This window comes from Curtobacterium sp. AC273, assembly GCF_979253735.1.
Map to the genome: position 1 here is coordinate 287,521 of NZ_CEEDDU010000006.1, position 55,217 is coordinate 342,737.

58 protein-coding genes, 1 tRNA gene and 15 pseudogenes (1 of these 74 running past the window's edge) are annotated in these 55,217 nt (G+C 73.4%); 38 read left to right on the forward strand and 36 right to left on the reverse strand.

Features of this window, described 5'->3' with window-relative positions; genetic code table 11:
* Nucleotides 1–504: pseudogene (locus ACZ8AI_RS11700) on the reverse strand (ATP-dependent Clp protease ATP-binding subunit); it reaches 2,091 nt to the left of the window's first position.
* 95 nt (nt 505–599) lie between these two features.
* Nucleotides 600–1,085, reverse strand: a complete 486-nt coding sequence (ybaK, locus tag ACZ8AI_RS11705; RefSeq protein WP_464858361.1) for a Cys-tRNA(Pro) deacylase — start codon at nt 1,083–1,085, stop codon at nt 600–602.
* Between the two features lie 68 nt (nt 1,086–1,153).
* Between ybaK and ACZ8AI_RS11710 the strand changes: the two genes are divergently transcribed.
* A complete protein-coding gene (locus ACZ8AI_RS11710) occupies nt 1,154–2,239 on the forward strand; it encodes a YidC/Oxa1 family membrane protein insertase (protein ID WP_464858362.1) in 1,086 nt (361 codons plus the stop codon).
* Between the two features lie 142 nt (nt 2,240–2,381).
* Here ACZ8AI_RS11710 and ACZ8AI_RS11715 read toward each other — a convergent pair whose 3' ends face one another.
* A complete protein-coding gene (locus tag ACZ8AI_RS11715) occupies nt 2,382–2,585 on the reverse strand; it encodes a hypothetical protein (RefSeq protein ID WP_464858363.1) in 204 nt (67 codons plus the stop codon).
* 463 nt (nt 2,586–3,048) lie between these two features.
* Between ACZ8AI_RS11715 and ACZ8AI_RS11720 the strand changes: the two genes are divergently transcribed.
* From ACZ8AI_RS11720 to ACZ8AI_RS11730, 3 genes and pseudogenes are all read left to right on the forward strand, one after another.
* Complete coding sequence (locus ACZ8AI_RS11720) at nt 3,049–3,555, forward strand: hypothetical protein (protein ID WP_464858365.1); 507 nt, start codon at nt 3,049–3,051, stop codon at nt 3,553–3,555.
* 348 nt (nt 3,556–3,903) lie between these two features.
* Nucleotides 3,904–4,134, forward strand: a pseudogene (locus ACZ8AI_RS11725) (MFS transporter); the annotation flags it as partial.
* Nucleotides 4,135–4,244: 110 nt separating this feature from the next.
* Nucleotides 4,245–4,700 (forward strand): MFS transporter, encoded by a 456-nt coding sequence (locus tag ACZ8AI_RS11730; RefSeq protein ID WP_464858517.1) that lies wholly within the window; start codon nt 4,245–4,247, stop codon nt 4,698–4,700.
* Nucleotides 4,701–5,103: 403 nt separating this feature from the next.
* Here the strand turns inward: ACZ8AI_RS11730 and ACZ8AI_RS11735 are convergent, their stop codons facing one another.
* Nucleotides 5,104–7,647 (reverse strand): MSCRAMM family protein, encoded by a 2,544-nt coding sequence (locus ACZ8AI_RS11735; protein ID WP_464858367.1) that lies wholly within the window; start codon nt 7,645–7,647, stop codon nt 5,104–5,106.
* Nucleotides 7,648–8,045: 398 nt separating this feature from the next.
* Entirely contained in the window at nt 8,046–8,537 is a 492-nt protein-coding gene (locus tag ACZ8AI_RS11740; protein ID WP_464858368.1) for an NUDIX hydrolase, read from the reverse strand.
* 108 nt (nt 8,538–8,645) lie between these two features.
* On the opposite strand from ACZ8AI_RS11740, the gene ACZ8AI_RS11745 reads away from it, so the two are divergent.
* On the forward strand, nt 8,646–9,503 hold the full coding sequence (locus ACZ8AI_RS11745; protein ID WP_464858369.1) for a universal stress protein: 858 nt from the start codon (nt 8,646–8,648) through the stop codon (nt 9,501–9,503).
* 32 nt (nt 9,504–9,535) lie between these two features.
* Here ACZ8AI_RS11745 and ACZ8AI_RS11750 read toward each other — a convergent pair whose 3' ends face one another.
* The 3 genes from ACZ8AI_RS11750 to ACZ8AI_RS11760 form a co-directional block, all read right to left on the reverse strand.
* Nucleotides 9,536–10,093 (reverse strand): GDSL-type esterase/lipase family protein, encoded by a 558-nt coding sequence (locus ACZ8AI_RS11750; protein WP_464858370.1) that lies wholly within the window; start codon nt 10,091–10,093, stop codon nt 9,536–9,538.
* A 586-nt stretch (nt 10,094–10,679) separates the two neighbouring features.
* Nucleotides 10,680–11,036, reverse strand: coding sequence for a PRC-barrel domain-containing protein (locus ACZ8AI_RS11755; protein ID WP_464858371.1), 357 nt, complete (start codon nt 11,034–11,036; stop codon nt 10,680–10,682).
* 204 nt (nt 11,037–11,240) lie between these two features.
* Nucleotides 11,241–12,092: a glycosyltransferase family 9 protein gene (locus tag ACZ8AI_RS11760; protein WP_464858372.1), complete on the reverse strand. Its 852-nt coding sequence runs from the start codon at nt 12,090–12,092 to the stop codon at nt 11,241–11,243.
* 100 nt (nt 12,093–12,192) lie between these two features.
* On the opposite strand from ACZ8AI_RS11760, the gene ACZ8AI_RS11765 reads away from it, so the two are divergent.
* The 7 genes and pseudogenes from ACZ8AI_RS11765 (at nt 12,193) to ACZ8AI_RS11795 (ending at nt 17,478) form a co-directional block, all read left to right on the forward strand.
* Nucleotides 12,193–12,741: an HAD-IIIA family hydrolase gene (locus ACZ8AI_RS11765; RefSeq protein ID WP_464858373.1), complete on the forward strand. Its 549-nt coding sequence runs from the start codon at nt 12,193–12,195 to the stop codon at nt 12,739–12,741.
* 171 nt (nt 12,742–12,912) lie between these two features.
* Nucleotides 12,913–13,227 (forward strand): hypothetical protein, encoded by a 315-nt coding sequence (locus tag ACZ8AI_RS11770; RefSeq protein ID WP_464858374.1) that lies wholly within the window; start codon nt 12,913–12,915, stop codon nt 13,225–13,227.
* Between the two features lie 127 nt (nt 13,228–13,354).
* Complete coding sequence (locus tag ACZ8AI_RS11775; protein WP_464858375.1) at nt 13,355–13,849, forward strand: glycosyltransferase family 9 protein; 495 nt, start codon at nt 13,355–13,357, stop codon at nt 13,847–13,849.
* Nucleotides 13,850–14,546: 697 nt separating this feature from the next.
* Nucleotides 14,547–14,927: a glycosyltransferase gene (locus ACZ8AI_RS11780; RefSeq protein ID WP_464858376.1), complete on the forward strand. Its 381-nt coding sequence runs from the start codon at nt 14,547–14,549 to the stop codon at nt 14,925–14,927.
* Nucleotides 14,924–16,170: pseudogene (locus tag ACZ8AI_RS11785) on the forward strand (glycosyltransferase); the annotation flags it as partial. The gene ACZ8AI_RS11780 and the pseudogene ACZ8AI_RS11785, both read left to right, overlap by 4 nt.
* 130 nt (nt 16,171–16,300) lie before the next feature.
* Nucleotides 16,301–16,927, forward strand: coding sequence for a D-sedoheptulose-7-phosphate isomerase (locus ACZ8AI_RS11790; RefSeq protein ID WP_464858519.1), 627 nt, complete (start codon nt 16,301–16,303; stop codon nt 16,925–16,927).
* Entirely contained in the window at nt 16,927–17,478 is a 552-nt protein-coding gene (locus ACZ8AI_RS11795) for a hypothetical protein (RefSeq protein ID WP_464858377.1), read from the forward strand. Before ACZ8AI_RS11790 ends, ACZ8AI_RS11795 begins: the two co-directional genes overlap by 1 nt.
* On the opposite strand, the gene ACZ8AI_RS11800 is transcribed toward ACZ8AI_RS11795, so the two are convergent.
* Entirely contained in the window at nt 17,475–17,651 is a 177-nt protein-coding gene (locus ACZ8AI_RS11800) for a hypothetical protein (protein ID WP_464858379.1), read from the reverse strand. The genes ACZ8AI_RS11795 and ACZ8AI_RS11800 overlap by 4 nt on opposite strands.
* Nucleotides 17,652–17,674: 23 nt before the next feature.
* Here ACZ8AI_RS11800 and ACZ8AI_RS11805 point away from each other — a divergent pair, with 23 nt between their 5' ends.
* Together ACZ8AI_RS11805 and ACZ8AI_RS11810 are read left to right on the forward strand one after the other, a co-directional pair.
* On the forward strand, nt 17,675–18,370 hold the full coding sequence (locus ACZ8AI_RS11805; protein WP_464858380.1) for an adenylyltransferase/cytidyltransferase family protein: 696 nt from the start codon (nt 17,675–17,677) through the stop codon (nt 18,368–18,370).
* 144 nt (nt 18,371–18,514) lie between these two features.
* Nucleotides 18,515–19,206: pseudogene (locus ACZ8AI_RS11810) on the forward strand (SDR family oxidoreductase).
* A 582-nt stretch (nt 19,207–19,788) separates the two neighbouring features.
* Here the strand turns inward: ACZ8AI_RS11810 and ACZ8AI_RS11815 are convergent.
* The gene (locus ACZ8AI_RS11815; RefSeq protein ID WP_464858381.1) at nt 19,789–20,556 is read right to left on the reverse strand and encodes a glycosyltransferase family 9 protein; all 768 of its coding nucleotides are present in this window, start codon (nt 20,554–20,556) and stop codon (nt 19,789–19,791) included.
* A gap of 130 nt (nt 20,557–20,686) precedes the next feature.
* On the opposite strand from ACZ8AI_RS11815, the gene ACZ8AI_RS11820 reads away from it, so the two are divergent.
* The 8 genes and pseudogenes from ACZ8AI_RS11820 to ACZ8AI_RS11855 form a co-directional block, all read left to right on the forward strand.
* Nucleotides 20,687–20,965: an aldehyde dehydrogenase family protein gene (locus ACZ8AI_RS11820; RefSeq protein ID WP_464858382.1), complete on the forward strand. Its 279-nt coding sequence runs from the start codon at nt 20,687–20,689 to the stop codon at nt 20,963–20,965.
* On the forward strand, nt 20,962–21,297 hold the full coding sequence (locus ACZ8AI_RS11825) for an aldehyde dehydrogenase family protein (RefSeq protein WP_464858384.1): 336 nt from the start codon (nt 20,962–20,964) through the stop codon (nt 21,295–21,297). The genes ACZ8AI_RS11820 and ACZ8AI_RS11825 overlap by 4 nt, the downstream gene beginning before the upstream one ends.
* A 4-nt stretch (nt 21,298–21,301) precedes the next feature.
* The gene (locus tag ACZ8AI_RS11830; RefSeq protein ID WP_464858520.1) at nt 21,302–23,854 is read left to right on the forward strand and encodes an aldehyde dehydrogenase family protein; all 2,553 of its coding nucleotides are present in this window, start codon (nt 21,302–21,304) and stop codon (nt 23,852–23,854) included.
* Nucleotides 23,855–24,370: 516 nt separating this feature from the next.
* Nucleotides 24,371–25,105, forward strand: a complete 735-nt coding sequence (locus tag ACZ8AI_RS11835) for a hypothetical protein (protein WP_464858385.1) — start codon at nt 24,371–24,373, stop codon at nt 25,103–25,105.
* A gap of 263 nt (nt 25,106–25,368) precedes the next feature.
* The gene (locus ACZ8AI_RS11840) at nt 25,369–25,680 is read left to right on the forward strand and encodes a hypothetical protein (RefSeq protein WP_464858386.1); all 312 of its coding nucleotides are present in this window, start codon (nt 25,369–25,371) and stop codon (nt 25,678–25,680) included.
* A 55-nt stretch (nt 25,681–25,735) separates the two neighbouring features.
* Nucleotides 25,736–26,473, forward strand: coding sequence for a sensor histidine kinase (locus ACZ8AI_RS11845; RefSeq protein WP_464858387.1), 738 nt, complete (start codon nt 25,736–25,738; stop codon nt 26,471–26,473).
* 214 nt (nt 26,474–26,687) lie between these two features.
* Nucleotides 26,688–26,969 (forward strand): hypothetical protein, encoded by a 282-nt coding sequence (locus ACZ8AI_RS11850; RefSeq protein WP_464858388.1) that lies wholly within the window; start codon nt 26,688–26,690, stop codon nt 26,967–26,969.
* Between the two features lie 134 nt (nt 26,970–27,103).
* A pseudogene (locus ACZ8AI_RS11855) lies at nt 27,104–27,175 on the forward strand (LuxR C-terminal-related transcriptional regulator); the annotation flags it as partial.
* Nucleotides 27,176–27,486: 311 nt separating this feature from the next.
* Here ACZ8AI_RS11855 and ACZ8AI_RS11860 read toward each other — a convergent pair.
* The 17 genes and pseudogenes from ACZ8AI_RS11860 to ACZ8AI_RS11940 all read right to left on the reverse strand — a co-directional run bounded on the left by ACZ8AI_RS11860 (nt 27,487) and on the right by ACZ8AI_RS11940 (nt 38,624).
* Nucleotides 27,487–27,960, reverse strand: coding sequence for an alkaline phosphatase (locus tag ACZ8AI_RS11860; protein ID WP_464858521.1), 474 nt, complete (start codon nt 27,958–27,960; stop codon nt 27,487–27,489).
* Nucleotides 27,914–29,011 carry an alkaline phosphatase gene (locus tag ACZ8AI_RS11865; RefSeq protein WP_464858389.1) on the reverse strand — a complete coding sequence of 366 codons (1,098 nt, stop codon included), beginning with the start codon at nt 29,009–29,011 and terminating at the stop codon, nt 27,914–27,916. The genes ACZ8AI_RS11860 and ACZ8AI_RS11865 overlap by 47 nt, the downstream gene beginning before the upstream one ends.
* A gap of 500 nt (nt 29,012–29,511) precedes the next feature.
* Nucleotides 29,512–29,892 (reverse strand): Dps family protein, encoded by a 381-nt coding sequence (locus tag ACZ8AI_RS11870; protein ID WP_464858390.1) that lies wholly within the window; start codon nt 29,890–29,892, stop codon nt 29,512–29,514.
* A gap of 202 nt (nt 29,893–30,094) precedes the next feature.
* Nucleotides 30,095–30,523, reverse strand: a complete 429-nt coding sequence (locus ACZ8AI_RS11875) for a hypothetical protein (protein ID WP_464858391.1) — start codon at nt 30,521–30,523, stop codon at nt 30,095–30,097.
* A gap of 26 nt (nt 30,524–30,549) precedes the next feature.
* On the reverse strand, nt 30,550–31,044 hold the full coding sequence (locus tag ACZ8AI_RS11880; protein WP_464858392.1) for a hypothetical protein: 495 nt from the start codon (nt 31,042–31,044) through the stop codon (nt 30,550–30,552).
* Nucleotides 31,045–31,092, reverse strand: a pseudogene (locus ACZ8AI_RS11885) (hypothetical protein); the annotation flags it as partial. It lies immediately after the preceding gene.
* A 93-nt stretch (nt 31,093–31,185) separates the two neighbouring features.
* Nucleotides 31,186–31,320, reverse strand: a complete 135-nt coding sequence (locus tag ACZ8AI_RS11890; RefSeq protein ID WP_464858393.1) for a hypothetical protein — start codon at nt 31,318–31,320, stop codon at nt 31,186–31,188.
* Between the two features lie 81 nt (nt 31,321–31,401).
* Nucleotides 31,402–32,163: a CocE/NonD family hydrolase C-terminal non-catalytic domain-containing protein gene (locus ACZ8AI_RS11895; protein WP_464858394.1), complete on the reverse strand. Its 762-nt coding sequence runs from the start codon at nt 32,161–32,163 to the stop codon at nt 31,402–31,404.
* Between the two features lie 12 nt (nt 32,164–32,175).
* Nucleotides 32,176–32,415, reverse strand: coding sequence for a hypothetical protein (locus ACZ8AI_RS11900; RefSeq protein WP_464858395.1), 240 nt, complete (start codon nt 32,413–32,415; stop codon nt 32,176–32,178).
* A 16-nt stretch (nt 32,416–32,431) separates the two neighbouring features.
* Nucleotides 32,432–32,923 carry a CocE/NonD family hydrolase gene (locus ACZ8AI_RS11905; RefSeq protein WP_464858396.1) on the reverse strand — a complete coding sequence of 164 codons (492 nt, stop codon included), beginning with the start codon at nt 32,921–32,923 and terminating at the stop codon, nt 32,432–32,434.
* A 91-nt stretch (nt 32,924–33,014) separates the two neighbouring features.
* Nucleotides 33,015–33,177 (reverse strand): annotated as a pseudogene (locus ACZ8AI_RS11910) (CocE/NonD family hydrolase); the annotation flags it as partial.
* 25 nt (nt 33,178–33,202) lie between these two features.
* Nucleotides 33,203–33,685 carry a hypothetical protein gene (locus tag ACZ8AI_RS11915; protein WP_464858397.1) on the reverse strand — a complete coding sequence of 161 codons (483 nt, stop codon included), beginning with the start codon at nt 33,683–33,685 and terminating at the stop codon, nt 33,203–33,205.
* A 63-nt stretch (nt 33,686–33,748) separates the two neighbouring features.
* A pseudogene (locus tag ACZ8AI_RS11920) lies at nt 33,749–33,883 on the reverse strand (ABC transporter ATP-binding protein); the annotation flags it as partial.
* Complete coding sequence (locus ACZ8AI_RS11925) at nt 33,820–36,006, reverse strand: ATP-binding cassette domain-containing protein (RefSeq protein ID WP_464858522.1); 2,187 nt, start codon at nt 36,004–36,006, stop codon at nt 33,820–33,822. The pseudogene ACZ8AI_RS11920 and the gene ACZ8AI_RS11925, both read right to left, overlap by 64 nt.
* Nucleotides 36,003–36,803 carry an ABC transporter permease gene (locus ACZ8AI_RS11930; protein WP_464858523.1) on the reverse strand — a complete coding sequence of 267 codons (801 nt, stop codon included), beginning with the start codon at nt 36,801–36,803 and terminating at the stop codon, nt 36,003–36,005. The genes ACZ8AI_RS11925 and ACZ8AI_RS11930 overlap by 4 nt, the downstream gene beginning before the upstream one ends.
* A gap of 73 nt (nt 36,804–36,876) precedes the next feature.
* Nucleotides 36,877–37,026 (reverse strand): annotated as a pseudogene (locus tag ACZ8AI_RS11935) (ABC transporter permease); the annotation flags it as partial.
* A complete protein-coding gene (locus ACZ8AI_RS11940) occupies nt 37,023–38,624 on the reverse strand; it encodes an ABC transporter substrate-binding protein (protein WP_464858398.1) in 1,602 nt (533 codons plus the stop codon). The gene ACZ8AI_RS11940 and the pseudogene ACZ8AI_RS11935, both read right to left, overlap by 4 nt.
* A 243-nt stretch (nt 38,625–38,867) precedes the next feature.
* Here ACZ8AI_RS11940 and ACZ8AI_RS11945 point away from each other — a divergent pair.
* The 3 genes and pseudogenes from ACZ8AI_RS11945 (at nt 38,868) to ACZ8AI_RS11955 (ending at nt 40,506) form a co-directional block, all read left to right on the forward strand.
* A pseudogene (locus ACZ8AI_RS11945) lies at nt 38,868–39,463 on the forward strand (molybdopterin-dependent oxidoreductase).
* A complete protein-coding gene (locus ACZ8AI_RS11950; protein WP_464858399.1) occupies nt 39,460–40,092 on the forward strand; it encodes an FAD-binding oxidoreductase in 633 nt (210 codons plus the stop codon). The pseudogene ACZ8AI_RS11945 and the gene ACZ8AI_RS11950 overlap by 4 nt, the downstream one beginning before the upstream one ends.
* Nucleotides 40,093–40,248: 156 nt before the next feature.
* Entirely contained in the window at nt 40,249–40,506 is a 258-nt protein-coding gene (locus ACZ8AI_RS11955) for a DUF6510 family protein (RefSeq protein WP_464858400.1), read from the forward strand.
* A gap of 320 nt (nt 40,507–40,826) precedes the next feature.
* Here ACZ8AI_RS11955 and ACZ8AI_RS11960 read toward each other — a convergent pair.
* A tRNA-Gly gene (locus ACZ8AI_RS11960) sits at nt 40,827–40,898 on the reverse strand.
* Nucleotides 40,899–40,987: 89 nt separating this feature from the next.
* On the opposite strand from ACZ8AI_RS11960, the gene ACZ8AI_RS11965 reads away from it, so the two are divergent.
* The 7 genes and pseudogenes from ACZ8AI_RS11965 (at nt 40,988) to ACZ8AI_RS11995 (ending at nt 44,601) form a co-directional block, all read left to right on the forward strand.
* A complete protein-coding gene (locus ACZ8AI_RS11965; RefSeq protein WP_464858401.1) occupies nt 40,988–41,203 on the forward strand; it encodes a hypothetical protein in 216 nt (71 codons plus the stop codon).
* Nucleotides 41,200–41,673, forward strand: a complete 474-nt coding sequence (locus ACZ8AI_RS11970; RefSeq protein ID WP_464858402.1) for a DinB family protein — start codon at nt 41,200–41,202, stop codon at nt 41,671–41,673. The genes ACZ8AI_RS11965 and ACZ8AI_RS11970 overlap by 4 nt, the downstream gene beginning before the upstream one ends.
* 154 nt (nt 41,674–41,827) lie before the next feature.
* Nucleotides 41,828–42,250: a GAF domain-containing protein gene (locus ACZ8AI_RS11975; RefSeq protein ID WP_464858524.1), complete on the forward strand. Its 423-nt coding sequence runs from the start codon at nt 41,828–41,830 to the stop codon at nt 42,248–42,250.
* Complete coding sequence (locus ACZ8AI_RS11980) at nt 42,247–42,399, forward strand: ANTAR domain-containing protein (RefSeq protein WP_464858403.1); 153 nt, start codon at nt 42,247–42,249, stop codon at nt 42,397–42,399. The genes ACZ8AI_RS11975 and ACZ8AI_RS11980 overlap by 4 nt, the downstream gene beginning before the upstream one ends.
* A 213-nt stretch (nt 42,400–42,612) precedes the next feature.
* Nucleotides 42,613–43,618 (forward strand): annotated as a pseudogene (locus tag ACZ8AI_RS11985) (fatty acid desaturase family protein).
* A gap of 247 nt (nt 43,619–43,865) precedes the next feature.
* Complete coding sequence (locus tag ACZ8AI_RS11990; protein WP_464858404.1) at nt 43,866–44,108, forward strand: hypothetical protein; 243 nt, start codon at nt 43,866–43,868, stop codon at nt 44,106–44,108.
* A 97-nt stretch (nt 44,109–44,205) separates the two neighbouring features.
* A complete protein-coding gene (locus ACZ8AI_RS11995; RefSeq protein WP_464858405.1) occupies nt 44,206–44,601 on the forward strand; it encodes a VOC family protein in 396 nt (131 codons plus the stop codon).
* Between the two features lie 114 nt (nt 44,602–44,715).
* On the opposite strand, the gene ACZ8AI_RS12000 is transcribed toward ACZ8AI_RS11995, so the two are convergent.
* From ACZ8AI_RS12000 to ACZ8AI_RS12015, 4 genes and pseudogenes are all read right to left on the reverse strand, one after another.
* Complete coding sequence (locus tag ACZ8AI_RS12000; protein WP_464858406.1) at nt 44,716–45,177, reverse strand: Ig domain-containing protein; 462 nt, start codon at nt 45,175–45,177, stop codon at nt 44,716–44,718.
* A 169-nt stretch (nt 45,178–45,346) separates the two neighbouring features.
* Nucleotides 45,347–45,532: pseudogene (locus tag ACZ8AI_RS12005) on the reverse strand (ice-binding family protein); the annotation flags it as partial.
* A gap of 55 nt (nt 45,533–45,587) precedes the next feature.
* Nucleotides 45,588–46,004, reverse strand: a pseudogene (locus ACZ8AI_RS12010) (ice-binding family protein); the annotation flags it as partial.
* On the reverse strand, nt 45,974–46,864 hold the full coding sequence (locus ACZ8AI_RS12015) for a GntR family transcriptional regulator (protein ID WP_464858408.1): 891 nt from the start codon (nt 46,862–46,864) through the stop codon (nt 45,974–45,976). The pseudogene ACZ8AI_RS12010 and the gene ACZ8AI_RS12015, both read right to left, overlap by 31 nt.
* A gap of 187 nt (nt 46,865–47,051) precedes the next feature.
* Between ACZ8AI_RS12015 and ACZ8AI_RS12020 the strand changes: the two genes are divergently transcribed.
* The 6 genes and pseudogenes from ACZ8AI_RS12020 to ACZ8AI_RS12045 all read left to right on the forward strand — a co-directional run bounded on the left by ACZ8AI_RS12020 (nt 47,052) and on the right by ACZ8AI_RS12045 (nt 51,488).
* Nucleotides 47,052–48,053, forward strand: a complete 1,002-nt coding sequence (locus ACZ8AI_RS12020) for a hypothetical protein (RefSeq protein WP_464858409.1) — start codon at nt 47,052–47,054, stop codon at nt 48,051–48,053.
* Between the two features lie 71 nt (nt 48,054–48,124).
* On the forward strand, nt 48,125–48,346 hold the full coding sequence (locus ACZ8AI_RS12025) for a hypothetical protein (protein ID WP_464858411.1): 222 nt from the start codon (nt 48,125–48,127) through the stop codon (nt 48,344–48,346).
* 87 nt (nt 48,347–48,433) lie between these two features.
* The gene (locus ACZ8AI_RS12030) at nt 48,434–49,276 is read left to right on the forward strand and encodes a hypothetical protein (protein WP_464858412.1); all 843 of its coding nucleotides are present in this window, start codon (nt 48,434–48,436) and stop codon (nt 49,274–49,276) included.
* Between the two features lie 336 nt (nt 49,277–49,612).
* A pseudogene (locus ACZ8AI_RS12035) lies at nt 49,613–50,017 on the forward strand (alkaline phosphatase family protein); the annotation flags it as partial.
* A 35-nt stretch (nt 50,018–50,052) separates the two neighbouring features.
* Nucleotides 50,053–50,748, forward strand: coding sequence for an alkaline phosphatase family protein (locus ACZ8AI_RS12040; protein WP_464858413.1), 696 nt, complete (start codon nt 50,053–50,055; stop codon nt 50,746–50,748).
* Complete coding sequence (locus tag ACZ8AI_RS12045) at nt 50,649–51,488, forward strand: phospholipase domain-containing protein (RefSeq protein WP_464858414.1); 840 nt, start codon at nt 50,649–50,651, stop codon at nt 51,486–51,488. The genes ACZ8AI_RS12040 and ACZ8AI_RS12045 overlap by 100 nt, the downstream gene beginning before the upstream one ends.
* Nucleotides 51,489–52,435: 947 nt before the next feature.
* Here ACZ8AI_RS12045 and ACZ8AI_RS12050 read toward each other — a convergent pair.
* From ACZ8AI_RS12050 to ACZ8AI_RS12065, 4 genes and pseudogenes are all read right to left on the reverse strand, one after another.
* Nucleotides 52,436–53,542 (reverse strand): zinc-dependent alcohol dehydrogenase family protein, encoded by a 1,107-nt coding sequence (locus ACZ8AI_RS12050; RefSeq protein WP_464858415.1) that lies wholly within the window; start codon nt 53,540–53,542, stop codon nt 52,436–52,438.
* A 1-nt stretch (nt 53,543) separates the two neighbouring features.
* Nucleotides 53,544–53,891 carry an ABC transporter permease gene (locus ACZ8AI_RS12055; RefSeq protein WP_464858525.1) on the reverse strand — a complete coding sequence of 116 codons (348 nt, stop codon included), beginning with the start codon at nt 53,889–53,891 and terminating at the stop codon, nt 53,544–53,546.
* A 94-nt stretch (nt 53,892–53,985) separates the two neighbouring features.
* Nucleotides 53,986–54,312: pseudogene (locus ACZ8AI_RS12060) on the reverse strand (ABC transporter permease); the annotation flags it as partial.
* 290 nt (nt 54,313–54,602) lie between these two features.
* Complete coding sequence (locus ACZ8AI_RS12065; protein WP_464858416.1) at nt 54,603–55,193, reverse strand: ATP-binding cassette domain-containing protein; 591 nt, start codon at nt 55,191–55,193, stop codon at nt 54,603–54,605.
* Nucleotides 55,194–55,217: the final 24 nt, after the last annotated feature.

Here is a 55,217-nt window from a genome sequence, read left to right on the forward strand (position 1 = left end):
GGCGCTCGCGAGCAGCTGCCCGGTGACGGTGTCCTGGTCCATGACGAGCGCGAAGAAGACGTGCTCGGGATCGGTGTAGGTGCTGCCGAACCCGCGCGCGGCCTGCGTGGCCTCGAGCAGGATCCGCTGGGCGGTGCCGGTCAGCGCGGGACGGCCGGGCTGGTCGTCGCCGGCCTCGCGGGCCATCGGCAGGCGCTGCTCGACCTCGTCCGCCAGCTGCTCGGGGTCGACCCCGGCCTGGCGGATGACCGCGGTGAAGGGGTCGGTGCGGATGAGGACGTGCAGGATGTGCAGGGCGTCCACTTCGTGCTGGCCCTGCTCGACGGCGTACTCAGCGGTGCGCTGGAGCAGCTCGTGGGTGCGACGGCTGAGCAGTCGCGTGATGTCGACCGGGCGTCCCAGCGGTACGGATCGCTGGGCCCCGGTGTTCTGTGCCGCGAGCAGCCGTGCGAGGAACTCGTCGAACGAGTCGCTGCCGCTGGTCGGACCGAACTGTGCTGGCAAAGGGACCTCCTGGGAACTTGAGTGCCTTCGACTCAATGCAACGCAGGAGGAACCGGGTCATTCCCGGCGGTGGGAAAAAGTTGCGGCGACCCGACTCAGGTCCGGGCGATCGGTGCTGCGGTCGCCTCGGTGACGCGGACGAGGTCGGCCGGGGCCACCTCGATGTCGAAGCCACGACGGCCACCGGACACGAAGATGCTCGGGTACGACAGGGCGGACTCGTCGACCACGGTCCGCAGCCGGGTCTTCTGGCCGACGGGGCTGATGCCGCCGACGACGTAGCCCGTGCGCTTCTCGGCGAGGGTGGGGTCGGCGAGCGTGGCCTTCTTCCCACCGACGGCCGCTGCGATCGCCTTGAGGTCGAGGCGGTTCGCCACCGGGACGATCGCCACGGCCAGGGCGCCGTCGACCGACACGACGAGGGTCTTGAAGACCTGCTCCTCTCGGAGTCCGAGGGCGGCCGCCGCCTCTTCCCCGAAGTTCGTCGCGGTCTCGTGGTGCTCGTACACGTGCGGCGTGTACGGGATCCCGGCCCGCTCGAGGGCCACGGTCGCTGGGGTGCTCGGCGAACCTGCGGTCATGCCCTTGATCCTGCCCTGACCAGCCACTTCCCCCCCGAGCGGCGCGCGGGCGTTACCCTGAACGGACCATGACCGTCGTCGAGCTGTTCCTGCGCCTCACCGCCGCGCTGGTCCTCGGCGACCCCGCGGGCGGGGCGTTCCCGCTCCTCGCGGTCGCGGCGCTCGGGCTGACCGCCGTCGCCGTCGCCGTGGTGGTCGCACGGCTGCTGGCCCTCGTGCTCGGTCTCGACGCCGGGCGCTCGGTCACGCCGTCCGCGCTCCGGCCGACCTCGTCACGCGGATCGCGTGGAGCCACCCCGACGCCGACGGGCACGCCCGACCGCGTGCTCCGGGAGCCGCCACCCCGGCCTGACCACCGACCGGTGGCCGGGCCGCACACGCGACCCCTCCCGCCGAACCGATCGGAACGTCATGGACCTCACCACCCTGCCCGTCGTCGGGCCGCTGCTGCACAGCGGCGCCGACCTCCTCGCCGCGACCACCGCGGCCCTCTCGCCCGTCGCGGGCGACCTCGCCGCGGCGATAGCCGTCGTGCTGCTCACCCTGGCCGTCCGGGCCGTGCTCGTCCCGCTCGCCGTGCTGCAGGTGCGGGCCGAACGGGATCGCCGACGCCTCGCACCGCGGATCGCGGCACTCGGAAGCGCTACGGAAAGGATGCCGAGCGGCTGCAGCGCGCCGTCCAGGAGCTCTACACGAGCGAGAAGGTCTCGCCCCTCGCGGGCTGCCTGCCGGTGCTCGCCCAGGCGCCGGTCCTCTCGCTCGTGTACACACTGTTCACCCACAGCACGATCGACGGCGTCACGAACACGCTCCTCGCGGCGACGCTCGCCGGGGTCCCGCTCGGGCACTCCCTCGTCGTGACGCTGACCTCGCCGCTCTGGCTGCACGCGTGGGTCGTCCTGGTGCTGCTCGCCGTGCTCGTGGTCGTCGTCGAAGCGTCACGGCGTGCGAACCTGCGGTGGAACCCGGTCGCCGTGCCGGAACCGGGAACGCCCGTCCCCGGCGCGGCGGCCACCCAGGCGATCGGGCGGTGGGCGCCGTTCGTCACGGTCGTCTTCGCCGCGATCGCACCGCTCGCCGCCGCGCTCTACGTCGTCACGAGTGCGACGTGGACGCTCGGGGAGCGCGCGGTCCTGCGGCGAGTCCTGGCTTAGCCCGCCCCGGCGCCGGCGCACGCGCACGCGCCGGCGCCGGCGCGGATCGAACCACGGTTCCGACGTCGAACCGGGCCCTCGGGCTGGTTCGACGTCGGACCCGTGGTTCGGCGCTGCGTCCGGGGCACGCGGCCCCGCCGCGTCAGCCGCCCTGGCCCTCCTGCTGCGGGCCCTGATCGACGGGGTCGTACTCGGTGCCGCGACCCTGCTCCTCCTCGGGCAGCGGGACGTGCCGTTCCGTGCCGGAGCCACCCGAGCTCGTCGCCACGTAGTCGGCTTCGCCGGACTGCGTGTCGTGGCTCAGCAGCTCGAGGGTCTCGGGGTCGGGATCGTGCTTGTCGCTCATGGCACCCGTCTACGCCCCGAACTGGGCGAGCACGCACGGGAGCCCGGTGGGACGATGAGCGCATGGCCGACGACGACGTGGCGGCGGAACGAGCACGGCTCGAGGCACTCCCATGGGGCAGGTCCGCCCCGGAGGCCGACGCTGCAGCGGCACGCCTCGCGCTCGAGCAGCTGGACCGCGGTCGGCGGCGCTCGGCTGCCGGCCCGACACGCGGGACCGGTCCGAGCGAACCTGGAGGCGCGGCCTCCTCCGCCGCGGCGCACCGCGACGACAGGGTCGGCCTCCACCACCCCGCTCGCCGGATCCGGCGCTGCCGCACCGGACGCTGCCGAGCCGGTCGTCGGTCACACGGCCGATCCGGGGGCGGCGGGCCGGGCCACTGCGGGGGCGGACCCCGCCCGGGGCGACCACGTCGAGGACGGGCCGAGGACGGCGGGGATGAGCCGCGCCTCAGTCCGAAGCCGTGTCGTGGCGGACGCGAGCCGCCCGCGTCCTCTGGACCACCCGGCCGCGCGTCTGGATCGCCCTCGGCGTGGCGGCGGCGGTCGGGGTCGCCTTCGGTGCGGGGACCGTCGTCGGGACCGCTCGTGAGGACCAGGCGTCCGCACCGAGCGTGACGCCGACGGCGGGCGCCGTGACGCTCGAGGAGCTGCTCGCCAAGCCGCAGACCTACGCGGACCAGCTGCCGGGGCCGGTGGAGGCGTCGGTGAGCCTCCGCACGACCCGGCTCATCTTCACGAACCGCGCGCTCGACGGCGGCTCGTTCCGGACGCCCTGGAGCGTCTGGGCCGCGATCGGGACGGATCGGTCGACGATCTGCCTGGTGGCGACGGCGAACCGCATCGAGTCGACCTCCGCCTGCTACCCCCGCGAGGACGCGCTGCACGGATCGGTGTCGCTGTCGGCGCAGTCGATGAGCGGGACGTTGACGCTGACGCTCCGCGGGGAGGCGGGGTCCAGGGCACGGTGACGAACGAGGGGCTGATCGGGAATGCCCCGGAGCCGCGGGCGTTGGAGCGCTCCGAGGTTTTCACGGCCGGGGGTGCTTCCATCACGTCCGGGGCCGTGCAACACTGGTTGTGCGTGCTCGCCGTGGAGTCGTACCCACATCATCCACAGGGTCATCCACCCACCACAGCGAGCACGCTTCGCCGATCGGATCCGTCCGGTTCCGTCGTCGTGACGTCGACACCGACGCGTGCTCCACCGTGCCCCGGAGGAGGTCAGCAGCGTGTCCACCAACACCACAACCACCTCGGCCGTGTCGACGAACACGCGGCCGATCACCGTCACCACCCAGTCCGTCGTCGGCATCGCCGTGCTCGGACTCGCCACGTTCTTCGCCATCACGACCGAGCTGATGCCGGTCGGGCTGCTCGGCGTCATGAGCAGCGACCTCGGCGTCTCCGAGTCGAGCATGGGCATCGTCGTCACCGTCTACGCGGCGGCCGTCGCGATCCTGGCGCTCCCACTGACGTCGTTCACCGCGCGACTCCCCCGGAAGACCGTGCTCGTCGCGACCCTCGTCGGCTACACCGTGTCGAACGTGATGATCGCGCTGGCCCCCGTCCTTCGCCGTGGTCTGTGCCGGCCGCGTCGTCGGCGGTGTCGCCCACGCCCTGTTCTTCTCGGTCGCGTCGGCCTACGCGACCCGCATCGGTGCCGCCGCGCCTGGCCGGCCGGGCGATCGCGTTCGTCTACTCCGGCAGCTCCCTCGGGTTCGTCCTCGGGGTCCCCGTCGCCACCTGGGTCGGGCAGACCATCGGCTGGCGCCCGGCCGTCGGAGCCGTCGCCGTCGCCGCCGCCGGCCTGGCGATCGTCGCGCTGCTGTTCCTGCCGAGCGTCCACGGCGCCTCGTCACCCCACATCGGATCGCCGAAGGCGTGGGCCGCACCGGCCTGCTGTCCGTCGTCGTGGCCGACCTGCTGCTCTTCGCCGGGCACTACGTCGTCTACACGTACATCGGGCCGTACGCGATCGACGCGGGGCTCGACGCCCACATGGTCAGCGGGGCGCTGCTCGTCCTCGGTGGCACCGGCGTGGTCGGACTCTGGCTCGCCGGCATGTTCGTCGACCGGGCTCCGCGGCAGACCCTCGTGGTGTCCGTCGCCGTGATGGCCGCCGCGTTCGCCGCGCTGCCGTTCGTGCATGGGTCGCTGCTCGGCATGATGGTCGCCGCCGGCGTCTGGATGGCCGCCGGCGGCACCACCGGCACGCTCTTCATGGCCGCCGCGATCCGGACCGAGGGCGTCTCGCCCGACATCGCGGGCGCGCTGATCAACGGCGCGTCGAACATCGGCATCGCGGGCGGTGCGGCGATCGGCGGGCAGGCGCTCGGTGTCGTCGGGCTGCAGTTCATGCCCTTCGCGGGTGCGGTGATCCTGGTCGGGTCACTCGGCGTGGTGCTGGCCGCGCGCAAGGGCTTCGGTGCACTCGCACACTCAGGAGCACCTGTCGGCGTGTCGATCGAGGGCGATCACCTCGTCGCTGGCGGTCGTCACGACCTCGATCCCAGTGGTCAGCCGGGCGATCCAGACCCTGACCGGATCGGTGGCCGTGGCCACGGGCTCGGTGCCCACGCGCCGCCGGCGCTGAGGCGGGCGGGCTGCGCGCTCGGGCGCGCTCGGTGCGCCCCGTGCGCTCGGGCGCGCGGTTGCGTGGGTGCGCTCGGGCGCGCGGTTGCGCGGGTGCGTTCGGGTGCTCCCGGTTGCTCGAGATCGCACAATACGTCGCTCTCGAGCGCCTGCGGCGGCCGAACGTGTCCCTCGGTGAACCACACGCGGCGTGTCTCGACATCTCGGCGAGGCGGTTCGGCGGGGCCGAGATCGCGGTTCGGCGCGGTCAGCGGTCGGGGACTGGCGCGGAAGTGCGATCTCGCGGGCGCTGGCCGGGGACGTGCGGGCGGGGCGGGACCGGCCGCTCGCCGACGCGGTCGGTGCGCGTTGAGATCGCGGTTCGGCGCGGTCGGCGGTCGGGGAACGGCGCGGAAGTGCGATCTCGCGGGCGCTGGCCGGGGACGTGCGAGTGGGGCGGGACCGGCCGCTCGCCGGCGCGGTCGGTGCGCGTTGAGATCGCGGTTCGGCGCGGTCGGCGGTCGAGGGGAACGGCGCGGAAGTGCGATCTCGCGGGCGCTGGCCGGGGATGTGCGAGTGGGGCGGGACCGGCCGCTCGCCGGCGCGGTCGGTGCGCGTTGAGATCGCGGTTCGGCGCGGTCGGCGGTCGGGGGACGGCGCGGAAGTGCGATCTCGCGGGCGCCGGCCGGGGACCCGGACGTGCGAGCGGGGCGGGACCGGCAGGCGGACCCGCCCCGCTCGTGTGGGGTCAGTCCACCTGGGTGCGTCGTGCGGCGACGGTTGCGCACCGAGCGGAACGTCAGCAGCCCGCCGCCGAGGAGCACGAGCACGCCCGCGGCGATGAGGCCCGGCGTCAGGTCGGCGCCCGTGTACGCGAGGTCGCCGCCGGTTGCGGCACCGCCGCCCGTCGACACTGGAGTCGTGCCGCCACCCGTGGTCGGCGGGGCGGTCGGCGTTGGTGTGGGGGTCGGCGTCGGGGTCACCACGGCGGCCGGGACGGTGAACGCGAGCGGCGTCGCGGCACCGGTGTCCGGCGTGGTGATCGTCTGCGGGTCGGCGCCGTCGACGGCGATCGTGTACTCGGTCGACGGCGCGAGACCGTCGAGGATGAAGCGGCCGTCGTGGTGCCCGTCGTGGTGGTCACCGGACCGCCGACGGTTGGGTCGGTCGGAGTCGCGACGACCTGACGATCCGCGACGGGCTTGCCGTCCGTGTCGGTCACGGTGCCGGGCTGCGTGGTAGTCGCCACGGTCGGCTCGTTGGCGGTCTCGAACGGCAGATCGGACTCGGCTGTCGCGCCGGCGACCAGCCGGGATGCCCGTGTTCGACGTCGCTCCGGTCGCTCCCGCGGTCGGCACGACCGTGCGCACCGCGTACTCGCCGGCGACGGTTGCGAAGGTGTACCGACCGGTGGCGTCGGTCTCGGCGGAGCCCGCGACGGCGCCGGATGCGTCGAGCAGGTCCACCACGACGCCCGCCGGGACCGGCACGTCGTCGAGCGTCACGAGTCCGGTGATCGTCGCGATGACCGCTGGCGGCGCCGTGATCGGGTCCTGAGGGGCCGCGGCACCGGCGTCACCGGTCCGGATGGTCACCGGGTCCTGGTCGGCGATCGAGACCGCGAGGTCGGTGTCGGCGGGCAGGCCGGACGCCGTGTACACGCCGTCGCTGTTCGTCGTGGTGTCCACCAGTGTCGTGCCGTCGTCCGGGTCGATGATGACCACCGGGACGTTGGCGGCCGGGTGATCGTCGGCGTCGACCACCTTGCCGATGACCGAGGCCGTGTCGTCGGGTGAGGTGAAGGGGAAGTCGACGACCTGGTCGACGCCGCCCGGGGTGGTCGCGGATGCCAGTGAAACGCCGGTCTGCGACGCATCGCCCTCGGCGTTCGGCGGCGGAGTGATCTCCACCCGGTAGTTCGCGATCACCGGCAGGTTCGGGAAGACGTACGTCCCGTCCTCGGCGGTCGTGGTGGTGTACACGGTCCCGCGGGGCGCCGTCACCGTGACGGTCGCTCCGGGGATCCGCGTTCCGTCGAGCGTCGCCGTGCCGCTGATCGACGCGGTCCGGTTGGCGAACCAGGTCTGGTAGACGGGGAAGCCGCTGCGCTGCTGGTAGGTGATCGTCAGGCTCGTGAGCGACGTCGTCGGCGTGAACCACGCGGTGGCCCCCGCGGTGTCGACCGCGCGGTCGTTGCCGGTGAGTGTGCGGGTGGACGCATCCCACGTCGGCTGGTCGGTGCCGGTGGTGCCGTCCGGGTCGGCGGAGCACGACCAGCCGCCAGCGACCGCGGCGGAACACGAGTTGTACGAGCCCTGGTAGCCGAGCTGCTCGCCGGTGGCGGCGCCGCCGCCCTGGACCGTCGCCGAGATGGTCGCCTGGTCGGCGTCGATGTCACCGAGCACGAAGGACCAGCTCGATGCGCCCGGCGTCGCTCCGTCGAACGTGTAGACGGTGGTCGATGCACCCGCGGCGGTCGGCGAGTCCACGGTCGGCCGTTGGTTGAGGTACGTCTGCGCCCGGCTGGTGCCGTACTTGGCTCCCGGGCCGGTCGCCGCGGACTGCCACGTGGACGCACCGCTGATGACGGTCTGACTGTCGCGACGTCGAGGTGAAGGTCGTGTCCGGGAACCCCGGAAGGGTCATCGTCCCCGTGTAGGCCTTGCTCGACCCACTGACCGTGAACGTGCCCCAGTGACCGGCTGGCGCAGCGGTCGCTCGTCGCGCCCCCGAGCGCCAAGCCCGCCCCGAGGACCAACCCCGTGAGTCCTGCCGTGACCGCGCGCCAACGCCGCATGTACCACTCCCCTGTTCGGCATCGCCCCAGCGCGACACGCGATCAGGCTATCCACGCGCCGCGGCGTCCGTCCACATCGACACGTGTTCGTTACCCGCCACCGGAAGCCCCAGGACGGGTCACGCCGACCCGCAGCGCCACGAGCGCGTCGAGCGCGGCGACCTGCCCGGCGACGAGCAGGTCGCGCGCCTCGGGGACGGGAACCCGGCGGGCGTCGTCGACCTCGGGGACGTCGACGAACCGGCCGGAGCCGCGCGGGAGCTCGAGCCGCACGGTGTTCGAGCGGACGGTGTCGACGGTGAAGTCCGGCGCCTCGACCGCGAGCACCCGGACGCGCTTGCCGGACGCCTGCCGGAACTCGCCGAGGTCGACGGCGGGGCGGTCCGGAGCGGGGACGCCGATCTCCTCGGCGAACTCGCGGCGCGCGGTCGTCAGCAGGTCCTCGGCGCCCTCGACGAGGCCCTTCGAGATCGACCACGCGCGAGGTCGACGCTTCCAGAACGGGCCACCCATGTGCGCGATCCACACCTGCACGTCACCGTCGACGACTCGGTACAGCAGGAGTCCAGCGCTCAGCACCACGTCCCGAGGCTACGCGCTGCCGACGGACCGCGCGGCGGAGTAGTTTGCGGGGGCACGGAGCGCCATGGCGACGCCCCCGGAGGACCTGGAACGAGGAGGTCGATCGGGATGGACGAACGGTGGACGACGGTCACGCTGGCCGCGGACGCGGCGAGGCCGCACGAGGAAGCGCTGCGCTGGGTGGTCGCCCGCGCCGGGACCGGCATCGAGCGGGTCCGGGTCATCGGGGTCGACCCGGCGATCGAGGCGCGGGTCGGGCCGGACGGCAAGCGTGTCGCCGACGCGGTCGCCGACGCGGCACGAGCAGCGCTGCCGGACGCCGAGGTCGTCGTCCGCCGGCACGCCGGTCCGTTCGCCGCGGCGTTGGTCGACGAGTCCGACGACGGGGACCTGCTGGTGATCGGCACCTTCCGGAGCCGTCGGGGCTCGACCGCCGGCGGCGATCCAGCGCGGGTCGCCACCCGTGCCGCGGTGCCGACGGTCGTGGTACCGGACGGGCCGCACCCGATCGACGGCGACGTCGTGCTGGCGGTCGAGGACCCGATCGACGAACGGGCGGTGGCCATCGCCTGCGACGAAGCACGCCGACTGCACCGCCGCGTGACGCTCCTGCGCGCCTGGGAGATGCCGGTGCTCACCCGGACCGGGCTGACGGACTTCGCCGAGGACCCCATGCGGTGGCGGACGCGGAACGCCGAGCTGCTGGCGCGCGTGACGGCCGAGCTGACGGCGGCACACCCCGACGTGCGGTTCCGCCCGCTGCTGCTCGAGGGTCACCCCGGGCACGCGATCGCCTCGCACACCCGGCACGCCTCGCTCGTGGTGCTCGGGCTCGGTCACGTGCGGGCGCTGTCCGGGTCGGTGTTGCACGACGTCCTGCGCGAGACGGCCTCGCCGGTGTGCGTCGTCCCGGCGGCGGCACACACCGAGCCGGTGGAGCGGCAGCGGCGGGTGCGGACGGTCTGAAGCGGTCCCCGCGAACGTCGCCGCACGCGGGCTCAGCCGGCGAGGGCCCGGGTGGCCGCGGCCACGCGCTTCGTGAGGTACGCGACCCCGCGGTCGTTCGGGTGCAGTGCGCCCGGCTCGAGGTCGATCCGGCGGAGGTCGCCCGTGCCGTCGAGCGAGACACCGGCGACGTACGGCTTCTTCGTCGCACAGGCCGAGTGCGCCTGCGTCGTCGAGAACACGTCGACGAACCGGACCCCGGCGGCACGGGCGGCAGTCGCCGAGACGTCGTTGAGGCGCTGCTGGACGCTGTGCAGGTAGCGGACGTCGGTGTTCGTGAACGGGTACGTGTTCGACGGGAACGACCCGGTCAGCGTGCCGAGGTCGAGGGCGGACCGGAAGCAGCCGCCCTTCGGCGTGTGGTCGGCGTCCGGGAAGATCGCCGGGTACCCGAGGAACACGACGACCGCATTCGGGGCAGCGGCCCGGACGGCAGCGAGCGTGTCCGCGATGCCGAGCGCCACCCGGGACTCGATCTTCGCGCCGAGCTGGTCGTCGCCGTCCTGCACGAGCGTGCTGCGGCACGACGGAGCGTCGCGGCCGGAGAACACCGGGCCCTTCGGCGAGCGCGAGGCACGAGCCGGCGGTGCCGAACAGGTCGGCGTCGTTGCCGCCGATGGTCGGTGTGACGAGCCGGGTACGGTCCGACGGCGACCGGATCTGCGGGGGCACGCCCTTGAACTGGAACCCGCTCGTGACGTCCTTGCTCGTCGCACCCGCGCAGGTGGCGTCGGTCAGTGCGAGGCCGAACCGTGCCGCGATCCGGTGCGAGGTAGTCCCGCGCGGACTGCCCGCACGCGCCGTCGGCAGCCGGGTCGGGTCGGCGAGGCCGTAGCCCGCCGAGTACGGGTCCCCGAGGGCCACGTACTCGCTGCCGACCGGGATGTCGGCGAGCGTCTCGACCGGCTCGCTGCTGGACGGGTAGGGCGCTGGGACGGGCCACATCGGCGCGGCGACGGCTGCCCCGCTGCCCGTGAGGGCTCCGGCGAGCACAGCCGACACCGCCACTGCGGCGAGCAGCGTCGAACGGACGGAGCGGAGCAGTGCGGCCTCCGGGGAACGGGTCGGACGGACCAGGCTAACGCGTCGACCCGGACGCACGCGACCGCGCGCAGCGACCCCGCCCAGCGACCCCGCTCAGCGGCGACCGAGTCGGCGCTCTCCCCCGCTGCCGGTGCGGTACTCGAGCCCGTAGTGCTGGAACAGCTCCGGCTCGAGCGTCGCGTCGAGCTCCCCGTCGGTGGCGATCGTCGGTGCGTCCTTCACGGGCTTCTTCGGGAACGCGACGCGGAGGTGCTTCGGTGCGACGAGGGCACCGGCCAGCGGCACGAACAGGAGCTTCTGGAACCCCGGGAGCCCCGTCGTGACCGTTCCGAACGCCGGCTCGGAGGTGGCGGTGTCGTAGTAGATGCTCTCGAGCGTGCCGACCTTGTCCTCGGCCTCGTCGACGACCGGCAGGCCGATCCGGTCCCGGATGTTCGCGGCTTCGAACACGTGCGCCTCCTCGCGAGCGCCCGGCGTGTCGGACGGCTCCGAGTCGACGCTACCGAAGCGTGGAGACCGCGGTCACGGCTAGACCACGGACTCCCCGTGCACCCCGAGGGCGTCGACGGCTGCGAGCACGTCCGCCGGTCCGATCGCGAGGCGCCGGGTCCGGGTCCTCCGCGAAGACGTCGCCGCGGCGCACCGAGGCGTCGGTCAGCACCACGTGCGGCCCGGAGGCCGGGGTCCCCACGCCTCGGGCGGCGCCGGGCCGAAGACGACCACCGACGGGATCCCGTACGCCGAGGCGAGGTGGGCCGCGCCGGTGTCGACCGTGACGACGAGCCGCGCGGCGGCGATGACGCCGGCGAAGGCCTGCAGGTCCAGCGCACCCGCCAGGACCGCCTCCGGCGGCAGGCCGGCCGACTGCGCGACGGCGGCTGCGCGGACGACGTCGTCCGCGCCTCCCGTCAGGACCACGTCGAGGCCGCGCTCGCGGAGTCCGCGCACCACGTCGGCGAAGCGGTCGGTCGGCCAGTGCCGGGCGCCGTGGAAGGCGCCGACGTGGACGTTGGCCGCGCCCTCGACGGCCGGGGCGGCCGCGGGACGGGCGATGCCGACGTCGTCCGGGTCGGCGAGGATGCCGTGCCAGACGAGGAGCCGTGCCCAGCGCTCCCGCTCGTGCACGTCGTCCGGCCCTCGCAGTCCCTCGTAGCCGTGGGTGGGGTCGACGTGCCCGATGACCCGTCGCGCTCCGAGCGCGGCGATGAGGTCGGACGACTCCGGACCGGCACCGTGCAGGTTCACGGCGACGTCGCCGGCACCCGCCGGCGCGCCGATCGGGTGGTCCAGGCCGTGCTGCGCGAGGTGCACGTCGGCGTCGGGGATCAGCTCGACGACGGGGGCGAGCCAGGCGGTGGTGGCGAGGGCGATGCGGTGGTCGAGGAAGGCCCGTCGCAGCGCGTGCAGGGCCGGGACGGCGACCAGGAGGTCGCCGAGCTTGATGGCACGGAGCACGAGCAGGTCGGGCCGCCCGTCGGACAGGGGCAGGGTGTCGACGGCGGTCACGCGCCCGACGGTAGCCAGGACACGCCGAATGGGCTCCGAGGAACGCGTCCGTCGGCTGTTCCTGAGGCGCCGTGCGGGGAAGGACCAGTAGTCGGGAGGCATGGCTCTCGCTCCCGACCGCACCGTCCGCGGTCTCCTCTTCGACCGTGACGACACGCTCGTCATCGACGTCCCGTACAACGCCGACCCGCACCGCGTCGTGCCGGTCCCGGGGCGCACCGCGCGGTCGAGCGGGCCCGCTGCCGGCCTGCTGCTCGGGGTCGTGGCGAACCCAGTCCGTCATCGCGAAGGGCATGGCGACCCGCGAAGGTCGACTCCACGAACGCGCGGGTCGGCGAACTCGTCGAGGCCGTTCGACGTGTGGTGCGTCTGCCCGCACGACGCGGACGACGGCTGCGACTGCCGGAAGCCACGGCCCGGCATGGTGCTCGAGGCGGCGGAGCGGCTCGGCGTGGCGCCCGAGGATCTCGTCGTGGTCGGGGACATCGGTGCCGGCGTCGGGGCGGCGCTCGCGGCCGGCGCGCAGGGCATCCTCGTGCCGACGCCGCGCACCCGGCCGGAGGAGGTCGAGACGGCACCGACGGTGGTCGGCACGCTGGCCGAAGCGGTCGAGCTCGTCCTGGAGCACGCGGCCGCGGTGCGTTCGTGACGGCAACTGGCCCCCGCGTCCTCGTCGTCCGCCTCGACTCGTTCGGCGACGTCCTCGTCACCGGTCCCGCGGTCCGGGCCGTCGCGGCTGGCGCCGCGCACGTCACGATGCTGTGCGGACCGCAGGGCTCCCCGCCGCCGACCTCCTGCCCGGCATCGACCGCGTCGGGGTGTGGGCCGCGCCGTGGGTCACCGAGACCGCCCGTCCGGTCGACGACGCCCTGCTCGCCGAGTTCCGCGCGCTCGTCGCCGAGGGCGTCCGGACGAAGCGGTCGTCCTCACGTCGTTCCACCAGTCGCCGCTGCCGGTCGCGCTGCTCCTCCGCCTCGCCGGCGTCGCCCGCGTGTCCGGCGCGAGCGTGGACCACCCCGGCTCGCTCCTCGACGTGCGGCTGCGCCCCGGCGAGGACCTGCCCGAAGGGCATCCCGGAGCCGGAGCGCGCTGCGGATCGCCGAGGCGGCCGGGTTCGGCTGCCGCCGGGCGATGACGGGAGGCTCGTGGTGCGTCACGGCCCTCCAGCCCTGCCCCGGTGGTGTGGGGCTAAGGCTGGTACGTGGTCGTGCACCCCGGCGCGAGTGCCGGCATGCTCCTGGCCGTCCTACCACCGGGAACTGGTGGCCGCGTACGCCGAGCAGGGCATCCCCGTCGTCGTCACCGGATCCCCCGGTGAGACGGCGCTGACGGCGGCGGTCGCGGGTGACACCGGCATCGACCTCGGCGGCCGGACCAGCCCGGCCGAACTCGCCGCCGTGCTCGCCGGCGCCGAGGTGGTCGTGGTCGGCAACACAGGTCCCGCGCACCTGGCCGCCGCGGTCGGTGCGCCGATCGTCAGCCTGTTCTCGCCCGTGGTCCCGGCCGTGAAGTGGGCGCCCTACTCGCCGGACCCGACACGGCCGCCGTTCGTCGAGCTGCTCGGCGACCGGGCGGCCGCCGGCTCAGCCGCGCCCGCGGGTGCCCCGTCCCCGGCCACCCGTGCCTGTCGACGGTCCGGGTCGAAGACGTACTCGCGGCACACCGGCGACTGCTCGACCGCGCATCCCGGACGGGGTGAACCGCGCTTCGCGGATGGAACCGAGAAGTCTGCGGAGCACCCAGAAGGCGCTGCGTAGCGTGCGCCACTGCTTCTCCTTCTTCTTCTTCTCCTCCTTCTCCTGACCGATCGACCGAAGGGCACTGCATGCGGATCCTCGTGTGGCACGTGCACGGCGGCTGGATGGACGCCTTCGTCCGCGGCCCGCACGAGTACCTCATCCCGGCGACCCCGGCGCGCGACGCCTGGGGCTCGGCCGCGGCGGGCGCGCCTGGCCGGACGGTGCGATCGAGATCGACCCCGCCGACGTCGCGGACGCCGAGGTCGACGTGGTCGTGCTGCAAGCGCACCGAGGAGCTCGAGGAAGCACGACGCCTGCTCGGCGGCCGCGACGTGCCGATGGTGTTCGTCGAGCACTATGCCCCGCGGATCGGCGTGCCGAACAGCCTGCACCCGCTCCGGGACCGCGACGACCTGCTGATCGCACACGTCACCCACTGGAACGCGCTGATGTGGGACTGCGGTTCCACCCGCACCACGGTGGTCGAGCACGGCGTCGTCGATCCGGGCCCGCTCTACACCGGCACGCTCGACCGCCTCGGCGTCGTGATCAACGAACCCGTCCGCCGCAACCGCGTGGGTCGGGACGGACCTGCTCCCCCGGTTCGCCGAGAGTCGCCCCGGTTGACGTCGCATAGGGCATCGGGACGGAACGGCTGCCGGAGCTCGGACTCGGCGACCGCGTCGTCGCACGTGGCGACGTCCCGGCCGACCCGATGCACGCAGCCCTCGCCGAGCGGCGCGCGTACGTGCGCCCGAACCGCTGGACCTCCCTCGGCCTCTCGCTCATCGAGGCGATGCACATGGCGATGCCGGTGCTCGTCCTCGCGACGACGGACGCGCCCCGCACGGTGCCGGACGGTGCCGGCGCGATCGCGGCGGACGTCGAGGACCTGGTCCGCGCCTCCAGGACGCTGCTGGAGGACCCCGAGGAGGCGAGACGACGGGGTGCCGTCGCCCGCGAAGCCGTGCTCGCACGGCACGCGCTCAGATCGGTTCACCGCCGACTGCAGGACGACCTGCTCGACGACGCCGTCACGCGCGGTGCGCGACGGAACCGTGCGGCGGAGAGCCGCGCTGGAAGGAGCCTGCGATGAAGATCGCGATGGTGTCCGAGCACGCGAGCCCGCTCGCCGTGCTCGGCGAGGTCGACGCCGGCGGACAGAACGTCCACGTTGCCGAGCTGTCCGGTTGCCCTGGCCGACCGCGGCCACCAGGTCACCGTCTACACACGGCGCGACGACGCCGCGCAACCGGTCCGGGTACTTCTGCGACCCGGCGTCGAGGTCGTGCACGTCGATGCCGGTCCCGCCCGATACGGTCCCGAAGGACAGGCTCTTCCCCTTCATGGGGACGTTCGCGTCGGTGCTCGCGGCGGAGTGGTTCGTCGACCGCCCCGACGTCGTGCACGCGCACTTCTGGATGTCCGGGCACGCGGCCCTCGACGCCGTCGCCCAGGTGCAGACCCGCACCGGCGGCATCCGGATCCCGTGGTGGCAGACCTTCCACGCCCTCGGCGTGGTGAAGCGTCGCCACCGGGGTCCGCCGACACGAGTCCCGCCGAACGCGAATGGGTCGAACCCGCCGTGGGCCGGAGCGTCGACCAGGTCGTCGCGACGTGCTCCGACGAGGCCTTCGAGCTGAAGACCCTCGGCGTCCCGCTGCACACGTCTCGGTGGTGCCGTGCGGCGTCGACGTGTCCCTGTTCCAGCCGGCCGGTGACGGACGCCCCGTCGAGGAGCGCGGTCGTCCCGCACGCATCCTCACCGCCTCGCGGCTGGTGCGCCGGAAGGGCGTCGGCACGACCATCGCCACGCCCTCGCTGCGCTGGTCGACGCGGGCCGCGACGTCGAGCTCGTCGTCGTGGGCGGTGCCGGCGTCGCCGGGGCCGACCTGGCGGACGACCCCGAGGTACCAACGCCTGGACACCCTCGCCCGGTCGCTCGGCGTCCGTGACCACGTGACCTTCCGCGGGCAGCTCGGCCAGCACGACATGCCCCGCCGTCCTCTACCGCAGCGCCGACGTCGTCGTGGTGCGCGCCCTGGTACGAGCCCTTCGGCATCGTGCCGCTCGAGGCCATGGCCTGCGGGCGACCCGTCGTCGCGTCGAGCGTCGGCGGCCTCATCGATGCCGTCGTGGAGGACGCCACCGGCCTGCACGTCCCGCCGCGGGACGAAGCGGCGGTCGCGGCTGCGGTCGCGGGGCTGCTCGACGACCCGGAGCGCCGTGAGGCGTACGGCCGTGCCGGGCGCGAGCGCGCCGAGGATCGCTACACGTGGCAGAAGGTCGCCGCGGACAGCGAACGCGTCTACGAGCGGCTCATCGCCGGGAGCGGCAGTGCCGGCAACGGCGTCGCCCGCGGCCGCGGAGTGTCCGCCGCGCTCTCCGGTGACGGCCAGGGCCGCGCCCGCACCCGCACGACCGGGACGGTCCGTCCGTTCCGCCCGCCCGAGTGGAGAGGACCGCACGATGACCATCGAGCAGCAGACCGGCACCGTCGGCGAGGAGACCACGACGGAGAGCGCGCGCGTCGTGCTCGACCACGTCGCGGCGTCCGTCCCCGTCATCGCGTCGCTCGTCGACCACAAGGACCACATCGCCGACTGGGCGGACGACATCGCCGCGCGGCTCGTCGCCGGACGGCGCCTGCTCGCCGCGGGCAACGGCGGGTCGGCGGCCGAGGCGCAGCACCTGGCCTCCGAGCTCACCGGACGCTTCGACGGCGACCGCCCCGCGTACTCGGCGATCTCGCTGCACGCGGAGTCCTCCGCCGTCGCGGCCATCGGGAACGACTACGGCTACGAGGAGGTGTTCTCCCGTCAGGTGTCGGCGCACGCCCGCGCCGGGGACGTCGTCGTGCTGCTCAGCACGAGCGGGAAGAGCCCGAACCTGCTCCGTGCCGCGCAGGCCGCCCGGGCCGGTCGGTGCCCGTGCGATCGCCATGACCGGTGCGCGGCCGAACCCGCTCGCCGAGGCGGTCGACGACGCGATCTGCATCGACGGTCCGTCGGCGAAGACGTGCAGGAGGCGCAGCTCGTCCTCGTGCACGCACTGTGCCGTGCGATGGAGCCGACGCTCCGCCAGGGGGACCGCTGATGACCGCCGCCGCCGACCGCGCCGCCGGCGCCGCCGCCGGCGCGCCCGCCCGCCGCCTCCGCATCGCCGTCGTCGGCGACACCCTGCTCGACGTCGACGTCTCCCACGGCACCAGCGAACGCCTCAGCCCAGACGCCCCCGTCCCCGTCGTCGACGTCCGCACCGACGACCGCCGTGCCGGTGGCGCCGGCCTGGTCGCGACCATGCTCACCCGGGACGGCCACGACGTGACGCTCGTCACCGTCCTCAGCGACGACGCCCGTGCATCCGAGATCCGCGACCTGCTTCCTGCCCGGGGTCACGGTCGTCGCCGGGCCCTCCGGTGCCCCGACGCCGGTGAAAGACCCGTGTCCGGGTCGCCGACCGCGCCCTCGTGCGCATCGACGAGGGCTGCGCGGCCCCGCCCGTGCCGGACGTCACCGACGCGATGGTCGCCGCCCTCGAGGACGTCGACGCCGTCGTGGTCGCCGAGCTACGGCCGCGGGGTCGCTGCCGCCGGACCGCTCCGCGACGCGCTCACCGCGGTCGCCGAGCGCGTCCCGGTCGTCTAGGACCCGCACCCGAAGGGCGCCGCCCAGGTGCCCGGCACCACGGTCGCCACCCCGAACAGCGCCGAGGCCCGCCGCTTCACGAACGTGTCCGGCGACGGCGTGCCGTTCGCCACCGAGACTGCCGCCGTGCTCGTCGAGACCTGGGGCGTCGGCGCGGTCCGCGCCCCAGTCACGCTCGGAGACCGCGGCGCGCGTCGTGTCGAGTGCCCGCGAGGGGAACCGGTTCGTCCCGGCCCCGTCCGTCACCGCGGGCGACCCGTGCGGCGCGGGCGGCCGGCTCGCCGCCGGCGTCGCCGTGGCCCTGGCGAGCGGCGCGGACGTGGCCGAGGCCGTCACGGCCGGTGTCACCGCTGCGTCCGAGTACCTCGCCGCGGGCGGCGTCACCGCCCTCTTCGCCGAGGACGGCCCCGCGCCGATCGGGTCCCCGGTGCCGACCGCGACGCTGATGCGCGTCGTGCACGACGTCCGGAGCGCCGGCGGCACCGTCGTCGCGACCGGCGCCGGCTGCTTCGGCCTGCTCCACGCCGGCCACGCCCACGCACTGTCGGCTGCCCGGGCGCTCGGCGACTGCCTGGTCGTCTGCCTCAACTCCGACGCCTCGGTCCGCGCGCTGAAGGGCCCGGACCGGCCGATCATGGGCCAGGGCGACCGGGTCGAGCTGCTCCTCGCACTCGACTGCGTCGACGCGGTCGTGGTGTTCGACGAGCACACGCCCGACGAGGCCCTCCGCCGCTTCCGCCCGGACGTCTGGGCGAAGGGCGGCGACTACACCGCGAGCGAGCTGCCCGAGACCGCGGCGCTCGCGGTGGAGTGGGGCCGTGTCGTCACGGTCCCGTTCCACCCGGGCCGGTCCACGACCCGCCTGGCCGCGGCGCTCGAACAGGTCGGCTGACCGCACGCCGCAGCCGCAGCCGCGGCCCCCGGCCGCACGGCCACGCGGCACCACCGCGCAGCGACCGCCCGGCGCAGTCCCGCGCCGTCGCCGTCGCACTACCCCTACGGAAGGAGGCGTCCACTTCCCGTCCCCACCACCCCCATCGGCCGCGTCCTCGTCACCGGCGGCGCCTCCGGACTCGGCGCCGCGGTCGTCGCGGCCGTCACCGAGGCCGGCGGCACCCTGATCGTCCTCGACCTGCGGGTCGACGCCGTCGCCGACGGCATCGACGCGGTCGCGGTCGACGTGACCGACACCGAGGCGACGGAGCGTGCCGTCCGCGAGGCCGCCGAGCGCCACGGCGGCCTCGACGCCGTCGTCACCGATGCGGGCATCGACAAGCCCGCGCCGATCGGCTCGATCTCTTCGGGCGACTGGGGGCGGATCGTCGAGGCCGAACTTTCTCGGCACCGCCGCGGTGGTGCGGGCCGCCCTGACTGCGCTCGAGGCCACGCACGGCCGCGTCGGCGATGATCTCGTCGTCGCTCGCCCTGCGCGGCGTCGGTGACGGCACCGCGTACTCGGCGTCGAAGTTCGGCATCGTCCGTGGGTTCTCGCAGGCGCTGGCCGCCGAGACCGGCGGCCGCATCGGTGTCACGAACATCATCCCGGCCGGCATGCGGACGAGCTTCTTCGCCGACCGCACCGAGCAGGCCAAGCCGAGGCCCGGACGCCCAGCTCATCGAGCCGGAGTACGTCGCGAACTCGATCCTGTTCGCGCTGTCGCAGCTCGGCCGGCTGCGAGATCCGCGAGCTGTCGATCATTGCCGGCGACCGAGCCCAGCTGGCCGTAGGCCGGCCGGCCGTTGCCGCTGACCGGTCCGGAGTCGCCAAAGCGACAGATCGCCGCCGGAACGTTCGCGGCGATCTGTCGCTTCGCGGTCGCGGACGGGAGAGAGCCGCGGTGCCGGTCGTGCGCCGCGCCTCCCGTCCGGCGTTGGGCCGGACCACCCCGCCGAAGCGACAGATGCCCGCGGGACGTTCGCGGCGATCTGTCGCTTTCGCGGCTCGAACCGAACCGAACCGGACGCGCCGGTCAGGGTGGTTGCGCAGCAGGTCGGCGACGTCGTCGAGGACCGCCTCCGGGGTGACCTGGTCGACGTAGGACGGGTCGTGCTCGCAGCGCTCCGCCGTCCAGCCGACCTGCGTGACGTCGATCCCGCACACCAGGCAGTTCGTCACGAAGGACAGGTGCACGCGGTGCCGACCACGGTCGAACGGCCCGGCGTTGACGACGTTCCCGAACCAGAACACGCCGACCGTTGGGGTCCCCACCGCGACAGCGAGGTGGCGCGGACCGGAGTCGTCGCCATGCCGGCCATCACGTCCGCGGCCGCCAGGACCGCGGGCAGCTCGGCGAGCGGCAGCCGCGCCGGTCAGGTCGTGCAGGCGGCCCGCGCGGCCCCTCGAGGGTACGGCGGCGACGATGGCCTCGGCTGCGGGGACGTCGGTCGCGTCGCCGACGAGCACCACGTCGTCGCCGGCCTCGAGGCGGGCGCCGATGCGACCGCGGCGAACCGGTCCGGGCTCCAGCGCCGACGGGGGTCCGTCGCTCCGGGGTGCACCGCCACGAGCCGCCCGGCGACACCGAGGCGCTCGCGCACCGCCCGACGCTCGGCGTCGTCGGCCAACACCCGGGGGTCGAGCGTGACGGGGGCGGCACCGGCGGGCGAGACGACCTCGAGCGCGCGGACCACCTCGTGCTGGTAGTAGACGTAGCGGACCCAGCGCTCCAGCGCCTCGGCGTCCTCGGTGGCGGTGCCGACCGTGTGACGCGCGCCGAGGCGGAGCAGGAACGGGTTCGAGTTGCGTCCACCGCCGTGCGGCTGCACGGCCAGGTCGAACCGGCCGTGCAGCCGGTCGACGAAGTCGTCGAGGGACGGTGCGTCGTCACCGGAGTCCCGCACGCCGGGCGAGACGGGGAGCTCCTCGAACGCGTGCACCGCGGCGGTCCGGCCGCTGCGCGCAGGACGACAGGGGGCCATCGGGCCGCCGAGCAGGGTGACCCGGGCGTCGGGGTAGGCGGCGGCGAGGGCCTCGATCGCGGGGACCGCGGCGAGCAGGTCCCCCAGGCTCCCACTGCGGAGCACCGCGATCTCCCGGACGTCCTCGAACCGTTCTCCACCGTTGCCGATCGGTTGCACCCCTCCCGTCTACCGGTCGGGGCCGCCCGGGTGCCCAGCAGCGGCGCCCGATGGACCGAAGCGCGAGTCGAGTCCGTACCCAGCCGGTCCGGAGCAGCGTTCGACTCCCGCCCGCCCTCGGAAGGGACCCATGACGCTCGCAGCTCCCGCCACCGACGCCTCCGCACACACCGACCAGGACGCACTGGTCGTCACCGACCCGGTGAACGGATCGATCGCCTCGTCGGTGCACCGTGCCTCCGAGGAGGACGTCCGGGACGCGGTCGCTCGCGCGCGCGGCAGCGGCGCGTGGGCGCGGACGGCCCCGGCCGAGCGCGGCGCACTGCTGCCGGGCCGCCGAGCACGTCCGTGCGCACGCCGAGGAGCTCGCCGCGCTGAACACCCGCGAGACCGGCAAGGTCCCCGGTGACGCGCTCGGCGGGGTCGAGGGCGGGCGTCGGGACCCTCGTGCAGTACGCCGAGCTCGGTCCGGTCCACCGCGGTGAGGCGCTGCGCGGACAGTTCGGCGCCGCCGACTGGTCCGTGCCGCACCCCCGCGGGGTGGTGCTGGCCCTCACCCCGTGGAACGACCCGGTGGCCGTGGCCTGCGGGATCCTCGGCGCCGCGATCGTCACCGGCAACACCGTCGTGCACAAGGGCAGCGAGCAGTGCCCGGCCACCTTCGCCGACTCGGCGCCCTCCTCGCCGGGTCCTGCCGGACGGCGTCATCGTCGGCGTCGACGGCGACGCCGCCACCGGTGAGCTGCTGCTCGGCCAGGACGGCATCGACGTGTACGCCCACGTCGGCTCGACCGCGACCGGCGACCGGCTGAGCGAGGTCGCTGCCCGGACGCGCGCCCACGTGATCCGCGAGAACGGTGGGAACGACCCCGTGGTCGTGGACGCCGGCGTCGACCCCGCGTGGGCGGCCGCGCAGGTCGCACTCGGTGCCTTCGCGAACACCGGGCAGATCTGCACGAGCGTCGAGCGGGTCTACGTCCACCGCGACGTCGCCGAGCCCTTCGTCGCCGCACTCGTCGCCGAGGCCGAGCGGCGGACCGCGTCCCCGGCGGCGGAGTTCGGACCGCTCGTCGACGACCGGCTCCGGCGGACCGTGCAGTCGCACGTCGACGACGCCCTGCAGCGCGGCGCCTCGGCCCGGACCGGCGGTGTGACCCCGGGTGGCCTCGGCGCGTTCTACCCCGCCACCGTCCTGACCGGCTGCACCGACGACATGCTCGTGATGACCGAGGAGACCTTCGGCCCGATCGCTCCGGTGCGTGTGGTCGACGACTTCGACGAGGGCCTCCGGCTCGCCGCCGCCGACCGGTACGGCCTGGCCGCGACGGTGCTGACCAACGACACCGGGCACGCGCTCCGTGCCGCGGCCGAGCTGCCGGTCGGCACCGTGAAGGTGAATGCCGTCTTCGGCGGGGCGCCCGGCGGAGCGCGCAGCCCGCGGCGCCTCCGGCGCCGGCTTCGGGTACGGCCCGTACCTGCTCGACGAGATGACCACGACCACCGTCGTCCACCTCGAAGCGGCACCGGCCGCCGCCGCCCGACCCCGGCGGAAGCGCCGGCTCCGGCCGCACCGGATCCCGCGGAGGCCCCGGGCCGGCCGACTCGGCCGGTGCCACCGCGGGCAGCGCCGACGCCACCGGGGGTGCCCGGTGACCGCCGACGTCCGCCTCGTCCGCGACTTCGTCGCGACGGTCGGCGACCGCGAACCCCTCGTCGTCGTGATCGGCGACTGCATCCTCGACCGGTGGACCGTCGGCGAGGCCGAGCAGGTCTCCGCGAGGCCCCGGCCCCGGTCGTCCGGGTCACCGAGACCATCGCCGTCCCGGGCGGTGCCGCGAACACCGCCGTGAACGCCCGCGCGCTCGGCGCCCGCGTCCGGATGGTCGGGCTCATCGGCGACGACGAGGCCGGACGGGTCCTCCGCGACCGGCTCGACGCCGCCGGGGTGAACACCTCGTACCTCGTCGTCCTCGAGGGCGCCACCACCACGACCAAGTCCGCGTCGTCGGCGGCGACCGGGTCGTCGTCCACGTCGACGAACTCGCCGCGACCCCGACCGCCGAACACGGCGCCCGTCTCGGCGAGGCCGTCGCGCGCGCGATCCGCTGTGCCGACGCCGCCGTGGTCTGCGACTACGGGCTCGGCGTGCAGGCAGTCCGACGTCGTCCCGATGCTCGACCGCGACCGCCCCGGTGCCGTCGTCGTCGACGCCTCGACCTCACCCGCTGGGCGGCGCTGGCCCCCGACCTCGTCACGCCGAACGCCGGCGAGGCCGCGGCGCTCCTCCGGGCACGAACTCGGCGTCGGCTCAGAGCGTGCCGCCGCCGTCGACGCCGCCCGTCGCGACGTCCTCGACCGCACCGGCGCCCGCGCGGCCGTCGTCACGCTCGACCGCGACGGCACGGTCCTGCTCGAGCCAGCGGCAGGACACGACGGCACCGGCCCGGCGGCCGACCGCGCCTTCCGCACCGTGCCACCCCCGCCTCCGAGCAGCAGGCGTCGGGCGCCGGCGACACCTTCTGCGCCGCAGCCACCGCGTCGCCCTCGCCGTCCGCGCGCCCCTCCGCGACGCGGTGTCGGTCGCGCAGGCCGCAGCCGACGTCGTCGTCCGCGAGGCCGGCACCTCCGTCTGCACCGCCGCGGCCTCCCTGGAGTCCGTGACCGCTCCGGCGCGACCGTCGTCGACCACGACGAGCTCGCCGACGCGGTGGATCGTGCCCGGCAGGACGGTCGCCGGGTCGTCTTCACGAGCGGGTGCTTCGACGTCGTCCACCGCGGGCACGACGTACCTGCGGCAGGCCCGCGACCTCGGCGACCTGCTCGTCGTCGCGCTGAACGACGACGACTCGGTCCGGCGGCTGAAGGGCCCGGAACGACCGATCAACCCGGCCGAGGACCGCGCCGGCGTGCTCGCCGCCCTGGCCTGCGTCGACCTGGTCCGGTGTTCGCGACCGACACCCCCATCCCGCTCATCGAGCGGCTCCGTCCCGAGGTGTACGTCAAGGGCGGCGACTACTCCCCCGAGATGCTGCGCGAGACCGAGGTCGTGCGTGGCTACGGCGGCGAGGTCGTCATGGTCGACTACGTCCCCGAGCACTCCACCTCCGCCGTCGTCCGGCGCATCCGCGAAGCCGCGCAGCGCCCGAGCCCGACCCGGCGCCGTGACCGCCCGCTGGTCGGGGTCCTGGGCGACAGCCCCCGCACCGGCGGACACCCCACGGCCGAGGTCGACGTCCTGATCCCCACGGTCGGCCGGCCGGCGGAACTCGCCACCACGCTGGCCGGGCTGGCGGCCTAGACCGACGCGTCGACCTGCGCCTCGTCCTCGGCGACCAGTCCGGGGACGGGCACGCCGCCGCCGCGCCGTCGGTGGCCGCCGTGGTGCGCGTCCTGGAGGCGCAGGGCCGGCCCGTCGCACGCTGCTCACGCACCCGGAACGGCGTGGCCTGGCCGAGCGCCGGCAGTTCCTCCTCGCGCACGCGACCCGCCCCGGCGGTGCTGTTCCTCGACGACGACGTCTGGCTCCAGAACCGGGCACGATCGCCCGGATGCTCGACGCGCTCCGCTCCCTGCGCTGCGGCTTCGTCGGCAGCCCCGTGCGGGGTTGTCCTGCCTGGACGACCAGAGCGGCCGCACGGGGCGTCTGTCCTTCGAGCGCTGGGACTGTGCCCCGTCGTGCAAGGAGGTCGTCCGGCGCACGGCACGCCGGCGTTCGACCGCTGGTCGCTCCACAACGCCGCGAACCCGGCGCACCTGGCGGCGGAGCTCGACGTCGAGCCGGGGGGCTGGGTGCCGTACCGCGTCGCCTGGGTCGGTGCGTGCGTGCTGTACGACCGCGAAGGCCCTCGTCGCGGTCGGCGGCTTCGGCTTCTGGGAGGCGCTGCCGCCGGAGCGCGCCGGCGAGGACGTCGTCGCGCAGTGGCGGGTCATGGAGCGCTTCGGTGGCGTCGGGATCGCCTTGCCGTCCGGCGCGGTGCACCTCGAGGCGCCGACGACCGTGACCGACCGTCGGGTGGACGCCCCGGACGTGCTGTTGTTCGCCCCGACCGACCAGGGTCGCGTCACACCACGGTGGGAGGTGGGTCGAGACCGCACAGCGGGATGGCAGCCGCCCGGCGCCTCCGTAGCGTCGATCCCGTCGACGAGGTCCGTCGGCGGAGAGGAGCGTCGCCCGTGTTCGACCAGGTCACCCCGCTCGTCGTCGAGCTGGCAGCGAGTCCGCTCGTCGTCGTCGTCCTCTTCCTGCTCTGCTTCGTCGATGGGTTCTTCCCACCGGTTGCCGAGCAGAGTCCGCGCTGGTCGCCCGGTCGCCGCCATCGCCGCGGCCTCCGGGCAGCCGGTGCTCGCCGGGGTGCTGGTGGCCGCGGCCGGTGCCGTCGCCGGTGACTCGGTCGCCTACTGGATCGGGCAGCAGATCGGCCTCGCCGGCTCGCGCACTCGAGACGGCCCATCGCCGTGGCCTTCGCCTTCGCCGAGCGGCAGATGCGGCGGCGTTCCGCGAGCCTCATCCTCGTCGGCCGGTACATCCCGGTCGGGCGGGTCGCCGTGAACATGACGGCCGGCGCGACGAAGCTGCCCTGCGTCGCTTCCTCGTCATCAGCGCGATCGCCGGCGCCGCGTGGTCGGCCACGTCGATCGGCATCGCCCTCGCCGCGTCGAGCGTGCTGCACGAACCACTCGTCGCCGCGGTCGTGTCGATGGTGGTCGCGGCCGGGCTCGGGATCGTGGTGGACCGGGTGATCGGTAGCATCGGCTTCGGAGGCGCGACCTTGCCCGCGCCCCGTACCGCCCCGACCGGGAGGGCGAGTACCCGTGACCGCAGCGTCGGCGAAAGCCCCCGGCGCCCCGGCCGTCCTGGTCCTCCTGTCCGTCCGGATCGGGCTCGTCGTCGTCGCCGTCACGCTCTTCGCGGTCGCCGCCCCGGTCACGGTCGAGTACTACGGCGTGCCGGTGCCCGTCGCGATGCTGGTCACCGCCGTGCTCTCGCTGACCATCGGCCTCGCCCCGCTGTACCCGCGCGCCGCCTCGGTCGTGCACCTGGCGGGCCTCGCCGCCCTCGGCCTGCTGACCGGCGCCGAGCACCGGTCCGTGGCCCGGCCGGTGACGAAGGCATCATCGAGCTGAGCGTCCTGCTCGTCGTGCTCGGCGTCCGCAGCGCCTGGCAGGTCACGGCGACGGTGTGGACCGCGGCGGCCGTGCTGAGCCTGCTGCTCGTCGCGGTGACGCCGAGCCGCTCGGTGCTGACGCGGACGTCTGGGCGACGAGCTTCGTGGTCAACGCGGGAAACACCCTGGTGCTCGCCGCCGCCGCGGTCGTGATCGGGCAGCGCCGCTCCATCCGCGAGGAACTCGCCGCCGCCCGCCGCGACGCCGAGCTCGAGCAGGCCCGGCGCCGCTCGGTCGAGGACCGCTCCCGGATCGCCCGCGACTGCACGACGTTGTCGCGCACAGCATGTCCGTCGTCCATGCAGGCGGAGTCGGCGCCGTACCGGGTGGCCGACCTGCCACCCGGCGCCCGCGCCGAGTTCGCCGCGATCGCGAGGACGTCGCGCACGGCGCTCCGCGTGCGGCAACTGCTCGGCACGCTCCGCGGCGACGGCGAGGCGGAGCGGGCGCAGCCCGACCCTGGCCGACCTGCCGGCGCTCGTGCAGGCGACCGCTGCCGCCGGCATCCCGGTGGAGGAGCGGCTGAGCCCCGCGGACGACGTCGACCAGCTCGCGCAGCTCACCGCCTACCGGGTCGTGCAGGAGGCGCTCCACGGCAACGTGGCCCGGCACGCGCCCGGCCGCGTCCCACCGTCGTGACGGTCGAGTACGGCTCGGCTCTCCGGGTCACGGTCGCCACCACCGCGCCACCGGCTCGCGGCTCCCCCAGACGACGGCGGCTTCGGCCTCCGCCGGGATGCGCGAGCGGGTAGCCGCGCTCGGTGGCACGATCGTCCACGGCGCGGGCCCGGACGGCGGCTTCTCGGTCGACGTGCACTCTGCCCACCCGCTCACCGGCAAGCCGGCGGAGGAACCCGATGACGCGCGGTGATGGTGGTGGACGACCAGCAGATGTTCCGCATGGGACTGATGCTGCGATCCTCCAGGCCCAGGACCACGTCGACGTCGTGGGCCAGGCGGTGAACGGTGCTCGACGCCAGCGTCGCCCAGGCGAGCGCGCTGCGGCTGGACGTCGATCCTGATGGACGTTCGCGATGCCGGAGCTCGACGAGATCCGAGGCGACCCGGCGGATCACTGGGCGGCCACGACGGACCGACCCGTTCCGCGTGATGATGCTCATCGACCGTTTCGACATCGACGACTACGTGGTTCGACGCGCTGCGCGGGCGGGTGCCCAGCGGGTTCCTGCTCAAGGACGCCAGCGCCGAGGAACTCGTGCCAGGCCGTCCGGACCGTGGCCTGGGTGAGGCCCTGCTGGCACTGCGGGGCGGGTGACCCGGCACCTGGTGGAGGCGTTCGTCGCGGGTCCGCCGCCGGCCGCGCCGCGCCCACCGGGGCCATCGACGTGCTGACCGACCGCGAGCGCGACGTCTTCCTGCTCATGGCGAAGGGGCGGTCGAACGGCGAGATCGCGGCCGAGCTCTTCATCGCGGAGCAGACCGTGAAGACCCACGTCGGGTGGATCCTGGCGAAGCTGCAGCTGCGGGACCGCGTGCACGCCGTCGTGCTGGCGTACGAGACCGGCCTGGTCTCCCCTCTGAGCGGGGCGACCAGGCCGGTCCCGGAAGTCGTGCTGCCGTCGGCGACTGCTGCCGTCGGTAGCCTGGACGCGGACCTGCTTCGCGGCCTGCTTGCCGGACTGCACGCCCGTGATGGTGACCGTGGCCTTGCCGGCGACGGTCTTCCACTGCACCGACGCGGAGCCGTCGATGACGTCGACCGTGCCGAGGTCGGTCGACCCCGACCTGCACCCGCACCTGGCGGTCACCGGCGAACTTCGAGCCGGTCACCGTCACGCGCCCGGGTCGCGGCGACCCGGACGGACAGGTCGACGGGGCTGCGGCTCAGGCCGCGAGGTCGCCGTTCAGGCGGAGTGCCTCGGACATCGTGGAAGAACGTGTCCGTCTGGTCGGTCAGGCCGACGACGTTCGCGGCGCCGGGGCCGAACGCGGCGATCCGGACCTGGGTGCCGGTGTTGCTAGCAGGCCCCGCGCCCACGCGTGCCATGGACACCTTCATCGTCGCGCCGTCGGCGGTGACGTGGAGAGGGCCGTGGAGAGCGAGGTCGGCGGCGTGTTGTCGACGATCTGGCTCGAGTGGGCGTGGTCGGCGGTCGCGATGACGAGCGTGTTGCCGTCCTTCCTTGGCGAAGGCGAGCGCGGACTGCACGGCCTCGTCGAAGTCGATCGTCTCACCGATCTGGCCGCAGGCGTCGGCGGCGTGGTCCTGCTTGTCGATGCTCGCGCCCTCGACCTGTAGGAAAAGCCCTTGCCGCGTCTTCCACGGTCGAGCAGGTTGATCGACTTGTTCGGCAGCATAGCCAGCCGACAGCCCGGTGTCGAGTCGCGCCGGGTTCGGCGTGCAGGTCACGGGGTGCCTGGTCGGCGCCGCCCCCGTCGCCGTGGTCGGTGCGTAGCGGGTCGAGGAAGTTGCCCGGCGTGAACAGCCTGAGGAGCGGCTGCTTCTGGTCGGCCTTCCGGACGGCCGTGAGGCCAGCCGCGTCGGCGCGACCTGGGCTACCGGCCGCTGCGAAGCCTGGTCGAAGAGCGTGTCGCCCGCGTACTGACCGGCCTTCGCGGTCTGCTGGAAGCTCGCTCGAGCCGCCGCCGAGGGTGACGTCCGGGCGGGCGTTGAGCAGCTGCTCGCTGATCGACCCGAGGCCGCCGTTCTGCAGGGCGTCGGTGCCGCACGCAGCGGTGTCCGGGCCGTAGCAGGAGCGGGAGCCGACGTGCCGACCTGGACCGCCGGGGTGGGCGTCCTGGATCTCGGCGGTCGAGACGTCGCCGGTGCGGAGGCCGTTCGCCTTCGCGAGCTCGAGGAGCGTCTGCTGCGGCTTCCCGTCGATGTCGACCGAGATGGCGCCGTCGTAGGTCTTGGTGCCGGTCGCCCCGCGCTGCCCGGAGGCCGCGGAGTCGGTGACGTAGTCCGGCTTGCCCTTGTTCGCGCCGTCCTTCGTGAGCGAGTACGTCGTGTACGAGCCGGTCAGTAGTGGGCGTCGAGGCCCGGCAGGCGACCCGCGGCGCCGTACTGGTAGTGGTGCGGGCGATGGTGATCTCGGAGTCGCCCATCCCGTCGCCGATGAGCAGGATGACGTTCTTCGCGTTGGCGTTCTTGATCGCCTGGCGGACGGCCTGCGTCTGGTCGCCGGGTGCGCGCTGGGCACCGCCGTGCTGGTCAGTGCGAGCTGCCCGACGGCCTCGGCCGCCCGGCAGGGCGATGGCGCCGGCGATGAGCGCGGCGCCGAGTGCGAGCGCTGCACGGCGGCGGCGCTGCGGAAGGTGTGCTGCATGGGGTGGTCTCCCTGTCTGTGCCCCCGAACAGGTGCCATCCGGAGTGGATGGCTGTGCGGGGGTACAGGCGGGTGAACCGGTGGCGTCGGTCAGGTGAACGTGGTGCGGGCGCTGGCCGGCGGGCGTCGGGCGGGGCGTCAGCGGGGGCGTCGGGGGCTTCGTGCGGGGCGCGGGGCGGCGGCGGCGGCGGGGGCTCGTGCGGGCGTCGTGCGTGCGCACGCATCCGGTGCGTGCGCATGTTCCGACGATCCACGCGTCGATCGACTCGTGCGGTGTCACCGTTGAACACGCATCCGGTGCGCGTGCATGTTTCGACGATCCACGCGTCGATCGACGAGTGCGGTGTCGCAAGATGCGTGTCCATCTTTCGACCGCAGGCGAACGGACGGACGCGCGAACGGACGGACGGGAGGCGCGGTGCCAGCTGGCACCAGCGCCTCCGTCGAGGCGATGATCGCGACTCAGGCGGCGGTGCGCCTGCAAGGCCAGCAGTCCTTGGTCAGGCGCGCTCGATCTCGATGACGACGTCCTGCGAGTTGAGGTCGACCTCGTCGAGGCCCTCGACGGCACGGCGGACCTGCAGCAGTGCGGCGTCGATCTCGATGACCTCGGTGATGGTCACGTCGGAGTTCTGGAAGCCCTCCGACAGCGGCGGGGTGGTGGTGTTCGCCGCGACGGTGGAGATGCGCGAGTCGACCGGCAGGCCGAGGGCGACGATGCGCTCCGCGGCGAGGTCGGCCCACTCCTGGTGATGTCGACGATGGTGTCGGAGGAGCTCGTGCACGCCGACGAAGTTGCGGCCGCGGACGTGCCGGTGCGCCTGCTTGCCGTTGACGACGAGTGCCTCGAGGTCGATCACGACGGGGGCGAACTGTGCCACCCCGGCGGCGAGCTCCGGCGTCGTCGAGAACGGTGACGTGGTGGTCGTGGTGCTGGACGTGGTGGTGCTCTGCGTGGTCAGCTGTGCTTCCTCCTACCTCGTGGCCACACCGACCCGCTGGACCTGTGCTGGCCGGCGGAGTGCAACCGATGGTCACAACAGTGCCCGGTTCTCTTGTATGCCGCAAGGAAGCGGGCTGACCTTACCCGCGGTGCGGGTCAGCCGACAGTGGGAACCCCGCGTCGGTGAGCTCGATCTGCACGACGGACCGGGCCCGCTCGACCCCGAGACTGTCCGGCTTGCCGATCCAGACGGTGGTGCGGGGCTCGCAGTCGGCGACGCACTCCGGACGCCCAGCCGGTGACGGCGGCGGCCAGTGCCTCGCCGTGGTCGGCGAAGACCAGGGGCGCGACGGCGGATTCGCAGGCGCTCCGGACCAGCCACGTCGCAGGCCCGGCCTTGCCGGCGGTGCCGGGAGCACCCGGACCTGCTCGTCCAGGGCGACCTCGACGAAGACCTGGCCGTAGGCGTTCTCGAGCAGGTCCTCGAGCATGCGGGTGATCTCGGGCAGGTCGTCGACGCCACCGGCGAGGAGGATGCGTTCGCTGGGCTGTCGCCGGGTCCGTGCCATGCTGCAACGGTAAGGGAAGCGCCTCATCACAAGGGGTCAGGCGTCGTTCCCCGATACGCGCGGCGTACACCGAGTTCGTGCGCCAGGAACGTCCACATCCACTGCAACGCGACCGTGTTCGTCAGGGTCAGCACCCCCTGGGCGATCTGCGTCGCGACGCCGTCGCTGTGCGCCGCGAGCGAGGCGCGACGACCTCGGGCGACTCCGCCGGTGTGAAGACGCCCGAGTCGGTGCCGCGTCGGACGACCCGAACGAGACGGAGCTCCACGCGGATGCGTTCGGCGTACTCGGCCGCCACCTCGGGTCGACGCGCGACCGCGGTCCAGTAGTCGGACCAGATGCGCTGGTACTGCCGGACCTGCTCGGTGTCGCCGAAGAGGGGCGCGACGGGCATCCGGAGCGCCCTGACGGGGGTCGGGTTCGGCGTCCACGGCCGCCACGATCGCGCCGTAGAACCGCTCGGTCTCGAGCACGACGACCTCGTTGAGGATCTCCGCGACGCTGCCGAAGTGGTACGTCACCGTGCCGACTGAGACGTCCGCCGCGGCCGCGATGTCCGGGCCAGTCAGCGCCGGCCCTGTCGGACGATGACGGCGCGGGCGGCGTCGACGATCATCGCCCGCCGGACCTCGGGCCGCTGCCGCCGTAGCGGGTCGTGCCGGTCACGCCGAGGTCCTCGGCACGTCGTCGACGAACGTGTGCTCGGCGACGAGGATCTCGGGGACGTCCGCTCCGCCGTCGCGCGCCCACGCCCGCACGGTGTTCACGAGGTGGAAGGCCTCGGCGTCGGCGGTCATCTCGGACGTCGTCTCGAACCGCGCCTGCCACTCCGGCTTCGACAGCCCGATCGACCACCGCGACGACGCCCGCGCTGAGGGTCAGGTCGTCCTGCGTGATGCGGTACGTCTCCCGGGCGTCCTCCGTGAACACCAGCCCGTCCGGGTACACGCGTCCGCCTTGTAGCCGGGGTCGACGTCGAGCGTCCACTCCCCGGTCTCGACGTCGTGCGTGACGGTCCGCTGCGGCAGCGGGTCGGCCGGCGCGACGCGCTCGATCACGAGGGGCTCGGACCGTTCGGGCTCGGCGAAGACCACTCCGTCGTCGGTCGACCGGGTCCAGGTGGGCAGGGTGACGCTCGAGGCATCCGGGTCGATCGTCACGGTGGCGTCGGTGCCGTGCGGCCCGGATACGGCCAGTACGACGTCGACGCACGGCGAGGCGGAGCCGATTGTCCACGCCGCGAACCGGTGGCCGGTCGACACGAGCCGGACCGGCAGCACGGTGGGGACCCCGGAGTTCGAGCAGGTCGTCGTCCATGCCGTTCCGCTTCGTGGCGTTGGCACCCCACGCGTGACGAGCGTCGACGATCCGTCCGGGGCGACGTCGCACAGGCGCACGGTGACGGTGGCACGGGGCTGGTCGCTCGTGACGGTCAGGCGCACCAGGACGGTGCCGAGCACGTCGACCGCTTCGTCGAGCAGCAGGTCGAAGCAGACCGAGCGACCGTCCTCGGCGCGCTGGTCCGGGGGCAGGTCGGTGGCGTTGCCGAACGGGAAGAACCGACCCGCGTCGACACCGGTGTGCTGCGGCGACCGCACCACCACCGGCCCGTCGGACCCACCGCGCAGCGTCGACAGCACGCCGCGACGTCGTCACGGGTCGCCGCGGACGGCCGCGCCTCGGCGCCGACCCAGCGGCCGCGGCGCGGCGACTCGTAGTACGTGGCGGGGGGTTCGCCCTCGTTGATCCAGGCGCGGAGCGCCGGCGAGGTCCTGCTCGACCCCGGTGTCGATCCCGCGCAACCACTGGTCCCACCACCGCCAGGGTCTCCTGCAGGAAGCCGATCGATGGACCCGGCGCCAGCCCGCGGTCCGGGTACTGGTGCAGACCACGGCCCGACGATGCCCTTCACCGGGGCCTGCACGTTCGACACCAGGCGCGGAGCACCGCGTCGCGGTAGGGGTCGGCCCAGCCGCCGACGGCGAGCACCGCGGCGCCGATGCCGTCGTAGTCCTCGGCGGCGCTGCCGTGCCGCCGGTAGTCGTCGCGCTCCTGGTGCGACAGCCACACCGGGGTCATCGGTCGGTTCGAGTCCAGGCGGTCGCGCCACTGCGGCCGCCCACGACGGCCCGACGACCTCGAGGCCGCGGCGGCCTTCTGAAGTTGAACGCGAACATCGTCGCGCCCCACGCGGCCATGTCGATCCCGAGGACCGCACCGCCGACGTAGTGCACGTCGTTGTCGTACCGGTCGTCGGTCGAGCAGACCGTCACGATCGCCTTGAGCGCCGCCGGCGCGCGGGCGGCGAGCTGCAGGGCGTTGGAGGAACCCGCCCCGGGAGATGCCGAACATGCCGACGGCCCCGGTGGACCACTCCTGCTCGGCGAGCCAGGCGATCACGGCCTCGCCGTCGCGGAGTTCCTCGCTCGCTGTACTCGTCGTCGAAGGACCCGTCGGACGACCCGGTCCCGCGGATGTCGACCCGGACCGAGGCGTAGCCGTGCGGCGTACCGGGGGTGTCGCTCGGAGTCGCGCGGCGCCGTCCGGTCGTCGAGCCGGTACGGCAGGTACTCGAGGAGCACGGGGACCGGCGCGTCCGGTGCGGCCGACGCCGGCGCCCAGATCCGCGTGTGCAGCCGGACGCCGTCGGGCATCAGGATCCACTCGTGTCGCGGACGGTCACGCCGTCGGGCAGCTTCCGGGTCGGGCCCGAGTGCGGTGTGGCCGCCGTCGGGCAGCGCCGGCTCCGGGCCCAGGGTCGGTGTGGCCGCCGTCGGGCAGCGCCGGGTCGGGCCCGGGTGCGGTGTGGCCGGTCATGCGTCCTCCCAGTTCCGGGTGTGGTGGCCGTCGCCCCGGTCGGTCCACCCCGCGGCGTGACGCCAGCGCGGGACCCCGTCGCCGACGTCGGGCAGCACGGTGCTGCCGGGTTCGAGCGTCGCCGCGAGGAGCGTCGGCGGTGTACGGGTGGTTCGGACCGCCGAACACCCGCTCGGTCGGTCCGATCTCGACGATCTGCCCGCCGGTCATCACGGCGACGCGGTCGGCGACGCCGCGCACGACGGCGAGGTCGTGGCTGATGAACAGGCGGCTCAGCCCGCGTTCCCGCTGCAGGTCGGCCAGGAGCGACGGGATGCCGGCCTGCACCACCTGCACGTCGAGCACCGTCGTGATCTCGTCCGCGACGACGAGCCGGGGTTCGGCCGCCAGCGCCCGGGCGATCCCGACGCGCTGGCGCTGGCCGCCGGACAGCTGTACCGGCAGCCGGCTCGCGAACTCCGGTCCGAGACCGACCTGCGTCAGCAGTTCGCCGACCCGCTCACGGGACGTGCTGCCGGTGAAGAGCTTGAGGGGCCGCGCGATGGCCGCCCCGACGTTGTACGCCGTGGGTTGAGCGACGTGTCCGCGTTCTGGAACACGAGCTGCACCGCGTCGGAGGTCAGGGGACCGCCCTTGGCGATCAGTTCGCGCAGGTCGCCGCTCGTCGTGCCGTCGTCGAACGTGAAGGTGCCGGACTCCGCCGGCACCAGGCCGGCCAGGGCGGTCGCGAGCGTCGACTTGCCGCTGCCGGACTCGCCGACGACGGCGAGGGTCTCGCGCGGCGCGATCGTGAAGGAGACGCCGTCGACGGCGGCGGGCAGGCCGCGCCCGTACCGGATCACCAGGTCCTCGGCGGTCACCACGGGACGGACGTGCGGGCCGGGAGGCGCGGTGCCGGTCGCCCTGGCGGCGAGCGACTCGGAGACGGTCACCGATCCGAGCGGGTGGGCCGTGCCTCCAGGCCGTCGCCCGTCCGGCACCGCGGCCAGCAGGGCCCGCGTGTACTCGTGCTGCGGAGCGGCGAAGAGCGCCGCGGTGGCGGCGTGCTCGACGACCTCGCCGTCGCGCATGACGGCGATCTCGTCCGCCATCGCGGAGACCACGCCGAGGTCGTGGCTGACGAGCAGCACGGCCATGCCGAGCTCGCGACCGAGGTCGGCGATGAGGTCGAGGACGGCGGCCTGGGTGACCACGTCGAGCGCCGTGGTGGGCTCGTCGAGGACGAGCACCCGGGGGCGGGCGGCGACGGCCATCGCGATCGCGATGCGTTGCTGCTGGCCGCCGGAGAGCTGGTGCGGGTACCGCCGGACGATCGCGTCCGGATCCGGCAGGCGGACGAGCCGGACGAGCTCCGCGACCCGGTCCGGGCCGTCGGGTTCGCCGTGGGCGCGGAGGGCCTCGCGGATCTGCTCGCCGACGCGCATCGACGGGGTGAGCGCCTGCCCGGCGTTCTGCGCCACGACGGAGGCGGTGCCGCCGCGGAGGGCCCGGCGGCCGGCCGGCGAGAGGGCGAAGACGTCGGCACCGTCGACCCGGACCGTGCCGCGCTCGATGGTGGAACCGGCGCGCAGGTGTGCGAGCAGGGTCCGCGCGACGGTGGACTTGCCACTGCCGGACTCCCCGACCAGCCCGAGGGTGCGTCCCTGCTCGATGGCGAAGGACACGCCCCGCACGACGGGGACGGTGCGGCGGCCGGCGGCGTACGAGACGGCGAGGTCGTCGACGCGGACGATCGGGTCCGGTGCGGTCGCCGTGTCGGCCGGGGCCGTTCCGGTGTCGGTGTGCGTCATGCGCTGACTCCCTGCTTCGCCCGGTCGACGCCGAGCGACTTGCTCAGGCCGTCGGCCGCGAGGTTGAGACCGACGACCAGGGTCGCGAGCGCCGCGATCGGCGCCAGCGTGCCGAGCGGCACGACGGTCAGGGCGGTGCGGTTCTCCTGCACCATGAGGGCCCCAGTCCGGTGTCGGCGGGTTCGCACCGAAGCCGAGGAAGGACAGCGACGCCACGAGCAGCACGATCCACGAGGCGCGCATCGCGTACTCGACCAGCACGACGTCGAGCACGTTCGGCAGGATCTCGCGGAACACGATCGAGAGCGGCCGTTCGCCGCGGGCCCGGGCAGCGGTGACGTAGTCCTGCGTTATCACGCTCCGCGCGGCGCCCCGGACCACCCGGGTGACGGCGGGGGCGTAGACGATCGTGACCGCGAGGACGATGACCCAGAGGCCGGCGTCGAACACCGTCACGACGACGAGCAGCGCGAGGATCGACGGCACGCTGAGGAGCGCGTCGACGATGCGCATGACGACCTCGTCGAACCAGTTGTCCGCGTACGCCGTGACGGCGCCGAGGAACGTCCCGACCGCGACCGCGATGGTCGTCGCGAGGAAGGTCACGAGCAGGGCGTACCGGCCGCCGTTGAGCGTCCGGGACAGGATGTCGCGGCCGTACTGGTCGGTGCCGAGCCAGTGCGTCCAGGTCGGCCCGGCGAGCACGTCGGCGCTGTTCGTCGCGACCGGGTCGTGGCCGGCGATCACCGGGGCGAGCACCGCGAGCACCAGGTGCAGGGCGATGAGCCCGAGACCGATGCTCAGCGCGGTCGAGCTGCGGAGCGGTGCGACGGCGGCGCCGAGGACGGCGCGGGAGCGCGGGGCGGTCGCGGTCATGCTGCTGCCTTCCGGGAGGTGCGCGCGGAGGTACCGGGGCGCGTCCGGCTCCGGGTGCGCTGGCGGCGCTGGCGGGTCCGCAGCTTCGGGTCGAGCGCGAGGGCGACGAGGTCCGCCGCCAGGTTGCACACCACGTAGACGACGGCGCTGAGGAGCGCGATCGCCTCGATCGTCGGCAGGTCGCGGTTGAACACCGACTCGAGCATGAGCTTGCCCATCCCCGGGTAGTTGAAGACGTTCTCGACGACGACCACGCCGCCGAGCAGCCAGGCCACGTTCAGCGCGACGACGTTGAGCGTCGGCAGCAGGGCGCTCGGTACCGCGTGCTTCCAGACCACGCGCCGCATCGTCAGGCCCTTGAGCTCGGCGGTGGTCACGAACTCCGACGCCATCACGTCGATCGTCGACGACCGGGCGGTGCGGACGATGTACGCCGCCATGGCGAGCGTCAGGACGATGATCGGCAGCCAGATCGTCGGCAGGAGCTCCGCCACGGTGGCGTCGCTGCCCCGCAGGACCACCGCGGGGAAGAGCGGCAGGCCGATCGCGAAGAGCAGCACGAGGACGCTCGCGACCATGAACTCCGGCACGCTCATCACGACGAGGCTGACGATCGAGATCACCCGGTCGGACGGACGTCCGCGACGGACGCCCGCGACGACCCCGAGCGTGAGGGAGATCGTCACACCGACGATCATCGCGGGGACGGCGATGAGCATGCTGTTGCGGAACGCCGTGAAGAGCGTCGGGGCGACGGGCTCCCCGCTGACGAGCGAGGTGCCGAAGTCGCCGTGCACGGCACCGCCGAGCCAACTGCAGGTACCGGAGCCAGACGTTCTGGTCGAGGCCGAGCGACTCGCGGAGCTGCTTGACGGCGTCGGGCGTGGCGTTCTGCCCGAGGAGCTGCTGCGCGACGTCTCCGGGCAGGGCCTGCACGGCGAGGAACACGAACAGCGAGGCGAGCACCACCGTGAGGACGGCGATGCCGAGCCGGCGGAGGACGGGGACGAGGACGTTCATCGGCGGAGTCCGATCCGGAGGTAGTCGAACTCGAAGCCGTACTCCGAGTAGTTCACGACGTCGCGGGACAGCCCGACCAGCCGGTCCCCGAACATCGGGGTCATGTCGGCGCCGTCCGCGACGATGAGCCGCTGCGCGTCCTGGTAGTACGTCAGGCGCTTGGCGTCGTCCATCTCGGCGCGGGCGTCGTCGAGCAGCCCGTCGAAGGTCTCGTTCGACCAGGCGCTCTCGTTGTAGGACGAGCCGGATCGGAAGATCTGGTTGAGCAGCTGGTCGATCGGGCGCCCGGTGAACCAGTAGCTCACCATGAGGGGCTTCTGCATCCAGATCTGTGTGTAGTACGAGTCCGAGCTGGCGTTCTTCACGGTCAGGGTGATGCCTGCGTCGGCCACCGCGTCACGGTAGGCGACGGCCATCGGCGTGAAGACCGACTCGTACGACGAGGTGTAGATCGCGGTCCGGAAGTCCTCGCGCCCGGCGGCCTTGAGGAGGGCCTTCGCCTTGTCCGGGTCGTACTCGCGGTGGTCGTCGACGAAGGCGGCGAGCTGCGGCGGCACCGGGTTGTCCCACCCGGCCGAGCCGGTGCCCTGCAGCGCGGTGTCGACGATCTTCGTGGGGTCGTAGGCGAGCTTCATCGCCTGGCGCACCCGCGGGTCGCGGAACTCCTCGGACGTCGCGAGCATCGGGATCGTGTACCACTGCGCGTTCTTCGACCGCGCGATGGTCGCTCGGTCGGAGGCCGCGACGACCCGAGCGGTGGCGAAGTCGAGGTTCGTCTGCGAGATCAGGTCGATCTGCCCCGCGAGCAGGGCGTTCACCCGGGCGGTGGTGTCCTGGATCGAGTAGAAGTCGATGCCGTCGAGCACCGGCCGGCCGGCGAAGTGGTCGTCGAACGCCTCGACGCTGCCGGCACCGGCCAGTGTGAAGGACGACAGCCGGAACGGGCCGGTGCCGATGCCGGTCTTCCCGATGTCCGCGATGGCGCCGGCCGGCACGATGTAGCACTGGTACGCGGTCAGGAGCGACGGGAACTCGGCGTTCGGCTTCGTCAGCGCGAAGCGGAGCGTGTACGGGTCGACCGCGGTCATCGACTGCGCGTCCATGACCTCGCCGAGCACGCCGGCCTGCGGGCTGCCGGTCTTCTCGTCGAGGATGTGCCGGATGCTGGCGATCGCGTCGTCGGCCGTGAAGCGGGAGCCGTCGTGGAAGCGGACGCCCTTCCGGAGCCGGAACGTCCACTCGGTGCCGTCGTCGTTCGCCGTCCACTCCTCGGCGAGGTCCGGGATCGTCCGGCCCTGCTGGTCGAGCTTGACGAGCCGGTTGTAGAGCGCGCCGAGGTACTCGTACGCGGACAGCGAGCTGGCCGAGTCGAGCGTCTCGGCGGCAGAGGCGGCCGGGCGCGCGATGCGCAGGCGACCACCCTGCCGAGCGGTGCCGGTGGCGGCGGCCTCCGGCAGGGTCGTGGTGCCGGCGGACGCGCCGGAGCTGCACCCGGTGAGGGTGAGCAGGCCGAGGCCGGCCAGTCCGGCGGCGCCGGTGAGGAGCGCTCGGCGGCTCGGGCCGCGGGCGTTCCGGGGTTCGGGGACGATGGGCTGCATTCGGGGTGACCCCTCCTGTAATCGTTCCGGTGAACGATAGAGGGCTTCTGCTCCCGACCCAGCCCCTGTGACGCATCGCCCGGAGTCGCCGGACCGCGTCGATCCGCAGCCGTACGCGGATCCGTCCGCACGATCACGTCGGGACAACGTTTACCAACCCGTTACACAGGCGCTCGCCCGACGCTCCCGCGACGCGGCAGGATCGGACCACGGGCACCCGTCCGTCCCGACGAAGGAGCACCGATGGCCACGTTCACGCGCGGGTTCGGCGGCCGCCGCGACGACCGCGACGACCCCCGCATCCCGCCCGGGCAGACCCTGGTCCGCGACTGGCCCGTGCTGTCGGCCGGTGCCACCCCCGAGATCGAGCCCTCCGAGTGGGCCTTCTCGATCCAGACCGAGTCGGGCCAGCACCGGTGGACGTGGGACGAGGTGCACGCGCTCGGGGTCGAGGACGTGCAGGTCGACATCCACTGCGTGACGCACTGGACGGAAGCTCGACATGCCGTGGCGCGGCGTGCCCCTCGACCGCCTGTTCGCCGACGTGGAGACCTCGCTCGAGTACTGCATGGTGCACAGCTACGGCGGCTACATCGACCAACGTCCCCCTCGACGAGCTCCTCGACGGGCAGTCCTGGATCGCGTTCGAGGCCGACGGCGAACCGCTGACGCCCGAGCACGGCGGCCCGGCCCGACTGCTCGTCCCCCACCTCTACTTCTGGAAGAGCGCCAAGTGGGTGCGCGGCATCGTCATGCAGTCCGACGACGAGCCGGGCTTCTGGGAGAACGCGGGCTACAACCTGCACGGCGACCCGTGGAAGGAAGAGCGGTACTGGTGACGCTCCCCGACACCGGCCTGGAGGCGCAGCGCACCCCGAGCACGCCCGCCCGGTCCGGCAGGCGGCCGGCCTGGCACCCCGCGACCGTCGCGTCGGTCGCGCCGGAGACCCCGAACGCGCGCCGCATCGTCCTCGACGTGCCGAGCTGGCCGGGGAACGACCCCGGGCAGCACCTCGACGTGCGGCTGACCGCCGAGGACGGCTACCAGGCGTCCCGTTCGTACTCGATCGCCTCGTCCGGTGACGGCACCTCGGTGCTGCTCGCGGTGGACCGGGTCGACGGCGGCGAGGTCTCGCCGTTCCTCGTCGACGCGGTCGAGGTCGGGGACGCGCTCGAGGTGCACGGCCCGCTCGGCGGCTGGTTCGTCTGGCACCCCGGCGCGACGGACCGCCCCGTGCAGCTCATCGCCGGCGGATCGGGCATCGTCCCGCTCGCCGCGATCGCCGGGGCGCACGCCGACGTCGGCGACGCGGCGACCGTTCCGGCTGCTCTACGCCGTCCGCACCCCCGACGACGTCTTCTTCCGCCCCGAGCTCGCCCGCGCCGGAGGCGGCCGGGGTCGAGGTCACCCACGTGTACAGCCCGTACGGCTCCCGCGGGCTCGACGGTGCCGGCCGGACGGCTTTGACGAAGGAGTCCCTGGCGGCCGCGGTGTTCCCGCCCGACGCCGGTGCCCTCGTGTACGTGTGCGGCTCGACGCCGTTCGTGGAGCAGGTGCTGCGGTGGCTCGGGGAACTCGGGCACGACACCACCGACGTGCGCGCCGAACGGTTCGAGGCAGCTGATGTCCACCCTCGACGGCAACGCCCTGGCCGGTCCGCTCACCGAGGTCCTCGGCCCGGACCCGACCCTGGCGGTCCTGCGGTGCAGTGGCTGCGGGTCGCTCGGCGTCCTCGCGGTGACCCGTGTGTACGCCACCGCGATGGGCGCGGTGGCGCGCTGCCGTGACTGCGACACCGTCCTCGTGACCCTCGTCGACACCCCGGAGCGGCGCTGGGTCGGGTTGCCCGGCGCGCGAGCGGTGGCAGCACCCCCGGCCTGACGCCCGGCGCACGCCGTCGTCCGGATCCTTGCGGGAACCGTGCGGTTTCCCGCAAGGACGTGGGAGACGACCCGTCCGATCGGCCCTCGGCTCCGGATGCTCTCCCGGGGACGACGCCGGGCCACCCACCCGGCGCCTCCAGTGGGCACGGTAGCCCGCGCGTCCGGCGGGCGCGGGTACCCGAAGCCTGCGCACGCCGGACGCCCCGCCGCACCCCGATGCGCGGCGAAGGGCCCGGTACTCGCAGAGCCCCGATGCACGCAGAAGGCCCCGGTCTCTCGACCGGGGCCTTCTGGTTCTTCCGAGCGCTGATTCTTCTGAGCGGATGACGAGATTCGAACTCGCGACCCTCACCTTGGCAAGGTGATGCGCTACCACTGCGCCACATCCGCGTACATGGACACTCTACCCGCAACCGTCGCCCGCAGCGTGATCCGGCCCGGACCGGGCGTGTCCCAGCCCGCCGGAGTTCGATCGGACCATGAGCTACGTGCACGACAACCCCGGCGGAACCGAAGCCCACGGCGTCGACCTCGTCGACGGTGACGACCCGGCGGTCCGCATCCTCGTGCACGGCGACCTGCCGACGACGATCGAACACGAGGGCCGCACCTGGCTGTCGAGCGGCGAGAGCCACGACGACGGCGACGACCAGGCGCCCCCGATCGCCGTCTACCGTCCGGTGGACACGCCGTGACCGCGACCGCGGACGTCGCCGGCCTGCTGGACTACGCGACCACGCGCCTCCAGGACCGCATGGCGGGTCTCACCGACCACGAGTGGGAGTGGCAGCCCGTCGCCGACGATGCCCGGGTGACCATCCGGTGGCGACTCGACCACCTCGCCGAGACGCTGGGCGACGACCGCAACCGCGAGTGGCTCGGCGAGGACCCGACGGGTGCGCCGCCGATCGCCCCGGCAGCATCGGCGGACGCCGCCGTGGCTGCCGTCGTCGCTGCCGGGACCCGGTTCGCCACCCTGGTGCGGGGCCTCGACGCCGAGGGTGCTGCACCGATCGGCCCGGTCGCCGGTCCGTACGCCGACGACTCCCGCCTGTCGTTCGTCCTGCACGTGGTCGACGAACTCGTGCACCACGCCGCCGAGGCAGCGCTCCTCCGCGATCTGTACGCCGCGCGCACTGCTGCCCCGGACGGGTCCGCAGCCTAGGCTGGACGCACCATGGCAGCGACGCGGGAACACCGGCTCATCGAGACGTTCGTCACGCTGACGGACACGCTCGTCGACGACTACGACGTGGTCGACGTCCTGCAGACCCCTCGTCGACGGCGCGGTCGAGCTCTTCGACGCGTCCGCCGCGGGCATCCTGCTCGTCAACGCCGACGGCGACCTCGAGGTGCTCGCGTCGACCAGCGAGCGATCGGGTCTGCTCGGGCTGCTGCAGCTCGACGCCGGCGAGGGTCCCTGCGTCGAGTGCGTCGCCACCGGCCGCCTCGTCTCCGTCCACGACGCGGCGGAGATGACCCGTCGGTGGCCCGCCTTCGCAGCGGCCTCGGCAGCGTCCGGCTACGCGTCCGTGCACGCTATCCCGATGCGGCTCCGCGACACCACCCTCGGTTCGCTCAACCTGTTCCGCGAGACCGAGGGCGCCCTCAACGGGCAGGACGCCCAGGCGGCGCAGGCACTCACCGACGTCGCCACCATCAGCATCCTGCAGCAGCGCGCCTGGAGCACGCCACCACCACCCAGGTGCAGCTCCAGCGGGCCCTCGACAGCCGTGTCGTGATCGAGCAGGCGAAGGGGTTCGTGGCGCACACCCACCAGGTCGGCACCGACGAGGCGTTCGGCATGCTCCGCCGGCACGCGCGCGCGCACCAGATGCTCCTCGCCGACGTGGCGCACGCCGTCATCGAACGGCGCCTCACGATTCCCTGAGCGGCGCCTCGATCGGCACGGCGCCGCGCAGCGTCGTCGTCCCCACGGAGCCCCGGTCCCCGGTTCCGACCCACGCGCGCTGCCCCAGTGCGACACCGCGCCACCGCTCGAACCGGGAGTGCACCATGAGCGACGACAGCGCGCGTACCGACGGGGTACCGCAGCACCGTTCCACGATCCGGCCGGTCCGACACGACCTCCACCTACTCCGCCCTGCTCGTGCAGGTCCGCGGTGCCGGCCTGCTCCGACCGCGCACCGGGTGGTACTGGGGACTCGTCGCGGTCCTCACCGTCCTGCTCGCCGTCACCGCCGGCGCGTTCGCCGTGCTCGGCGGCTCGTGGTGGCAGCTCGTCGTGGCCGGCGTGCTCGACCTGCTGTTCACCCAGTTCGCGTTCCTCGGCGCACGAGGCAGCGCACCGCCAGGTGTTCGCGTCGCACCACTGGAACGACCGGGCGGCCCGCTACGTCGGCACCTTCCTCACCGGGGTCAGCTACGCCTGGTGGACGAACAAGCACACCCGGCACCACGCCGACCCGAACACGGTCGGCAAGGACCCGGACATCTCGTTCGACGCCATCTCGTTCCGCCCCGAGGACGCCGCCGGTCGCACCGGGTTCCTGCGTGTGCTCGTCCGGGTGCAGGGGTACGCGTTCTTCCCGCTGCTCCTCGTCGAGGGCGTGAACCTGCACTGGCAGTCGATCCGCACCTACACGAGCCGGGGCACGGTCAAGCGCCGCTGGGCCGAGGGGTCGGTGTTCACCGGACGCTTCGTCCTGTACCTCGGTGCCGTCTTCTGGTTCCTGCCGCTCGGCATGGCGTTCGCGTTCCTCGGTGTGCAGCTCGCCGTGTTCGGCTTCTGCATGGGGATCGCGTTCGCGCCGAACCACAAGGGCATGCCGATCATCGAGCCCGGGCGACGCGTCGACTTCTTCTCGCGCCAGGTGCTGACATCCCGGGACATCAGCGGCGGACGGTGGGTCGAGTTCTTCATGGGCGGCCTGAACCACCAGGTCGAGCACCACCTGTTCCCGAGCATGGCCCGTCCGAACCTCCGCGCCGCCCGCGTCATCGTCCGGCGGTACTGCGACGAGCAGGGCGTGCCGTACACCGAGACCACGCTCGTGCGCTCCTACGCGATCGTGGTGCGGTACCTCAACGAGGTCGGGCTCGCCGCGAGGGATCCGTTCGCCTGCCCGATGGTGGAGCGCTTCCGCTGACCGACCGCGGAAGGGCCACCAGGAGTGGGCCGGTCCGTCGGCCGTGCGCCGCGCCTCCAGGCGGTCACCACCACGGCGGCCGGGAGGCGCGCGCGCCACCGCGACGACCCTGCGGCCGGCGCGTGGCCGGGACCGGTGCCACCGGACAGCGGCGTACCCAGCCGCACCGGACTACCGTCTGCGACAGGTGACCCGAGCCCCCGGCCGCCGGAACGATTACCTCGTCCGAAGCCGACCGGAAGTACCCATGACGTCCCTCCCCCGAACGGGCCCGTCCCTCACCGAACAGGTGCGGTGGGTCGAGGTCGACCCGTGGACCTGGCAGGCGGTCTCCGGCAGTGCCGTGATGGGCAGCGTGACCCTCGAGTCCCGGTACGTGGTGCGCTTCGGCGACGGAGACCTGGCCGGCGTGCACACGAGTCTCGAGAGCGCGAAGTCGCAGCTCGACGCGTGGATCCGGTGGGAGATCGAACAGGCCCGCGGGTACTGAGGCGGTTCTCCTCCGACGGGCCTTCCGCTCACCGTCGCGGCGGAGGAGCATGGTGTCGATGACGGGACCAGGTGGCCCCGCGCGAGGAGTGTGCACCGTGATCGACACCCGGAACGCCTTCAGTGGGTTCTCCGTCCGCGACGTCCCCGAAGCTCGCCGCTTCTACGAGGACGTCCTCGGCTTCGAGACCTCGGAGGACCACGGCATGCTCCTGCTGCACGTCGGCGAGGGACACCCGGTCCTGGTCTACCCGAAGGGCGACGCACACGAGCCCGCGTCCTTCACCGTCCTGAACCTGCCGGTGGCGGACGTCGACGCCGCGGTCGACGAGCTCGTCGGCCGCGGTGTCGTGTTCGAGCACTACGAGGGCATGACCGACGAGCAGGGCATCAACCGACGGGGTGGTCCACTGATCGCCTGGTTCAGGGACCCGTCAGGCAACGTGCTGAGCGTCCTCAGCGAGCCCGAGGACACCCGGACGGCGTCGGAGTAGCGCCCGGCCGGGCTGGGGCCGGCCTCGCTGGGCCTGGCTGGGCCCGGCCGGACTGGGCTGGGCTGAGCTGGGCCCGGCCGGACTGGTTGGCCAGGGCCGGGCCGTGGGTCGTGCTCAGCGCCGGCGGTGGGCGGGGAGCGTCCGGCCGCCGGCGTGTCGGCGACGGGCGACGACCGTGAGCGCGATGCCCGCGGCGAGCAGGCCACCGGCGATGCTCAGCGGGACCGTCGGGTCCGAGCCCGTGTAGGCCAACTCGCCGGCCGTGCCGCGGTCACCGCTGCTCACGGCCACGGCCGTGGGCACGCCGTTCCCGGCGGGCGTCGTCGCGGGGGTGGACGGCGTGGCCGAAGGGGTCGGGGTCGGTGTCGGTGTCGACACGGGCGCCGCGGGTCGGACCGTGATCGTCACGGTCGTCGTGGTGCTCGGGTTGACCCCGTTGGAGGCGGTGATCGTCACCGGCGACGACCCCGGTGCGGTCGGGGTGCCCGAGATCACGCCCGTGGTGCCGTCGAGCGTCAGGCCGGCGGGGAGCCCGGTCGCCGTGAAGGTCGGCGACGGGGTGCCGGTGGCGGTCACGGTGTACGAGTACGGCTGCCCGACCGTGGCGGGCGTCGGCGCGCCCGAGGTGATCGTGGGCGCGGGGGTCTGGGCCGGTGTCCCCGCAGCGGGGCGAGCCGGACGAAGCGGTGATCGTGTTCGTGTCGAGCGTGACCGCACCCGTCCGGGCCAGCAGTCGACCGACGACCGTCGCACCCGTGGTGGCGGTCACCGACTGCTGCGCCAGGACGGTGCCCTGGAACCGGGCGCCCGTGCCGATCGTGGCCGAGCTGCCGACCTGCCAGAAGACGTTGCACGAACTCGCGCCGCCGGTGATCGTGATGCGGGTTCCCGACCCGATCGTCAGCGTCGACGCGGCCTGGAACACCCACACCGAGTCCGCGCTGCCCGCCAGGGCTCAGGGCGCCGGTGTTCGCCAGCGCGAGCGCACCGCCCGAGTACACGCCCGGGGTGAGCGACAGGCCGTTCAACTGGCTCAGGCCGGAGCGCGTCGGCGTGAGGGACGCCGCGACGTCGTACGCCGTGGTGGTGTCCCGCTGGGCCTGGGCAGCGGCGGCGTCCGTCCGGTGCACGACCCCGTTCACGACACCGGGCGACGGCGCGCCGAACCCGGTGATCGAGGTGCCCGGGGAGACCCCGACGTCGCCGTTCACCACCGACGGACCGGTGTTCGTGACCGCGCTGGCGCCCAGGACCCCGTAGGTCGCCGCGGTGCCGAGGCCCACGGGGCCGTCGATCACCGTCGCGGCGGACGCCCCCGACGTGGAGAGCAGCACGAGGGACGCGGCGAAACCGAGGCCGGCACATCCCGTCATCACGGAGCGGAGGAACGGGGACGTTGCCATGGCGGCACCTGTCTGCGTGGGAGAGGCACGATGTCCGCGTCGACGACGCCGACATGATCTCCGGTCTGCGAAGTATGCGCCCTGGACGGCAGGTCCAGCGGGAACGAGCGGAACTCACCCCTGGACGGGGGTGCTGCCGGCCCGCGCACCTCATTGCGGCGCGCTCCGCACCCGGAGCGGAACCGACCCCCGACGTACCGGTCGTCGCTCGACTCGAGCGGACGACCGTCCTCGGCGACGCTGCTCCGCTGGATCCGGAGCAGGGCCGTACCGGCGGGTACGCCCAGCCATCCCGCGTCCTCGACCGAGGCGCCGACCGCGTCCACCGTGCTCGCCGCCGAGCCGATCCGGATGCCGAAGCGGTCCTCCATCGCGGCGGTCACCGAAGTCTGCCAGTCGGGCATCGACCGGATCACCGCCGCGACCCAGGGTGCGTAGGTCGTCCGCTCGAGCATGACCCGGACGCCGTCGAGCGTCCGCACCCGGGTGACGTGCAGGACCTGCTCGTCCGACGGGCACCGGAAACGCCGTCGCTCGACGACGGTCGTCGGCGCCGCCACCGCCGAGACGACGATGCCCCCGGGGTCCCTGCCCTGTGCGCGGGCCCACTGCGCGAAGGACTCCAGCCGCCCGGCCTCCTGGCTCCGAGCAGCGGAGCGGATCCGCCACCGTGCTCCCGGTCGGGCGTCGAGCAGGCCAGCCGACCGCAGCTCCTCGAGGGCGTGCCGCACGGTCCCACGGGCGACTCCGTAGTCCGCGGCGAACTCGTGTTCGGACGGCAGGGGGTGGCTGACGTCGAACTCGCCTCGGAGAACCCGGTCGGCGAGGTCGTCGGCGATGTCCCGGAAGAGTGCGTGCACCGCTCGAGCGTGCCGTCACTCGCTCGACCTGTCCAGGTGCACCCGGGCGACCAACGGGTGAACACCGGGATCACGGCGATCACGGCCAAGGCACCTGGACAGGGACGAGGCGTTCCTACCGCCTGCGTTCACCCCGATGCCACGGTCGTGCAAGGACCGGTTCAGCGTGCCTCGCTGTCATGCTCGGGTGCCCTCAACCAGATCCCCGGTCCGCTGGCTCTCCGTCGGCCTGCTCGCGACGCTGCTGACGTTCGCCGCTGGCGCGATCCCCGCCGCGGCAACCGAGGCGACCACCACGACAGCGCCGACGACGCCGACGTCGAGCCCCTCCTCGGCTCCGGCTCCGGCTCCGGCTGGTCGGCTCGAGCTCACCACCACGAACCCGACCCAGGGACAGCCGCTCCGGTTCTCGTGGTCGACCACGACTCCCGACGCGAAGAACTGGGTCGCCGTGTACGACGACCCGGCACAGGCACCGGTCCACGAGGCGCACGTCGGTGCGAGCACCGCCTGGGCGTACGTCCCGGGTGACGGCGGCACCGTCACGATCCCGTCCACCGCCCTCACCCCGGGTCACCCGGTGGTCGCCTACCTCCTCGCGCAGGACGGGTACCGGTGGCTCGCACAACCCGTGACCTTCACCCTCGCGGCGGCTCCCGCGGGGCCGTCGGGCACCGGTACCCTGCACCTCGAGTCGACCGGGGCACACGTCGGGGACACGATCCGGTTCAGCTTCTCGACCGACTCGCCGGATGAGAAGAACTGGATCGGCGTGTACGCCGATCCGTCGTCCGTGCCCGCCGGCGGACAGTCGCACGGAGCCTCCACCACCTGGACCTACGTGCCCGTCACGACGACCGGCACCGCCGGCCTGTCCACTGCCGGACTGCCGGCCGACGTCACGATCACCGCGGTGCTCCTCCACGCCGACGGCTACCAGCAGCTCGCACCTCCGATCACCTTCACCCTGGCGCCGAAGCCGCCGCTGGTCGGCAGCGGAGCCGCCACCACCCCGCACTTCCTGCTCGACGACGTCGTCGAACCCACCACTCGCGCAGGTGCGTCCATCGGCCGGAGCGTGGCGGGACTGTGGCGGTCCACGGACGGCAGCGCACCCGCAGCGGGTCCCGGTGTTCGCGAAGTCGTCGGGCTCCGTCGTGGGTCTCGGTCGCCGCGGACGGCGTCCTGACGGGGACAGCACCGTCGACCTCGCCGGTGCACCCGGCGCTGCTCACGGTCGCGGCCACGGACGGCGCGGGGGTGACCGGCTCGGTCGTCGTCGAGTTCCCGATCGCCGACCCGGGACACCGCCGACCCTCAAGGCCGAGACCCTCGAGGCCTGGGACGGCGGCTCCCACGTCGACGACCCGGTCGAGAAGCTCGCCCGCTCGGTCCTCGTCGACCGGATCGGTCTGCTCGCCCTCCAGGACGCCGACGGCGACGAACCCGGTGCGCTGGCTGCGGCGCTCGGGTGGGACGTAGCAGCCGTCCGCCGACGGGCTGGCGGTCCTGTCCCCCTGGCCGCTGCACCCGCGCACCGGGGTCTCCCCGCGCCTCCAGGCCCTCAGCGTGAGCGTCGACGTCGCGGGGACGCGAGTCGTCGTCTGGGACGTCGACCTGCCAGCGAACTCCGTCGACCCCGCCTCCGTCTGCACGGAGGGCGCCGACCGCACCGTGGCGGCGGAGCGCGCCACGGACACCGCCCACGCGGCCGCCGCCATCGCGGCGCGGGTGCGGTCCGACGTCCGGGTCGGCGGCGCCCGGGTGGTGCTGCTCGGAGCGTTGCGCTCGCCCTCCCACCTCGACTGGACCCACACCGACGACACGTGCGGCGCCGGACCGGTCGCCTGGCCGGTCACGAGCGCGTTCACCGCCGTCGGCCTGCGGGACGCCTTCCGGACGGCCAACCCGTCGGTGGCCTCGCACCCGGGTGCCACCACTGACGTCTTCGACGGCCGGCCCGCTGTCCCGAACACCGCCGTTGCCGCGGTCGAGGTCCCTGCGAGCACTGGACGACAGGACGCTCGTCCTGGTGTCGGGTCGGATCGCCGTGACCGAGGCGCACACCGCCGTCGACGGGTTCCCGGTGGCAGGGTCCCGTGCGAACCGGTGGACCTCCGACCACGCGGCAGTCGCAGCGAGCCTCGTCCTGCGCGCGGACGCCGGCTCCGGTCCCGCGGGCGGTCCGGGGCGACCTGGAGGCGCGGCGCCGGTCGCCGCGTCCGGCTCGCCCGGGCCGCACCACGCGTCCGACCACCGAGCGTCCGGCCCGTCCGGCCCGCTCGCCTTCACCGGCACCACCGGCCTGCTCGGCCTCGCCGCCGTCGCGCTCGCCCTGCTCGCCCTCGGCGCGTTCGGTCTGCTCCGCGGACGGCGTCCACCGCGGCTGGACGGCGATGCGGTCGGCCCTGACGACACCACTCCCCACCACCTCGACCTGGAAGGCCCCGATGAGCACGAGGAAGCCCGAGCGCGGCGCCCCGGACGTCACCCTGACCGGCGCACCGCCACTCACTCCCGACGCCACGTACCCCACGACGGTCCGCTCCGGCGTCAGTCGGCGGGCGCTCCCTCGTCGGCGGCGCCGCGGCGATCATGGCCGGTGTCGCCGCCGGCTCCGCGTTCGGTCGCGGCGCGGTCGCGAGCGCTGCGGCGTCCACGGCCTCGCGGAGCGGAACGATCAAGGACGTCCGACACGTCGTCGTGCTCATGCAGGAGAACCGGTCGTTCGACCACTACTACGGCACGATGCCCGGCGTCCGCGGGTTCTCGGACAAGCAGGCGCTCGAGCTGCCCACCGGCCAGGACGTCTTCCACCAGCCCGCACCGGCGCGCACCGACGGTGGCGTCATGCTGCCGTTCCGGCTCGACACGACGAAGTACAACGCCCAGAACGCCGGCGGGCTGGACCACTCGTGGAGCGGCGGCCACACGGCGTGGAACGACGGCGCCTGGAACCAGTGGGTCGACGCCAAGAGCGCCCAGACGATGGGGTACTTCACCCAGGAGGACATCCCGTACCAGCGGGCGCTCGCCAAGGCGTTCACGATCTGCGACGACTACCACTGCTCGCTCAACGGCCCCACGACCCCGAACCGGCTCTACCAGTGGTCCGGGACCATCGACCCCACGGGCGGCCGCGAGGGTCCGGCGACGGACAACCCGGCCGACTACGACCCGGTGTACTCGTGGACGACGTACGCCGAACGACTTCGCAGGCGGCCGGTGTCTCCTGGAAGACGTACGCGAACGACGAGGTCGGGGACAGCGGCGCCGACCCGTACGTCGGCGACTACGGCGACAACCCGCTCTGGCTGTTCGGGCAGTACCACGAAGCCCTCGCGTCGTCCGACCCGGCGCGTCAGCAGCTCGCCGAACGGGCCGGACTGCACGACGGCTGGAAGCCGAACTCCGGCAAGGGTCTCGACGTCCACCACCTGCTCGGCCAGTTCGGGCACGACTGCGCCACGAACAGCCTGCCGACGGTCTCCTACGTCGTCGCGCCCTACGGCTGGTCCGAGCACCCCGCCGCGAGCCCGGACTACGGCGCCCACTACACGAACGCCGTCGTGCAAGCGCTCTTCAGCAACCCGGAGACCTGGGCCTCGACGGTCCTGCTGGTGAACTACGACGAGAACGACGGCTACTTCGACCACGTCGTCGCGCCGTTCCCGGAGCCCGGCACGCCCGACGAGTTCGTCGCAGGGTTGCCGATCGGGATGGGTGCCCGCGTCCCGATGACCGTCGTGTCTCCGTGGAGCCGTGGGGGTGGGTCAACTCGCAGGTGTCCGACCACACGTCCGTCATCCGGTTCCTCGAGCAGGTCACCGGGGTACGCGAGCCGAACATCTCCGCCTGGCGGCGCACGGTCTCCGGCGATCTGACGAGCTGCTTCGACTTCACGACACCGGACACGAGCATCCCCGGGGCGGACGTCGTGCCGGGCCTCGACCAGACGCAGGCACTCGTCTCCGCCGCTGACGCCGATCACACCAAACCCCCGATCCAGCAACCCGCGGTCGGCGCCCAGCGCATGCCAGCGCAGGAAGCCGGAAGCGCCAAGCACCGGGCGCTGCCGTACCGGCAGCGCGCCGACGCCGACGCCGCCGTCGACCGGCGGACCGGCCGGGTGACCCTGACGCTCGCGAACGACGGGACGCAGGGCATCAATCACCTGGTGTACCCGAACATCGCGCTGCCGTTCCGCGCCGAGCCGCGGACGATCGCCGCAGGCGCCTCGTCCGAGTGGGTGTGGGAGACCGCGGCGACAGACGGCCGTTACGACGTGAGCGTCTACGGACCCGACCGGTTCCTCCGCCGCTTCGCCGGTACCGTCGTGCCCGGCGACCGGACCGATGTGGGCCTCCCCCACGCCTCGGTCGTCGCGGACCACCGGGGTCGGCCTGCATTGCAGGTCGTGCTGGAGAACGACGGACACGCCGAGGTGCGGTTCGACCTCTCCTCGAACGACTTCGTCGAGCACACCGACACCGCCCACGTGCACGGGACGGGACGGGAGACCGTCCGGTGGCCGCTCGACCCCTGGGGGTACTACGACGTCGTCGTCACGGCGAACACCGGCACCGGCTTCCGGTACCGCTTCGCGGGGCGCGTGGATCGCTGAGCGACAGCGGATCGTCGGCGGCCCGGTGCGTTCAGGGAGGCGGCGTGGCCGACGTCCCAGCGGACCGTGACGGTACGGTCGTCCCCCGGGTCGAGCGGCGTCCGCCGACCGAGCACCTCGAGCTCGACGAGGTGCGCGTCCGGTCGGAGGTCCTCGAGGTCGGCGATGGCGGCCGACACCGGGCGTTGTGCCCACAGTTCGAAGCGGCATCCGCCGTCCGGGAACACGGCGGATCGGTCCTCGCCGTCCTCCTCCGCCGCGTGCAGGCGGAGGACCGTGCCGGACGCGCGCCGGTACGTGATCGCGGTCCCGGCCCGGTACCCGCGCTTGGTGACACCTTCGCCGACCGGCAGGGCGACCCCGAGGCTGCTCCACCGACGGCGCGCTCCCCTCCCACGTGCCGAGGTCGACCTCGTCGGTCAGGGCTGCACCCTCGACCAGGACGGTCCCGCCGTCGTCGGTCCGGACCTGGCAGACCTCCCACGGAGCCCACCGGGAGGTGGTCGCGCCGCGGTTCTCGAACGTGATCCGTTCGGTGATGCGGCCGGCTCCCTCGAGGACGAACTCGCGGACGATCCGCAGACCCGTGGCACCGTCGTCCGGGCTGCGCAACGAGATCGTGGTCGCGGTCTCGTCGAGGACCTCCCACCTGCCCGAGTCGAACGCACCGTCCGGCGGGCCGTGCCACTCGTCCGGCGTCGTCCATCCCTGGGGCGACGGCCACGTCTTCGATCCGCCGGTGTTCGCCCAGGTGCTCATCCCGCCGGTTCCGTCCGGCCACTCCTCCAACGGCAGTACCGGCCGGAAGCGCGCGTCGAGCAGCTCGGGGTTCTGCCAGAGGACCTCTTCGTCGTCGACCCGGAGGGACAGCAACCGGCCGCCGAGCGACGGGGCGAAGACCGCCGTGAGACCGTCGCGCCGCAGCGTGTGGAGCGGGAGGTCCACGCTCACCGGACCGGAGCAGTCGGCGGGACGAGCACGACCTTGCCGGTCGCGCCCGCCGCGGCGATACGGTAGCCCTCGTCCGCGTCGAGGAGCCCGAGCCGGTGCGAGACCACGACCTCGGGGTGGAGCCCAGCGGCGGCCAGCATGCCGGTCACGTCCTCCATTCCCTGCAGGGACGTCACCCAGGACGCCGTGACGGTGAGCTGCTTGTGCAGCAGCGTGTCCGAGACCTCCGTCTCGAGCCGCCCGCCCTCCCCGATGAGACCCACCCGTCCCCACTCGGCGGCCGCGTCGACGGCCGTCGACCGACCGGGAGTCGAGCCCGAGCAGTCGACCGTGACCTGGCAGCCCACGCCGTCGGTGAGCTCCATGATCCGGTCGACGGCGTGCTCGTCCGCGAGGACGACGTCGTCGACGAGTCCGGTCGATTCGACGAAGGCGATCCGCTCCGGGCTGCGCTCGACGCCGATCACCCGGCGGGCGCCGAGCAGCCGGCCCAGCATCGCCGCCGCGAGACCGACCGGACCGAGTCCGACGACGAGCAGGTCCTCGCCGCCGTGGACCCTCGTCCGGACGAGTCCCTCGTACGCGGTGCCGAAGCCGCACGCGATGAGCGCACCGTCGACGTACGTCAGGTCACCGAGGAGCGGGACGAGGGTCGACTCGTCGGCGAGCACGTACTCGGCGTGCCCGCCGTCGCGCTGCCATCCGTAGGACGCCTTGTGTGCTTGATCCGTGCAACTGATGAAGTACCCGCTCCGGCAGTTCCGGCACCGGCCGCATCCCTGGATGTGGTAGACGATGACGTCGTCCCCCACGGCGAAGCGGGTCACGCCGGGGCCGGCTGAGACGATGCGTCCGGACGGCTCGTGCCCCGCGACGACGCCCTTGTAGGCCGGCGCTCCGCCCAGACCCTTGTGGGTCTTGTAGCCGCGGTAGATGAACCCGATGTCGCTGCCGCAGATGCCCGAGGCACCCACCTGCACGAGGACCTGCCCGGGCCCGGGTACGGGCACGGGAACCTGGCGGACCTCCGCCGTGGAGTCTCCGGGGAGGTAGACGCCGGGCATGGTCGTGGTGGTCGTGTGGGTCACGTCGGTGATGGTCATGTCAGTCGTCCTCTCGGGCCCCGCGACGGCGGGACAGGGTCACGTTCAGCAGGACCGCGAGGACGATGATGACGCCGCGGACCACGTTCTGCAGGAAGGAGTTCACGCCCAGCAGCACCAGGCCGTTGCCGATGAGCGTGATGAAGATCACCCCGAGGAACGTGCCGATGAGGCTGCCACGGCCGCCGGTCATCGCGGTGCCGCCGACGACGACCGCAGCGATGACGTCGAACTCGAGGCCGTTGGCGGCGGTCGAGTTGCCCGAACCGAGGCGTGCCGTGAGCAGCACGCCGGAGACCGCCCCGAGGAATCCCGTGATGGCGAAGAGCGCGACCCGTACCCGGCGCACCGGGATGCCGGCGAGGCGCGCCGCCGGCGCGTTTGCCGCCGATGGCGAAGACGGAGCGGCCGAACGGGGTCTTCCGGGCGATGAACCCGAACACGAGGAACGCGACGATCATCACGATGGCCGGTGTCGGGATGCCGAGCACGTCGCCGTTGAGGAAGTCCATCACGGGGTCGGCGTCCGGGATCTGCACGGGCAGGGCGTTGGTGACGAACTGGGCCAGGCCGCGCAGGACGCTCCACAGACCGAGGGTCGCGATGAAAGACGGGACGGCGAAGCGCGCCCGGAGGATGCCCGCGAGCGATCCCCACGCGGTGCCGATGGCCAGGGTGAGGATGATCGCCAACCACGTCGGGAGCCCCCACTGCGAGATGGCGGACGCGGCGACGACGCTGGAGAGGGCGACCGCAGGGCCGGTGGACACGTCGATCTCGCCGGCGATGATGACCGAGCGTCATGCCGGTCGCGGCCACCCCGATGAGCGCAGCGTCTCGGAGCAGCCCGCTCTGGTTCGCAGCGGTGAAGAACCCGACTGCGTTGAAGGTCAGGTACACGTAGAGCAGGACGATCGCGACGAGCAGCCCGACGATGTTGACGAGGGTGGTGTTGCCGCCGATGGCGCGTCGGGCGCGCGTGAACGGGCCCGGCCGGGCGTCGGCGGCACCGGTGGTGGTCTCGGGAGTGTTCTCCACGGTGGTGGTCATGTCGGTTCCTTCACTCGGCACGGACGTCGACGTCCGTCGGGTCGGTGGGTTGTGCGGGTGTCGTCGCCGGGTGGGCGCCGGGATCGGAGGCGACCCCCATCGAAGCGGCGAGGACGTCGGGCACGGTGATGTCGGGCGCGCGGAACTCCTCGCGGATCCGGCCGCCACGGAGCACGAGGACCCGGTCGCATGCGAGCGGGAGCTCTTCGGCCTCGCTGGAGACGAAGACGACGAGCTTCCCGCTGTCGGCGACCTGGCGCATGATGTCGTAGATCTGCGCCTTGGCTTGCACGTCGACGCCCCGCGTGGGTTCGTCCAGCAGCAGGACGTCGCTGTCGGCGTGCAACCACCGCGCGATGACGGCCTTCTGCTGGTTGCCTCCGGACAGGGTGTTGATCGGTCGGGTCATGTCGTCCGCCTTGATCGCGAGCCGCCCGGCGAGGGCCCTCGTCGCCTCGCGGATCTTGCCCGACGCGAGGACACCGCCCGAGGACACCCGCCTCCAGTCGGACATGACGATGTTCTCGTCGATGCCGAGCCCCGGGATGATCCCGGTCCCCTTCCGGTCCTCGGGTGTCATGCCGACACCGAGTTGCCGCATCCTGCGGGGTGGGGTGTTGCTCGA

What these genes read in the sequence shown, in the direction of transcription:
- ybaK (WP_464858361.1), bottom strand. Translation starts at nt 1,085, where the DNA reads ATGACCGCAGGTTCGCCGAGCACCCCAGCGACCGTGGCCCTCGAGCGG.
- ACZ8AI_RS11710 (WP_464858362.1), top strand. Translation starts at nt 1,154, where the DNA reads ATGACCGTCGTCGAGCTGTTCCTGCGCCTCACCGCCGCGCTGGTCCTC.
- ACZ8AI_RS11715 (WP_464858363.1), bottom strand. Translation starts at nt 2,585, where the DNA reads ATGAGCGACAAGCACGATCCCGACCCCGAGACCCTCGAGCTGCTGAGC.
- ACZ8AI_RS11745 (WP_464858369.1), top strand. Translation starts at nt 8,646, where the DNA reads ATGGACGAACGGTGGACGACGGTCACGCTGGCCGCGGACGCGGCGAGG.
- ACZ8AI_RS11765 (WP_464858373.1), top strand. Translation starts at nt 12,193, where the DNA reads ATGGCTCTCGCTCCCGACCGCACCGTCCGCGGTCTCCTCTTCGACCGT.
- ACZ8AI_RS11780 (WP_464858376.1), top strand. Translation starts at nt 14,547, where the DNA reads ATGCACGCAGCCCTCGCCGAGCGGCGCGCGTACGTGCGCCCGAACCGC.
- ACZ8AI_RS11790 (WP_464858519.1), top strand. Translation starts at nt 16,301, where the DNA reads ATGACCATCGAGCAGCAGACCGGCACCGTCGGCGAGGAGACCACGACG.
- ACZ8AI_RS11795 (WP_464858377.1), top strand. Translation starts at nt 16,927, where the DNA reads ATGACCGCCGCCGCCGACCGCGCCGCCGGCGCCGCCGCCGGCGCGCCC.
- ACZ8AI_RS11820 (WP_464858382.1), top strand. Translation starts at nt 20,687, where the DNA reads ATGACGCTCGCAGCTCCCGCCACCGACGCCTCCGCACACACCGACCAG.
- ACZ8AI_RS11865 (WP_464858389.1), bottom strand. Translation starts at nt 29,011, where the DNA reads ATGCAGCACACCTTCCGCAGCGCCGCCGCCGTGCAGCGCTCGCACTCG.
- ACZ8AI_RS11875 (WP_464858391.1), bottom strand. Translation starts at nt 30,523, where the DNA reads ATGGCACGGACCCGGCGACAGCCCAGCGAACGCATCCTCCTCGCCGGT.
- ACZ8AI_RS11890 (WP_464858393.1), bottom strand. Translation starts at nt 31,320, where the DNA reads ATGACCGCCGACGCCGAGGCCTTCCACCTCGTGAACACCGTGCGGGCG.
- ACZ8AI_RS11925 (WP_464858522.1), bottom strand. Translation starts at nt 36,006, where the DNA reads ATGACCGCGACCGCCCCGCGCTCCCGCGCCGTCCTCGGCGCCGCCGTC.
- ACZ8AI_RS11940 (WP_464858398.1), bottom strand. Translation starts at nt 38,624, where the DNA reads ATGCAGCCCATCGTCCCCGAACCCCGGAACGCCCGCGGCCCGAGCCGC.
- ACZ8AI_RS11955 (WP_464858400.1), top strand. Translation starts at nt 40,249, where the DNA reads ATGTCCACCCTCGACGGCAACGCCCTGGCCGGTCCGCTCACCGAGGTC.
- ACZ8AI_RS11965 (WP_464858401.1), top strand. Translation starts at nt 40,988, where the DNA reads ATGAGCTACGTGCACGACAACCCCGGCGGAACCGAAGCCCACGGCGTC.
- ACZ8AI_RS11990 (WP_464858404.1), top strand. Translation starts at nt 43,866, where the DNA reads ATGACGTCCCTCCCCCGAACGGGCCCGTCCCTCACCGAACAGGTGCGG.
- ACZ8AI_RS12050 (WP_464858415.1), bottom strand. Translation starts at nt 53,542, where the DNA reads ATGACCATCACCGACGTGACCCACACGACCACCACGACCATGCCCGGC.
- ACZ8AI_RS12065 (WP_464858416.1), bottom strand. Translation starts at nt 55,193, where the DNA reads ATGCGGCAACTCGGTGTCGGCATGACACCCGAGGACCGGAAGGGGACC.